Here is a 55,159-nt window from a genome sequence, read left to right as displayed (position 1 = left end):
CGCTGATTGGTGCATTGCTACAGTTTTCAGATAGGTTAATCGCCTCGTCAGTATTAGGGGCGGAGGAGTTTTCACGCTTTTCTTATTTTTCATTGATTGTCATGGCTGGCTTATCGCTACAGCAGTTGGTGAATACCCGGGTGATTACGGTTCTACCGGACATATGTCGGCGTAGTTCTGTAGATGGTTTCAAATATGTTTTAAAGGTGTCGATTGTGATGGGGGTTGGGTTACTGGCCTTACTTACTATGGGGATGTTTATTCTGCAAAGTCCGTGGTTCGCCGCCAAGTGGGCCGGGGGGGGCTACGCGTTGGGTGGTTTGTTCGTGCTGATTGCTTTGGTTAGGTCTATTGATTTCTACACATCTTACCTGCTGGTCTTGGGGCGAAAGCGGTTGCTTTTTGTAATTCAGTGCGTCGTGGTTGTGTTCTTTTTGTTGATGTATGTGTATTTTTATTTTGGCGGAAAGGTTGCTTTTGGCGATCTTTTGATTTTCGTGCTTTGTGGGTTTAGTGCATTACTTCTGATGCTGGTTATTTGTTCTTGGAGAGTGCGTCATGATGTGGAAATTGCTCGTTAGGTTTAAGGGTATTTTGCGTGCGTTTTTTATATTCTTTGCTTGTTTGAGGCGGCGTGCGTTGTTCTATCCATTTGCGTCGGTTTCGGCTTCAGGGGAAATAGATATAGAGGCAGGTGTATCTGTGAAAAGAGTTAGGCTTAATGCGGTGGAGGGGGGGATAACTTTATGTAGTGGTGTATGGTTAAATGATGCGGTTGAAGTAAACTCGACTAATAGTGTTGTTATCGGTAGGGGCACCACTGTTCAGCGGAATGTTACGATAAATGGTGAGGTTAGTATTGGGGAGGAGTGTCTTTTGGCACCTAATGTCTTTATCTCCTCCACCTCTCATGCGCACGACTATCTCCCAGGTGTTGGGATACGGGAGCAAGAGCGCAGAATGTCCAAAGAAGAGTTCCTGGCTAGATACAATAGGCCTGTTTCAATTGGCAATGACGTGTGGCTCGGTGCAAACGTTGTTGTAATGCCTGGAGTACGCATTGGTTCCCATGTTGTGGTTGGTGCAAATTCTGTTGTTAACATTGATATTCCCTCTGGGGTCATTGCTGCCGGTGTGCCTGTGAGGGTTCTAAAAAAACGGGTTGGTTTTGACGGGGGCTCAGAGGCTGGTCCAGCCTGATGTTGCGATTTTACTTGTGTCGTGATGTTATTTTTGCCGACGATGTTCTTGTCGCTAAAGCGCACTGAAACGGTTTCGTTCCCAGTTGCTAATAAGATCGATTCACTAGAAGTGTGTGAGAAATGCTCGCGAGCTAGAAGTTCGCGTAACGGTTGAGGGGCCGCGTGTAGGGGCAGCCTTGCTGGTTGTAAGCGGTGGCAAAGCAATAGTTAGCTTACTAATTAACTGGTGTGTCCATGGCTGGGATAATAGATTTTTCCTCGGCGTGTAGATATTTTTTGCGATCACGCAGGGGGGGAGAAGGATTATTGATTGAATGCTTGGGTTTGAGATTGTAGGAGCGAGCTCTCCGTCGTTGGGTCACGGGTATCAGTCGAACTCGGCTTTTACGAGGGTGCATAGTGTCTGACTGCGTATGGCGAGTCATACAGCTTGAGCTAGAGGGGGTTGGTGGGCACTCGCTTAAGGTTGCGGGCCGCTTTCAAGCTGCTTACCCCAGCCGGTAAAGGAAGGCACTACCTTTTTGCATTAGCGGACGATGCTCGCCAAGGCTGGGGCGCACTGGAATTTCCTGGCTCTTGGGCGATTCCCTCCCCCCCGGCAAGTCCTCCAAGGCCGGGCTGGATATCGTGTTGGTCAGCCCCTTTGCACTGGATATCAGGTGGCGCGGCGTTGTAGGTGTTTGTATAATTCCGTATGAAGACTCAGGAAGAGCTGGCTATATGCAATTATGTCGTCGAGCTGCCCCTCATCGCAGCGCCCTAGGAGGCCCCGACTGCGGTTCGCAGGGCTGGCCTCTTCTATGAAGGTGTGTATCCTATTTCCCTTTGCGTGTGCTGATAGCTTTATTCGTTCCGCGGAGTAGTTTTAGCACTTTACTTGCTCATATCGTCCTGCAAATAGCCAGGTCGCCATTTAGGAAAGACGTAGTATGCTGACGAACAAAACCATTCTTATCACTGGCGGTACCGGGTCTTTCGGCAATACGTTCGTGCCCATGACGCTGGCCAAATACAACCCCAAAAAAATCATCATTTTTTCCCGCGATGAAATGAAACAGTGGGAAATGGCCAAAAAATTTGAGGGCGACTCCCGTGTGCGTTTTTTCATAGGAGATGTGCGCGATAAGGAGCGGCTTTACCGCGCCTTGGATGGTGTCGACTATGTAGTGCATGCAGCTGCTACAAAGATTGTCCCTACTGCGGAGTACAATCCGTTTGAGTGTATTAAGACGAACATCAATGGGGCTATGAATCTAATTGATGCTTGTATAGATCGTGGTGTTAAGCGAGTTGTTGCACTCTCTACCGATAAGGCCAGCAGTCCAGTCAATCTGTATGGGGCCACGAAACTTGCTTCGGATAAGCTTTTCGTAGCTGGTAACTCCTACGCCGGGGGGCACGAAACTCGCATGGCGGTCGTTCGCTACGGTAACGTTATGGGGTCGCGTGGGTCGGTAATCCCTTTCTTCATGTCAATTAAAGACAAAGGCGAGTTGCCTATTACCGATGAGCGAATGACCCGATTCATGATCTCATTGGAAGAGGGTGTGGAGCTGGTTTGGCACGCATTTGATGATATGGAGGGGGGGGAGGTTTACGTTAAGAAGATACCCTCCATGAAGGTTGTAGACCTGGCTCGAGTGGTAGCGCCTAATGCCACTCTGAAGGTGGTGGGTATACGTCCGGGTGAAAAGCTGCATGAACAAATGATTAGCGCTGAGGACTCTTACACCACATTTGAATATCCCGAGCATTTCAAGATTTTACCAGTCATCCATGACTGGGCTACTTGCCCTAAACGCATCAAAGATGGCAAGAAAGTACCTGAAGGCTTTGTCTACGCGAGTGACAATAACAGTGAGTGGATGAGCGACGCGGACCTACAAGCCTGGATCGACACCAACCGCGAAAAAATCGGGAGTATCTAACCAATGATTCCCTACGGTCGCCAGGACATCAACCAAGCCGATATCGATGCTGTGGTCGAGGTACTCAAATCCGACTTCCTGACTCAAGGTCCCGTTGTCCCGCGCTTCGAGCAAAGCGTGGCAGAGCATGTGGGGGCTCGTCATGCTCTGGCGGTGAACAGCGCGACATCGGCGTTGCACATCGCTTGTCTGGCCCTCGGGCTTGGTCCTGGTGATTGGCTGTGGACTTCACCGGTCACTTTCGTTGCTTCCGCCAACTGCGGATTGTATTGCGGTGCTAAGGTCGATTTTGTAGATATCGACCCGACCACCTACAACCTTTGCCCGAAAGCGCTGGCTACCAAACTTGAAGTTGCTGAGCGGGAAGGGCGTCTGCCAAAAGTGGTAGTGCCGGTCCACCTTTGCGGTCAACCTTGCGATATGCAGGCGATTCATGCGCTTGCCCAGCGTTACGGGTTCAAGGTCATTGAGGATGCTTCTCATGCAATTGGGGGGCGTTATCGCGAAGAGTTCATTGGCAACTGTCGTTATAGTGACATAACAGTGTTCAGCTTTCACCCAGTCAAGATCGTTACGACCGCCGAGGGCGGTATGGTGTTGACCAATGACGATAAACTCGCAAGCCGTATGGCGTTGCTGCGAAGTCATGGTATCACTCGTGACCCCGCGCTGATGACCCGTGAAATCGACGGTCCTTGGTATTATCAGCAGGTTGATCTTGGCCTGAACTACCGCATGACCGAGTTGCAGGCAGCGTTGGGCGTTAGTCAGATGACGCGGCTGGACAGCTACATCGAGCGCCGGCATAAGTTAGCTCGTCGCTACGATGAAAAGCTTGCTCATCTACCCATTACCACGCCTTGGCAGCACCCGGACAGTTATTCTGGGCTGCACCTTTATGTAATTCGCTTGCATCTGGGCAAAATTGGCGGATCGCATCGGCAAGTATTCGAGTCGCTTCGTGAACAAGGGATCGGCGTCAATTTGCATTACATTCCCGTGCACACTCAGCCGTATTACGCACAAATGGGCTTTAAGCCGGGCGATTTCCCTGAGGCTGAATCGTACTACCGTGAGGCAATAAGTCTGCCTATATTCCAGACGATGTCGCTGGAGCAGCAAGATGAAGTTATTTTCGCTGTCGAGCGAGCGCTGCAGTCATGAAGCTGGCAGTTATTCCTGCTCGTGGAGGTAGCAAACGCATCCCACGTAAGAATATTAAGTTGTTCTGTGGGAAGCCGATGATTGCTTGGTCGATCGAGGCTGCTCTTGCCAGTGGGTGTTTTGACAAGGTTATTGTATCCACTGACGATCAGGAAATCGCGGCTGTGGCACGAGAGTGGGGGGCGGACGTTCCATTCATGCGTCCTGCAGAGCTGGCGGATGATTTCGCCGGAACGCTGCCAGTCGTCAAGCAGGCAGTGGAGGCAATGTCCAGCGCGGGTGAGGTCGCGGATTTTGTATGTTGCCTCTACGCTACTGCGCCTTTTGTAACCCCAGAGGCACTCACCGAAGGATTCCGAACGCTTGAGAGTAGCGGAGCATCATATGCGTTCTCCGTTACCAGTTACGCGTTTCCAATACAGCGCTCTTTGCGGTTGGATTCACAAGGTCGTGTTTCCATGTTCCAGACCGAGCATGCGCTCACACGGTCACAGGATCTTGAAGAAGCGTTTCACGATGCCGGCCAGTTCTATTGGGGGACCCGTGAGGCTTGGATTGGGGAGACCCCTATTTTTTCTCGCGAAGCGGCAGCGGTCGTTTTGCCTCGCTACCGAGTGCAGGACATTGACACTGCTGAAGACTGGTTGCGCGCTGAATGGATGTTCAAGGCCCTGCGGGCGACCGGGGCCTGCGCATGAAAATTGTGTTTCGTGTTGACGCTTCGTTCGAAATGGGGACGGGCCATGTCATGCGATGTGTCACCCTGGCCAAGGCGTTGCGTGATCACGGCCATCATTGTTTGTTCATCGGTCGCGAGCACCCCGGAAACATGAATGGTTTCATCCGCGATCACGAGTTCGAGGTGTGTGGGCTGCCGCTAGGAAGTGAAAGAGACAGCGATCTTCCTCATTCTCACTGGCTGGGGGCTTCACAGTTTGAAGACCAACAGCAGTGTCGCGCAGTGGTGGATTCATTTCAGCCGGACTGGCTAGTAGTCGACCACTATGCTTTAGATGAGCGCTGGGAGTCGGTTGTTGTGCCTGCGGGCTGCCGGGTTATGGTCATTGACGATCTGGCCGATCGTAAACACCGGTGTGACTTGCTGTTGGATCAAAATTTGGGGCGTCAGCCGGGGGAGTATGCTCAGCGGGTGCCTGATAGCTGCTGTGTGCTCACGGGGCCTTCCCACGCGCTGCTACGGTCCGAATTTGCGGAACTGCGCCCGCCTTCATTGCAACGGCGTGCACCGGCCAAGATTCGTGAAATTCTTGTTTCCCTGGGTGGGGTCGATCAACACAACCACACTGGGTCGATTCTTACAGCGCTTACGCAGTGTGAGTTGTCGGAAGATATTCGGTTTACTGTCATCATGGGTGCTGCTGCTCCACATCTGGAAAGCGTACGCAGCATAGCAAGAGACTGCCCTTGGCCTGTTGAAGTGCTGTCGGGCATCAACGACATGGCTCGCCGAATGGTTGACGCAGACCTGGCCATTGGTGCTGGTGGAGGTACATCCTGGGAGCGGTGCTGTCTCGGGCTTCCAACATTGTTGGTTATTCTTGCTGAGAATCAGCGCCCTGCCGGAAATGCATTGCAGGCAACTGGTGCAGTGCAATTGATTGATCCTGCTGCAGAGCTCGCTAGTCAACTAAATGAAGCAATTCGTGTTTTGTCATCACCGGAGGTTCTCGGCCCTATGGTGGAGGCCTCCAGTCGGATCACCGATGGCCTGGGGGTATCTCGGGTGATCCGTGTGATGGAGACTGAGGTATGAGGTCTATTATTCGTCCGATGCGCTTCGAGGATCTGGACATAGTGTTGACTTGGCGTAACCACCCGGAAGTGCGTCGCTACATGTATACGCAGCACGAAATCTCGATGGAAGAGCACGCTCGATGGTTCGAGAATAGCCAGAAGAACCAGTCGCGTCATTTAATGATCTTCGAGCTCGATGAAAAGCCTGCAGGGTTTGTGAACCTGACGGAGGCCACCAAGGGGCACCTTGCTGACTGGGGTTTTTACTTGGCACCAGATGCCCCTAGGGGCACTGGACGCTTGCTGGGCGAGACCGCGTTAAGATACGCATTTTGTCAACTGGGGTTGCACAAGGTTTGCGGGCAGGCGCTGAGCTTCAATGAGCGCTCCATTCGCTTCCATCTTGCATTGGGTTTCCAAGAAGAAGGGGCGTTGCGAGATCAACATTTCGATGGCGCCCAATACCATGACGTCATTCATTTCGGCCTGTTGCAGCCTGAGTGGCAGGCCAAACAGCGAGAAACAGAATCATGAGCCATCCAAGCATCAGCATTGCTGGGCGTCGTATCGGTGTCGATGAGCCGCCTTATATTATTGCAGAGCTGTCTGCGAACCATAACGGCAAGCTTGAGACTGCCTTGCGAATCATTGAAGAGGCAAAAAAGGCAGGCGCTGATGCGGTGAAGCTTCAGACGTACACCGCCGACACGATCACCCTGAACTGTGATTCCGACGAATTTCAGATTCGTGGTGGCCTCTGGGACGGCCGTTCTCTCTATGAGCTCTACCAACAAGCACATATGCCGTGGGAATGGCACAGACCGCTTTTTGAGTATGCGCGCAAGCTTGGCATAACTATCTTCAGTTCGCCGTTCGACACGACCGCTGTCGACCTATTGGAGAGTCTCAATGCGCCGGCTTATAAAATAGCGTCATTTGAAGCTATCGATCTGCCGCTGATCCGCTACGTCGCGTCGACTGGCAAGCCCATGATAATTTCTACGGGGATGGCAGATGCTGAAGAAATTTCAGAAGCAATTGAGGCGGCGCGAGAGGGGGGGTGTAAAGAGCTTGCGATCTTGCACTGTGTGAGTGGTTACCCAGCGCCAGCTGAAGATTACAACTTGCACACCATTGGTGACATGATTGCCCGCCATGGCTTGGTAACCGGCCTTTCAGACCATACCCTTGACAACACTACTGCGATCGTCAGTGTTGCATTGGGTGCCTCGATCATCGAAAAACACTTCACGCTGGATCGTAGCGGGGGCGGCCCCGATGACAGTTTCTCCTTGGAACCAAGGGACCTGGCGGCCCTGTGTCAGAATGCCAAGGTCGCTTGGGAGTCGTTGGGCCGTGTGGACTACGGAAGGAAGTCTAGCGAGATCGGCAACGTGCAGTTTAGGCGGTCCCTCTACTTTGTTGAGTCGTTGAGGCGGGGAGAAGTTGTCACCGCCGACTCTATCCGGAGTGTGCGTCCGGGCTTCGGTTTGCCCCCCAAACACTTCAATGAACTGGTGGGGAAACGACTGAACCAAGATGTAGAAAAAAATTCGGCAACCAGATGGGATTGCTTTGAAAAAAATTAGTGTTGAGCAGCACATGGCACTGTGTTGAGAGTGAATGCAATCGTCTTCACTTTGTGGGCATGTGTTGGGCTTCTGGGCGTTTTCACTATGCGTTTGCTAGTGATCCAAAGTGTTGAGCGTTTTCGGTGGGTAGAGTAATGCAAAAAGGTCATTTAGTATGAAAATCGGATTGGTGAACATGTTCTCCTTCCGTCCCCATGTCGAGCAACTTTTCTTTCTTGCTCATATTTTGGAGCAAGCGGGGCATGAGTTGTTTTACTTGACCTGTGATGCGGCCGTCGAAAACTGCTATCCCCGCGCAATCAAGGGAACCAGCAAGGCCAAAGAGTGCTCGAAGTGCATGCTAGGTGGGGTCCGGAGCTTCACTGCAAAGCGCGTTACAGGGATTGATCGCCATTCGCAGGGTGATCTGTCGGTAAATGTTCTGGATGACCTCGCGATGTCCAGTTCTTGCACGTTGACTCGCACTGAGTCGGAAAATGAATGGGATGATGCTGAAGTCGCGGCAGTTCGAGCCTCACTCCACGGTCCTATCAATAGTACCTACTCGAGTGCGCGTCGCTGGATAAGTGAGAACAAGCTTGAAGGTGTAGTGTGCTTTAACGGTCGGATGGATTTGACCCGCGCGGTAACTTACGCCTGTGAGCAGGCATCTATTCCGTTCATTACCCACGAACGGCCGTGGTTTAGCGAAGGTCTTCAGCTCACGCCGAATGCCAATTGCCTTTCTTTGCAAGCTGTGGGGGAGCTGGTTGCAGAGTATGAAGAGCGGCCGTTGACAGCTTTACAGGTGGGTATCGCCGGCAGCATGGCTGCGCGCCGTTTCCTTCAGGGGAACGCGCTGGAGTGGCGGTTGTACAATACAAATCCTGAGCCGGCGCCTTGGCCTTTGTCTTCGCCCGGTCCGAGAGTCCTGGTGCTTCCGAGCAGTAAAAATGAATTCGCAGGTCATGCCGAATGGAAGACTGAGTGGGTCGACAATACCCTAGCGTTGGACGACTTCTTTGAGGCTTTCGGAATCAGCCCCGCCCAAGTCGTTATCCGTTGCCACCCCAACTGGGCAGAAAATATTGGTCGGGCCACTGGCGAACGCTCCTCGAAAATTTATCGGAATTGGGCGCAACGTCGCGGGATTCACTGCATCCAAAGCGAACAGAAGGCGAGTACTGCAGACCTTATTCAGCAAGCGGATATGATAGTTTTGAATGGGGGTAGCTCCTGTGTCGAGGCTGGCGTTTGTGGGAAACAAGTCATATGCCTCGGGCCATCAACTTATATTCGCGGTGGTTTCGTTAGAGCATTTTTGGACAAGGCCTCCATGTATGCACCGGGCGCTAAAACCCCTTTGGATCCGGACACTGTAATCCGCAAGACGCTGCGTTTTCTCTATGTTCGTTCCCATCGTCACCCACAGTTTGTGGATTATGTGCGGCCGATGGAAACAACTCGCTATAGTTATCGGGCGGGAGCCGACGCATCGCGCATCGTCAACATGCTCAAAACCGGTAAACTTCTTGCGGATGACCCAATTTGGGCTGCTGATGAGAGCGAAGAGGATCGCGTTGTAGAGCTACTTAAACAAAAGAAATGGGGCGAACTGGCCGAGTTCGAGGTTGTTCGCCCGGCCTTGCCACCATTGGAAGTCAAGCGCCGCCCGGCCTTTCGTTGGGTCGATGGCGTTAGGGCAAAAATGCCTAGGGGAGATAGAGGGTGAGTCAATTGAATGCACCGACGGTATCAATCATTACGCCGTCATACAATGCCGAACGCTTGATCGGTCGGACACTGCAGTCGGTGCTGGATCAAAGCTGGCAAGATTGGGAGCTGCTGGTCATCGATGATTGCTCTAAGGATGACACCCGTGATGTAGTGGCCCGATACGCATCCATGGACTCGCGCATCCGCCTGATTGCCCTGGATAAAAACAATGGTGCGCCTGCGGCTCCGCGCAATATTGGTATACGGGAAGCTCGCGGCCAGTGGATCGCATTCTTGGATGCCGACGACATCTGGCATCCGGAGAAGCTTGCTCTGCAGATGTCTGCCGCGCGCGAGAAGTCAGGCGAGTTTCTGAGCACGCAGATGCTCGATTTCGTTGATGATACACAACTGACTTTTTCCCCGGTGGGACGCGCTCCGGTGGGTGAGGTCACCTTTGCGCAGCAGCGTTTGAAGGGGCGAATTCCCACATCAAGTGTCTTGGTTACCAAGGACTTGATGCTTAAGTTTCCATTCAACGAAGACATACGTTACAAGGCAGTCGAGGACTATCACTGCTGGCTTCGTATTCTGCGCAGCGGCGTAAGCCATTGGAAAGTCCAATACCCGCTGCTTAGCTATCGACGCATCGTCGGACAAATATCCGGCTCAAAAAAATATATGCTAGAACGTATGCATATGGTGCATCGTGAGTTTCCGCAAACCAGCGAATTGCAGGCTGCATTTTACACTTTGAGCCACGCCGCGGGTGGGTTCTATTATCGAATTCTGAGGAAGGGTCTATGAAACGGATTATGGTGACCGGTGGCGCCGGTTTTTTGGGTTCGCATCTGTGTGAACGCCTTCTCGGAAGTGGTCACGAAGTTCTTTGTGTCGATAATTTTTACACGGGAAGTAAGCGCAATATAGCTCACCTGATGAGTAATCCTTACTTCGAACTCATTCGACATGATGTAACGTTCCCGCTCTATGTTGAGGTTGATGAGATTTTCAACCTGGCGTGCCCTGCATCCCCGGTCCACTATCAGTTTGATCCGGTCCAGACGCTCAAGACGAGCGTTCATGGGGCGATCAACATGCTTGGTCTGGCAAAACGTACCAAAGCAAAAATTTTCCAAGCTTCTACCAGTGAAGTATATGGTGACCCGGAAGTTCATCCGCAGCCTGAGGGGTATTGGGGGCGTGTCAATCCTATTGGTATTCGCTCGTGCTACGATGAGGGAAAGCGTTGCGCTGAAACGCTTTTTTCGGATTATCATCGCCAGCATGGATTGCGTATAAAAATCGCCCGGATCTTCAATACGTATGGTCCGAGAATGCATCCCAATGATGGTCGCGTAGTTAGTAATTTTATTGTTCAGGCTCTTCAAGGCAAGGACATTACTATCTATGGTGAAGGTCAGCAAACTCGTAGCTTCTGTTACGTAGATGACTTGATCGAAGGTTTTGTGAGGCTGATGAACAGCTCGGATGATGTCACGGGTCCAATTAACCTGGGCAATCCGGGAGAGTTTACCATCCGTGAACTGGCCGAGCGTGTGATTGAGTTAACCGGAAGCTCGTCTCGCTTGGTGTTCCACCCGCTACCTCAGGATGATCCTCAGCAGCGCCAACCTGATATCTCGAAGGCTAAAGAAGTATTAAATTGGCAGCCTACCATCATGTTGGATCAGGGGCTGGAGAAAACCATTAACTACTTTGACGCGTTGCTCAAAGAAAATGTCGAGGTGGTCTGAATTCTGCTATGAAAATTACAGTATTTGGTAGTGGTTACGTTGGTTTGGTTACTGGTGCGTGTCTAGCAGATGTCGGGCACTCGGTAATGTGTATCGATATTGATCAGTCCAAAATTGATGGGTTAAATAATGGCGTTGTGCCAATTTATGAGCCGGGCTTGGATGAGCTGATTCTGAATAACCGAAAGGCCGGCCGACTGATTTTTTCTACAGATGCATCCGAAGGTGTTCGTCACGGGCACTTGCAGTTTATCGCCGTAGGCACGCCTCCCGACGAGGATGGTAAAGCCGACTTGAAGTACGTGTTGGAAGTGGCATCTAGTATTGGCCGCTACATGACTGAGCCAAAAATCATCATCGATAAATCTACGGTGCCAGTTGGTACTGCAGATAAAGTTCGAGATTGCATTGGGACGATTTTGAGCGAGCGCGGTTTGTCTGTTGACTTCGATGTGTGCTCTAATCCGGAGTTCCTTAAAGAAGGCGCTGCCCTTGAGGACTTCACCAAAGGGGCGCGAATCGTGGTCGGTACGGACTCACCAGAGGTCCGCGATGTGATGCGTCACTGTTACGCGCCCTACAATCGCAACCACGATAAGATGATGTTCATGGATGTCCGCTCTGCCGAACTGACTAAGTATGCTGCAAACGCAATGTTGGCTACCAAGATCAGCTTCATGAATGAGATGGCCAATTTGGCAGAGCTGCTTAAGGCTGATATAGAGCAGGTCCGATTGGGCATTGGTTCAGACCCTCGCATTGGTTATCACTTTATCTACCCAGGTTGTGGTTACGGCGGGTCCTGCTTCCCCAAGGATGTTCAAGCCCTGGCACGTACCGCGCAGGATGTTGGCTATCAGGCTGACCTGTTGGAAGCAGTTGAGTCCGTCAATAATCGACAAAAAAATATGCTCTTCAAGAAATTGTCGCAGGCATTCGGCGGAGACCTGAAAGGCAAGCGCGTGGCTGTTTGGGGGCTAGCATTCAAACCCAATACCGATGACATGCGGGACGCCCCTAGTAGGGCCTTCATGGAGGCTGCTTGGGCGGAGGGCGTTAGCATTCAAGCGCACGATCCTGAGGCAATGGGTGAATGTGCTCGTATTTATGGCCAGCGTGACGATTTGACCCTTTGCGACTCCCACGAAGCAGCATTGCACGGCGCAGATGCGCTGGTAATTTGTACCGAGTGGAAAGCTTATCGTGCGTTTGACATGAATAGTCTTCGTGAAACTCTTCGGTTCCCATTAGTGATCGATGGCCGTAACCTTTTCGATCCCGCCGAAATGAGTGAGTCCGGGTTGCTTTACCATGGTGTTGGGCGCGGACTGAGGAAGGAATGATTCAATGGCCACGATCTTGGTAACCGGCGCCACAGGGTTTATCGGCAAAGCCTTGGTGACGCAGTTGGTAGGGCAAGGTTTCAACGTGCGTGCACTGGTGCGCGAAGCGCTACCGACACAGGACGGTATCGAGTATTTCGTGGCTGATATCACCGAGAGTGATCAGTTGGAGGTTGCCTGTCGGGGGGTTGACTGTGTTATCCACCTCGCCGGGCGTGCCCATGTAATCCATGAGACTGTCGGCTCACCGTTGGACGCGTTTCGGCGTGTGAATGTTGATGGCACTTTGCGACTTGCAAAAGCCGCTGCTAGCGTTGGTGTCGCCCGCTTCGTATTCGTCAGCTCGATTGGTGTAAACGGTGATAATACGACCAAGGTGCTGCTTAACGAAAGTTCTCCTGCGCGCCCGCACGCTGACTACGCTCAGTCGAAGTTGGAGGCCGAGCAGGGTTTGATGTCCCTATGTAGTCAGTTCTCGATGGAATGGGTGATTATCCGGCCGCCTATGGTTATCGATACGCAAGCACCGGGTAACTTCGCCCGCCTGCTTAAATTGGTTTATCGAGGGTTGCCTCTGCCTTTTGGGCTAGCGCGTAACCGTCGAAGCCTAGTGTCTCTTCGTAACTTAGTTGACTTGTTGGAGAAGACCGTTTCACATCCAGCGGCTGCTAATGAGATTTTCCTAGCAGCAGATGGTGATGACGTGTCTACAGCCGAAATGGTGCGCTCGCTTGCGCGAGGGATGGATCGGCCCGTCTGGCTTATTCCAGTACCTCCAGTTTTCATTCATACAGCCTGCTCCATTCTGAAGCGGCAACGACTTTATAACCAGCTATACGGATCGTTACAAGTTGATGCAGGAAAGGCGCGGCACCTTCTCGCTTGGACGCCCAAGGAAAGTACTGCTGAAGCGCTTAAGCGTATAGGCTCGGAATACCGTCAACGATTTTGATTTTATTGCTTGAATTGGACTAATTCATGACCCTTTTGCTTGCCGTGTCAATGGTTGTTGCTTTCTCTTGTGGTCTGACTTGGCTTTTACGTCGTTACGCTCTGGCTCGCAGCATCATGGACATCCCCAATGCTCGCAGCTCTCATAGTGTTCCTACACCCCGAGGTGGTGGAGTAGCGATCGTTGTAGCCTTTTTAATTGCACTTTTGTGGCTTAATGGAGCAGCCCTTATAGATGCAACGACCACTTGGTCTTTGTTTGGTGCCGGTGCCTTCATTGCTGTCTTGGGATTCCTTGATGACCATGGGCATATCGCGGCACGGTGGCGTTTACTAGGCCATTTTGGCGCTTCGCTATGGGCTCTGTTTTGGCTGGGTGGGCTTCCCCCATTAACGATGTTTGGCGTCGAATTAAATTTGGGGTGGCTCGGCCATGTTGTCGGATTGTTCTACCTCGTGTGGTTGCTCAATTTATACAATTTTATGGATGGTATCGACGGAATTGCCAGTGTCGAAGCAATAACTGTCTGCCTCGGTGCGTGTATGGTTTACCTGCTGATAGATGTTCCGGGGTTGCTGTTGGCGCCTCTGCTTCTGGCATCGGCAGTGGCTGGATTTCTGGTTTGGAACTTTCCACCGGCACGTATCTTCATGGGGGATGCAGGCAGCGGATTCTTGGGTGTTGCCTTAGGTGTATTGTCAATCCAGGCCGCCTGGGTATCGCCTAAGCTTTTCTATGTTTGGTTGATACTGCTGGGCGTGTTTATCGTTGATGCGACGGTTACATTGTTGCGGAGGTTGCTGCGAGGTGACAAAGTTTATGAGGCTCATCGAAGTCATGCCTATCAATATGCCTCCCGTAGTTTTGGTCGACACCTTCCGGTTACAATGGCAGTTCTTGTCCTAAATTTACTCTGGCTATGGCCGATAGCGGTATCGGTAGCAATGGGTTGGATTGATGGAGCGTTGGGTGCGTTAGTTGCATGGTTACCTTTAATGCTCGTGGCGCTAAAGTTTCGGGCTGGGAAGCTTGAGTCAGATTAAGCATCTGGATATTATTTGATAGCCCACTGTGTCGTGACGTGCCATGCGAAGTAGCTGCTTGAATTGCAGCTACTTCAGCAATAGCGGGTAGAATATAAAAATATTCATTGGCAATTCTTTAGCATGAAGCTGCTAGAGGCGCGCAGCCCCCTAACGAGCTAAAAATTCCGATGTGGCAGGGATCTTTGTGGTTGCATCCGTGCGTACACACCCTGATTGGGTGCTACAAGACGCTGGTGCTTTGGACCGGTGGGGAGGAGTTGCCTTGGCAAGCAGAGATCTCAGCTCTTACGAATGCAATTCATCATTGGAGCTCGGAATTCAGGTGCATGCCGGCGTGATCTAGGTATTCTAATCGCCGATGTGAGTGTTATACGTTTCTTCCCTGGTAGCTTCGTACGTCTACTCTCAGGTGTGGGAGCCCACTCTGCGTAAAACTTTCGAGGATTTTCGATGATCTTAGTCACAGGCGGTGCCGGCTTCATCGGCTCAAATTTCGTCCTCCAATGGTGTGCTCGTAACGACGAACCGGTCCTGAACCTCGATGCATTGACCTACGCCGGCAACCTCGGCAACCTTCAATCGATCGAAGGCAACAGCCGCCACCAGCTCATCCAAGGCAATATCTGCGACGCACCTCTCCTGGCCCAGTTGTTCGCCGATCACCGGCCCCGCGCCGTGGTCCATTTCGCCGCCGAGTCCCACGTAGACCGTTCCATCAGCGGTCCTGAAGCTTTCGTTGAAACCAACGTAATGGGCACCTTCCGTCTCTTGGAGGCAGCCCGTGCGCACTGGAACAGTCTGGTAGGCGCAGAAAAGCAAGCCTTCCGCTTCCTGCATGTCTCCACTGATGAGGTATACGGCACGCTGAGCCCAACCGATCCAGCATTCACCGAGACCACAGCCTACGCCCCCAACAGTCCCTACTCGGCAAGCAAGGCGGCCAGCGACCATTTGGTGCGTTCCTATTTCCATACCTATGGCATGCCAGTGCTCACTACCAATTGCTCGAACAACTACGGCCCGTTCCATTTCCCAGAAAAGCTTATCCCCCTCATGATCGTCAACGCTCTGGCCGGCAAGGCACTGCCGGTCTATGGGGACGGCAAGCAGATTCGCGACTGGCTATTTGTCGAGGACCATTGTTCGGGCATCCGCCGTGTACTGGAAGCCGGCACCTGTGGAGAAACCTACAACATCGGCGGCTGGAACGAAAAGGCCAATATCGACATTGTCCGCACTCTCTGCGCCCTGCTGGATGAGCTGGCTCCATCGACCACACGTAACGTGATCAACCAAGCCACCGGTAAGCCAGTCGAGCACTATGATGAGCTCATCACCTACGTAGCAGATCGCCCAGGCCACGACCGCCGTTATGCCATCGACGCCCGAAAGATCGAGCGTGAGCTCGGTTGGAAGCCTGCAGAAACCTTCGAGACCGGTATCCGCAAAACGGTCGACTGGTACCTGGCCAACCAGGAGTGGGTGAAGGGTGTTATGGATGGCAGCTACCGTGACTGGGTCGCACAGCAGTATGGAGCGAATAAAGCTTGAAAATTCTGCTGCTAGGCAAGAACGGGCAAGTAGGCTGGGAGTTGCAGCGTGCTCTCGCGCCACTGGGCGAGGTAATTGCGCTTGATCGCAACGGTGACAGTGGTCTGTGCGGCGATCTGAGTGATCTCGATGGCTTGGCATCCACCGTACGGTCGGTCTCTCCAGACGTGATCGTCAATGCCGCAGCCTATACGGCAGTAGACAAGGCCGAAAGTGAACTAGCGTTAGCCACTCGGATCAATGCTGAAGCGCCAGGGGTTTTGGCGCGCGAAGCTGCAAAACTGGGCGCATGGCTGATCCACTATTCCTCAGACTATGTGTTCGATGGCAGTGGCCAGGCAAAGTGGCAGGAAGACGCCCCCACTGGACCCTTATCCGTCTACGGTCGCACCAAACTTGACGGCGAACGGGCAATTCAGGCCACTGGAGCATCTGCCATAGTGCTGCGCACCAGTTGGGTATATGCTGCGCGCGGTCACAATTTCGCCAAGACCATGCTGCGCCTCGCGGGCGAGCGCGATGCGCTGAACGTGGTTGCGGACCAGTTCGGCGCCCCGACCGGTGCGGAACTGATCGCCGATGTCACCGCGCACATCGTGCGGCAGATCTTCAGCGGGCAGAGCTCGGGCCATTTGGCCGGTACCTATCATCTTGCCGCCGCTGGTGAAACCAACTGGCATGCCTATGCTCAGTTCGTATTGGCGCATGCCAGCCGCAACGGCGCTGTCTTGAAGGTTTGCGCCGAGCAGATTGGTGCAATCAGTACCGAGGCGTATCCGGTTCCAGCCCCGCGCCCGCGAAATTCTCGGCTGGCATTGGCTAAACTTGAAGAGACCTTCAATCTCAAAATGCCTCCTTGGCAACAAGGTGTGCAACGGATGCTGGACGAGATCCAGTAACAGGAATTCCTATGGCACGCAAAGGACTCATTCTGGCGGGTGGCTCGGGCACTCGCCTGCACCCCGCGACACTGTCGGTATCCAAGCAGTTGTTGCCTGTGTACGACAAACCGATGATCTATTACCCGCTCAGCACGCTGTTGCTGGCGGGCATTCGTGACATCCTGATCATTTCAACACCGCAGGACACTCCGCGCTTTGAGCAGTTGCTCGGCGATGGTAGTCAGTGGGGTATCAACCTCACTTACGCCGTGCAGCCTAGTCCAGATGGTTTGGCACAGGCCTTCACCATTGGGGCTGACTTCATCGGCAACGCTTCGTCGGCTCTCGTACTAGGCGACAACATTTTCTACGGCCATGACTTCCAGTCGCTGTTACTCAGTGCCGATAAGCAAGAGAGCGGCGCATCGGTCTTTGCGTATCACGTTCAGGATCCCGAACGTTACGGTGTCGCGGAGTTCGACGAAACAGGGCGCGTATTGTCGATTGAAGAGAAGCCGAAAGTCCCGAAATCCAACTACGCCGTAACCGGGCTCTATTTCTACGATAACCAGGTGGTAGACCTGGCCAAGCAACTGAAACCGTCTGCACGGGGTGAGCTTGAGATCACGGACCTGAACAACCTGTACCTGCAACAGCAGCAACTGCAAGTCGAGATCATGGGCCGTGGTTATGCCTGGCTGGATACCGGTACCCACGACAGCCTGCTAGACGCGAGCCAATTCATCGCCACCATGGAGCGCCGCCAAGGCCTCAAGGTGGCCTGCCCGGAAGAAATTTGCTACCGCGCTGGATGGATCGACGCCGAACAGCTGACGCGCCTGGCACAGCCGCTGCTGAAGAACGGCTACGGGAAGTACTTGCAAAACCTGCTTGAAGTGAAGGTATTTTGATGCACGCTATTCCAATGGCCATCCCTGAAGTCATCCTGTTCACTCCCAAGGTATTCGGCGATGAGCGTGGCTTTTTCTACGAGAGTTTCAATGCTCGAGTGTTCAACGAAGTCACTGGCCTGCAGCCGGACTTCGTTCAAGACAACCATTCCCGCTCTGTGAAGGGCGTGCTGCGCGGCTTGCATTATCAGTTGCCGCCTCACGCCCAGGGTAAGCTGGTTCGTGTGGTTCAGGGCGAGGTGTTCGATGTGGCGGTGGATATCCGTCGCGGTTCGCCCACCTTCGGCAAGTGGGTAGGTGCCGTGCTGTCATCGCAGAATCATCACCAGCTGTGGATTCCCCCTGGGTTTGCCCATGGTTTCGTGACCTTGAGCGAGACCGCTGAGTTTGTTTACAAGACCACGGACTTCTATTCGGCCAAGAGCGAACGTTGCATTGCCTGGGATGACCCTCAGATCGCTATCGAATGGCCGATTGACTTTGCACCTACGTTGTCTGCCAAGGACCAAGTAGGTAAGGCACTGGAAGACGCTGACGTGTTTGAGTGAATCAGCACTTCGGGAGTCGCCGTGTTTGCCTGCCAGGTGTGCTCAATCTTACTGCCAGGAAGGCGTTGTACCCGCTTGATGTAGGAAGTTGTACCGCAACAAGTTGTGACGTCTAATCCAGTCACAAATCCCACTGCAATCAAGCTGGTGGTATTGCGCGTGAGTCGCTAGGTTGAAGGGGCAGCGATGGAAACAGCTGCACACCCAATCAACTCAAAGGAGTGACTACTCATGCGCAATACCGTCCTCAATTACCTGCTGCTGCCGTTGTTCGCCGGCCTGTCCTTTTCGTTGAGCGCTGCACCGGCTGAAGTCGGTGCCATGAAAGAGCCTGTGCCGCTGGTAAGCCAGATGGAGGCGCCAGCCGGGCGGCTGGACTTGAACAAGGCCGATGCGGCCACCTTGCAGAAAGCACTCAATGGTATCGGCAAGGCCAAGGCTGACGCCATTGTGGCCTATCGGGAGGCTAATGGGCCTTTCACGTCGGTGGATGAGTTGCTGGAAATCAAAGGGATTGGCAATGCGTTGCTCGAGAGGAACCGGGGCAAGTTAATGGTCGAGTAAGCCTGGAGGTAGCGCCGAACGATTGTTGGCGCTGTTCTCTCAGGGCGTGCTCTGCCGGTAATAGGGCCGTTTTGCAGCCCTGTTACCGGCAAGCCGGCGATAGGGCCTCCAGATAAGCGCCGCTTGCCGCCCGGTCGTGCATCTTTCACCTATCCTGCGCATCCTTGGCATCTGCTTCAGCGTTGCGCTCATGCACTTTCCTAAGCTGCTCCTCCGTCAAAGGCAGCTTCTTCGCCGTATCTCGCAGCAACATCAGCCCACCGACAATCGAGCCGAGGGCTATGATGAGTATCAGCCAGGCATACCAGGGCATCTGTTGTTCTCCTGTTATCATCAATGCAATCGCTTGTACAAATTTTGAGCGATTGCCGTCTCCGTTGGTTCAATTATAGGAGCCGGCCACCGTTGGGCCAATTCTGCTGCCCCATGGCCACCCAAGCCTGTGCCACATCGTTTACAATGCGCGCCGTTTTCGAATTGCCAAGAGACCCAGACCATGTCCGCCTGCCAGACGCCCCTGATCGTTGCCCTGGATTTCCCGACCCGCGAGGCCGCCCTGAAGCTGGCTGACCAGCTTGACCCCGCCCTATGCCGGGTAAAGGTTGGCAAGGAACTGTTCACCAGCAGTGCCTCGGGCATCGTCGAGACCCTCTGCGCCAAGGGTTTCGAAGTGTTCCTCGACCTCAAGTTCCATGACATCCCCAACACCACGGCCATGGCAGTGAAGGCGGCAGCCGAGATGGGTGTGTGGATGGTCAACGTTCATTGCTCTGGTGGCCTGCGCATGATGTCGGCTTGCCGTGAAGAACTGGCCAAGCGCAGCGGGCCGCAGCCTCTGCTGATTGGCGTGACCGTGCTCACCAGCATGGAGCGTGAGGACTTGGCAGGCATCGGTCTGGATGTCGACCCGCAAGTGCAGGTGCTGCGCCTGGCCGCTCTGGCAGAGAAGGCCGGTATGGACGGTTTGGTGTGCTCGGCACTTGAGGCTCCGGCGCTGAAGGCGGCACATCCTTCGTTGCAACTGGTCACTCCGGGCATTCGCCCGGCGGGCAGTGCCCAGGACGACCAGCGTCGCATTCTGACCCCGCGCCAGGCACTGGATGCGGGCTCGGACTACCTCGTGATTGGACGCCCGATCAGCCAGGCAGCAGACCCGGCCAAAGCCTTGGCTGCGGTCGTGGCAGAGATTCGCGGCTGAGCCAAACGCAATCACTGAAGTTCAGAAACCGAAATCGTATAGGACATACGATTTCGATGTCCTATTTGTCAGAGAACGCTAAATGTCAGTTGATGTTGCAGTTGAATCGCCAGTTCAGCGCCTGGGTAGCCTGATCAATAGCTACGTTTTGCCGGTAGGGTGGGTGGTCATCCTCACAGGGATGTTCTGGGCTTGGGACCGTGCTGCGTTCCATAAACTGTTTTATATCTTTCTGGCGGTTCCCACGCTGCTGATGCTGGTCAAGCAGCGGGATCTGTTCAGGCCTATGGTCATGAACCCGTTGTTTCTGGCTTTCCTGGCGTTCAGTGCGTACACACTGTTGACCATTGCCTGGTCAGACACCGAAAACTCTACAGGCAGTCTGGTCAAGCGGCCCCTGTACATTGCCATGCTGCTGTTTGCTGCGGGTATCATCAGCCTGCGTTCCCCTACGCAACTGGACCAGTGCACACGGTTCGCGGCGATCTTTGCTGCGATGGCAGCGGGTTTGTCGCTGGCTTACTACCTGTACAGCACTCCAGTGCTAGCCGGTCGGCGGTTGAATGGATACGGTGCGCTCTACAATCCTCTGCTCACCGCTCACGTATTTGGGGCATTCGCGGCCTACTGGTTGGCGTCCTGGTTCCAAGCGCGCAGCCCGTTCAGCCCGCTGCCACTGCTCTCTCTCGCAGTGCTGGGGCTGGCAGTGCTGGCAACGGGTTCGCGTACACCATTGGTTGGCTTGGCTGCCGCTTTAGGCTGGCTTCTGATAGTAGGAGATCGTCGACGTGGTCTGCTGGCCATTGCGGCGGTCGCAATCGCAGCCATCTGCGTGGTACTGGCTTACCCTGAGGCTGTTATCCAGCGTGGTATGTCATACCGTCCGGCTATTTGGATGGAAGCCCTGCGTCAGATCGGTGAGCATCCCTGGCTTGGCCATGGTTTCGACGCTCCGATGACGGTGATCATTCCCGGTTTGACCAAAACCTTGGCCGACCCGCACAACATCGAATTGGGTGTGTTGTACGCGGGTGGCATCGTAGGGCTAGTGCTGTGGATGACGCTTTACGGATTGGCGATGCACTTCAGCTGGCTTTATCGCAAGCACCCCGGCGTTACAATTGCAGCCACTTGGCTGATCTTCGGCTTCGCCTCGGGCCTGACAGAAGGCAGCGCTTTCATGTCACGCCCTAAGGAGCATTGGTTCCTGATCTGGATCCCCATGGCGCTCGTCTATGGCCAATCGCTGATCCACTGGAAGCGCGGTCGGTCTGCTTAAGAACAGACCAGTCGCCACATGCCGCGCAAGGTCTTCCGGTTCCAGTACCTGACCGGGATTTCCGAAAGGATTTCCCGGCTCAGCGCCTTGTCTCGGTTGGCGTACTTCAACACCATCGAGTTACGGAAGTTCATGCACACCTGCTCATACTGTGGGTGGTCCTGGAACACCGCGTAGGTTTGCAACACATTGTCGACCATGAAGCGGCCGTTCTTGAAGGTATTGCTCGGGTGGTCGCGGTATTGCGCCAGCACCTCGCCCAGCACATCGATGTAGTAGCCGGCACGGGCAATCGCCAGTTCGATGTAAACATCCTCTAGCCGAATGCTGTCATGGAAGCCACCGACTTTATCGAGTGCTTCACGGCGTATCATTAGAGTCGCAGCCATCGGCCCGGGCTTACGGTCCAGGAACAGGTCATCGAAATCCAGACGGCGGAAGGGCAGGTTACGGTTGCGCTGCTCGCGTGCACCCATCACTCGGCCATTCTGGTCGATTGTTTCGATATTCGCCGAGCAGATGCCGACTTCAGGTTTCCCTTGCAGGTATGCCACTTGGGTGGCGATACGGTGGGGCAGCATGATGTCGTCAGAGCCGAACGGGACAATCAGCGAGCCTTTGGCACGTGCGATGGCGTCATTCAGGGTGCGCGCCAAGCCTTGGTTGGCCTGGAGTCGCAGGTCGAAGCCATGTTGCGCTTGCAACCGCTTTAAGAGAGTTGGGCTTTCATCTTTCGAACCGTCATCGATAATCAACAGCTCAATGTTTTTATAGGTCTGGTTTAAAACGCTGTTGATACTTTCTTCAATGTAGCGCGCGTGGTTGTAAGACGCGATGATGACTGTCACCAGAGGTGTATCAGTAGCATCGAGACATGGAGCGTGCATAGTTAAGCCTCTAACCTTGACTCTTTACTGCATTCATGGTGTGCAGTTTGTTGGCATTTTTTTACCGCTCGACTGGAAGGCCCAATGATGGCGGTTTCGCAGCAAGGGTACGCGAAGCTCAAAGGCTTGTACACCTGGGCCGGCTCTGGGGAGCGGCTACCGCTAAGCGGGAGCTACCCAGTGCAAGGGCAGGGTCGAGGACCGTAGCTGTTGTAGTTAGGAACCTACTGATTTCTCCAATCCCCTGTTGATTTTCAACCATTCTTTGGTGAATTCTCCTACTTTCATTTCAATTTCTTGGGCTATTGATTTTGTAACAATGATTAACATATTGCAGGATGTAGTAGCTCAATAGGCTACTTGTCTTTAGCGGTCGCCATTGTGGGTATGGGCTGACTAAGGAGAATGCAAATCCAGACGAAGGTTTCCTTTGGCGTCAGCTGAAAGGAGTGGGCGCGGAGTGCAGCAACCTGCTGCATCTCCGTCGCCATTTGGGCATCATGGCGGGTCGATCCCATTGGTACCCGCGTGTGAACCTCGAAAACCTACTCGAATGCTGGCGGCAGGAAGTCTCCAACAAGAAAAAGCCAGGACGCCGAATCAGCCTGTTGTTCAACATCCTCCGACGCATACGGCGGCACAATAAGCTGCGTTTTCTCTTCAAGTACCGGCTTGCTCAGTACCTAAACGCCCGAGGCGGCCTGGCCAGGAGCTACGCTCGGGGAATGCAGCAGAGGCTCAACCTCAAGTACGGGGTAGACATTGACATCGGCGCGCAAATCGGCCCCGGCCTACGCATCGCCCATTTGCCCGGCGTAGTGATCACTGGCTACGTGACTATCGGTCGCAATTTCTTCATCCGTCAGAACTGCACGATCGGCATCAAGACCCTCGGCCTGGAGCAATACTCACTAACCATCGGCGACAACGTCAGCCTCGGTGCCAACAGCTGCATCATCGCCGACTGCATCAGTATTGGCGACAATGTCGTCATAGGCGCCATGTCGCTGGTGACCCGGGACATCCCGGCGAACACCACCTTTTACAATCCTCGGCAGACGATTCTTCTTCCAATATCGGAATAGTCTGATGGTGGACTGGGGCTGTGCGTGGTTGATCTTGGATGGTTCTTGGTAAACGTTTTGTGTATAGTCCGCCGCGCACGATTTCAGTGGAGGCACGGTGGAAGTACTCAGCGTCAAGAGGCAATCTCTTTGGGGGCCTGTAAGAGATTTCGCAACATGCCGTGGTATCGCCAAAGGGCCGGTGTTTATTGTCGCCTCTGGCTCCTCAGCCAAGGATTTTCCCTTCCAGCGATTTGCCGACATTCCGATGATCACGCTCAACGGCGCGATCTCGATGTTCGAGGGTAGCGGTATCCGTCCGTTCTTCTATGTATGCACGGACACCGGATTCCCTCGGCAGCAACCTGACCTTTACGCCAGTGCTCTTTCGCTGAGCCGCCGGCTCGCTCTTTGGCCGGACGAGATTGAAGCGGCCCAGACTTCGACCAGTGCTGAAATCTACCCACTAACCAAGGCAAGCCGCTCGACCCTTTACGAATCGGCGTTCAATCCACAGCCGGACCTGGTACGCAGCCGTGAATTCTGGCGTTCGCGCTCACGGACATTGGGCTTCAGCAAGGACCTATCCGCTGGCTATTTCGACGCCCGGACCGTTGCCTATGCCGCATTGCAGATTGCCTACCACGTAGGGTTCACGCAGGTGTTCCTGGTGGGCGTTGATCTGACGCAGGCCGCTGGACGTTTCTACGAAACGGCGGGACGAGCTATTTCGCCTTGTGGCCTGGACGATTACTTCGAAAGCCGCATCTTGCCATCGATGAAGTTGATGGCTGACCGTGTCGTGGACGAACGCTTCTCCGTCTACAACCTGTCGCAAACCTCCAGGATTCCGGACGCAGTGATCCCAAAGGTGTCCGTCGAGCAGGCTGAAGACATCATCTTCTCCGGGTTCAGCTTCTAACCGACAAGCCAAGCCAACGGGCGCAGCGTTCATGCAAGCGTTGCGCCCACCGGGTCATCGGAGAGGGGAAGCTATCAAACCTTCAACACCAACTTCCCAAAATTCTCCCCACTGAACAGCTTCAACAACGTCTCTGGAAACGTCTCCAACCCTTCCACCACATCCTCTTTGCTCTTCACCTTCCCGCTGGCCAGCCACCCGGCAATCTCCTGAGCGGCCTTGCCATACTCCTTGGCATGGTCCATCACCACGAAGCCTTCCATGCGCGCCCGGTTCACCAGTAGCGCCAGGTAATTGGCCGGCCCTTTGACCGCTTCCTTGTTGTTGTACTGGCTGATGGCGCCACAAATGACGATGCGTGCCTTGAAGTTGATGCGGGTCAGCACGGCATCGAGGATCTCGCCGCCAACGTTGTCGAAGTACACGTCCACGCCTTTCGGGCACTCACGCTTGAGGCCGGCGAGCACGTCTTCGGCCTTGTAGTCGATCACGCCATCAAAGCCCAGTTCGTCCTTCAGGTACTGGCACTTCTGCGCGCCGCCGGCAATACCGACCACACGGCAACCTTTGATCTTGGCGATCTGCCCGACGAGGCTGCCCACCGCGCCCGCAGCGCCAGAGATCACCACCGTCTCCCCAGCCTTGGGTTGACCGACGTCGAGCAGGGCGAAGTAGGCGGTCATGCCGGTCATGCCCAGTGCAGAAAGGTAACGGGGCAGGGGGGCGAGGCGTGGGTCGATCTTGTGCAGGCCCTGGGGCTCGCCGGTGAAATAGTCCTGTACGCCGAGGGCACCGCTGACGTGGTCGCCCGGCTTGTAGTCGGGGTGGCGGGAGCTGATCACTTCGCCCACGCCCAAGGCCCGCATCACCTCGCCCAGGCCAACGGGCGGGATGTAGGACTTGCCTTCGTTCATCCAGCCGCGCATGGCCGGGTCCAGCGATAGGTAGAGGTTGCGCACCAGAACCTGGCCGTCGCCCGGCTCGGCGGCAGGCACCGCCTCGAAGGTGAAGTCGTCGCGGCGCACGGCACCGACCGGGCGTTTGGCAAGCAGGAAGCGGCGATTGGTGTGGGTCATGACAGGTCCTTTAGGCAGGTGGATGGCTCAATTTACCTTGCTGATGCAGGTGGGTCAGTAACATCACTGACAAGCATGTTAGCCCAACTGCTGCCTTGATGATGCTGCCCAGCCTAAAGGCGGTCTGACTAGACTCTGCTCGATATCCGATGAGCCTTCATCGCCGGCCAGCCGGCTCCTGCAACGGCCTCGGAACCCTGTAGGCGCCGGTGAGGCCGGAGCATCCAACCCAAGGAGCGAGCTATGAGCATGACCTTTTCCGGCCAGGTAGCCCTGGTCACCGGCGGCGCGGCGGGCATTGGCCGGGCGACGGCGCTGGCCTTTGCCCAAGAGGGCCTCAAGGTGGTGGTGGCCGACCTGGATGAGGCGGGCGGCGAAGTGACGGCCATGCGCATTCGCGAGGCGGGTGGCGAAGCGTTGTTCGTGGCCTGTGACGTGACTCAGGAAGCGCAGGTGCGCCAACTGCACGAAAAGGCCATCGAGGCCTACGGGCGGCTGGACTACGCCTATAACAATGCCGGCATCGAGATCGAGCAGGGGCGCCTGGCCGAGGGTAGTGAGGCGGAGTTCGACGCCATCATGGGCGTCAACGTCAAGGGGGTGTGGTTGTGCATGAAGTACCAGCTGCCGTTGCTGTTGGCGCAAGGCGGCGGGGCGATCGTCAACACCGCATCGGTGGCGGGGTTGGGGGCGGCGCCGAAGATGAGCATCTACAGCGCGTCCAAGCATGCGGTCATTGGCCTGACCAAATCGGCCGCCATCGAGTATGCGAAGAAAGGCATTCGGGTGAATGCCGTGTGCCCGGCAGTCATCGACACCGATATGTTCCGCCGCGCCTACGAGGCCGACCCGCGCAAGGCCGAGTTCGCTGCGGCGATGCACCCGGTGGGGCGCATCGGCAAGGTCGAGGAAATCGCCAGCGCGGTGTTGTACCTGTGCAGTGATGGCGCGGCGTTTACCACTGGGCACTGCCTGACGGTCGACGGCGGCGCGACGGCCATCTAGGACGACGCCTGGGCTGCCAGCTGTGCCGGGCGTGCGCCGCGTACCAGGGCCACGGCCACACTTGCGCAGCCCAGTAGCAATGCCAGCCCGAACACCACCAGTGCCAGCCGCGGCCCGAGCCGGTCGCTCAGCAACCCGGTGAAGATCACCGGCAGGCTGAAGCCGAAGTAGGCCAGCAGAAAGAACCCGGCGCTGGCGCGGGTCTTTTCTGTGCCGGCCAGGTGGTTCACTGCCGCTAATCCACCCAGGTAGATGAACCCGTAACACGCACTGCTGGCGGCGACTGCACCCAACAGCACTGCCGCCAACTGCCCGTGGTCGGCTCCCCAGGCCAGTAAGGCGTAGCTGCACGGTAAAATCGCAAGTCCCAGCAGAGTCGCTTTGCTGCTGGCCATGCGGCGTGCCATGGGCTGGAACGCCAACCCGCAAGTGATCACGCAAAACGTCGAGACCCCCGACCATTCACTCAGGCCGTGCTGGCGCAAAATGCCTGGCAACAGCGCAATCACCAGCCCCGAGCAGGCCCAGGCCAGCAGAATCGCAAAGCCATAGGCAACGCTGCCTCGGGGGTAGAAGGGCAGGCGCAGCATGGCGCCGCGTTGCGCCTGGCGTGGGTCGGGCAGGCGCCACACCAGCAGCACGGCCAAGGCCGCAAGTAGCAGTTGCAAGTGGAAACTGCCGGGTGTGAGGCTGGCTTCGTGCAACAGGAACAGGCTGGTCAGCGCCGCCCCCAGGCCAAAGCCCAGGGAGGTGCTGGCGGTCACCCAGGTGGCGGCGCGTGCGCTGTGGTCGGCGCCCATCAGTTCGCCCATGTAGGCGGTCGCCGTGGCGGTGGCGAGGCCAGTGCCAAGGCCCAGGCACAGGCGCGCCAAGGCGAGGGTGTGCAAGCCGGGGGCAAGCAGCATGAGTGAGGTCGCGATCATCGACAGCAACAGCGCGGCAATGATCAGTGGTCGTCGCCCGATGCGGTCGGCGAGGCCGCCCAGGGCCAGCAGCACGGGAATGACGCCCACCACGTAGGCGGAGAACGCCACGGCAGTGGCGGCGGCGCCTTGGCCGGAGAGGTCGGCGTAGGCGATGTACAGTGGGGCTGGCAGGTTCACCGCAAGGGTGATCAGGCACAGGGCGAAGGCCAGCAGGGCGGGGGTGGGGTGCGGGGGCATGGTGTTCAGGTCCTGAGTTTATTGGGTTTGCCACAACTTTTTTGGGTGCCTAGCAGATCGAGCGCCGCCCGCGCGGCGCATCGCGAGCAAGGCTCGCTCCTACGTTTGTTTCGGGCCAGTTATGCCTGTGGGATATGCGCGCGACCGCTTTGGCGCATCGTTCGATATCGAGTCGTACCAACAAGTCGGTCGCGCGCGCCTGTCACAGGCGTTATTGGCCCGAAACAAACGTAGGAGCGAGCCTTGCTCGCGATGCGCCGCGCGGCGCTCGATTTTCGTGGCACCTCAAAGCTCAAGTCAGGCCTCTTCTCCAGAATTCCGGTTAGGGTGTCAGTGCGCCCATGCCCCTCACAAGACACACCCCGCATCGATTTATGCTTAACTGTTCGCCAAAAAACAGCGAACACTTGCCCATGCACATCCCCCTGGACCGCGACAGCGCCACCCCTCTGGTGCAGCAACTCACCCAGCACCTCCAAACCTGGATCACCCAGCAGCGCCTGCGCCCAGGCGCGCGCCTGCCGTCGATCCGCACCCTGGCCCGCGACCAGTGCGTCAGCGCGTCCTGCGTGATCGAGGCGTACGACCGCCTGGTCGCCAGCGGCTGGCTGGAGGCGCGCCACGGTACTGGCTTCTTCGTCGCCGAGCGCAAGCCGGGCCTGGCTCTGGACGATGAGCCGACCTGGGGCGAGGCGGGAGATGGCAGCTGGCGCCAGTTCCGTGAAGGTCATGACGAGCTGGTGAAGCTGGGCTGTGGCTGGTTGCCCGCCGCCTGGCGCGCCCACGAAGCACTGACCCATGCCATACGCCAGGTCAGCCGCGCCAGTGCGCAGGACCTGTTCGACTATTGCCCGCCCCTGGGCCTGGCCAGTCTGCGCCAGCATTTGCACAAGCGTCTGGCGCGCCAGGATATCAACGCCGGCCCCGAGCGCATCCTCACCACCCAGGGGGCCAGCCATGGCCTCGACTTGCTGGTGCGCACGCTGCTGCGCCCAGGTGACACGGTGTTGGTGGAAAACCCTGGCTACTTCAATCTGTTCAACCTGCTGCGCCAGCACCAAGTGCGCATGTTGCCGGTCCCTCGTACCGTCGACGGCCCATGTGTGGCCACGGTCGAGCGTTTGCTGGCCGAGCACCGCCCACGCTGCCTGTTCGTCAACAGCTTGTACCACAACCCCACCGGCACCAGCCTCACACCCAAGGTCGCCTACCGTCTGCTGGAACTGGCCCGCGAACACGACCTGCGCATCGTCGAGGACGATATCTACGCCGACTTCCAGGAAGGGCCGGCCACGCGGTTGGCGACCCTCGACAGCGAACAGCGGGTGATCTACCTGGCCAGCTTCTCCAAGACCCTGAGCAGTTCGCTGCGGGTGGGCTACATGGTGGCCGATGCACCGCTGCTGGCGCGCCTGGCCGAGTTGAAGATGGTCACCGGCATCGGTACTTCGCGTTTTGCCGAGCAGGTGGTCGGGCAGATGCTCGCCAATGGCAGCTATCGCAAGAGCACCCAGCGCCTGCGGGTGCGCCTGGGGCAGCACATGGCCAGGCTGCTGGGGCAGCTGGAGCAGTTCGGCTGGGAGGTGTTGTGCGAGCCCTGTGGCGGTATGTTCGTTTGGGCACGGGTGCCGGGACTGGAATTCGCGCGCCTGGAGCAACTGGCGCGCGAGCACGACGTGCTGCTCACCCCCGGCAGCGCGTTCGACTACCAGGGCGCTCCCAGCCCATGGCTGCGCATCAATGTCGCTTACGGGCAGGACTCTCGCGCCCAGGCCTTCTTCCAGCACGCAGGACGACCTTCAGCACGCTGAAAACGACACGTTCATAGCTATTTGACACTATTCTGACGTCAAGCCCTTGTGAGCAGGCCAGCGGCATTGCCACTCTTGGCTTTCGGCAAAACCTGACAGGGTGAGGGGAGATCGGCAATGGGCGCGACCAGGCACGGTATTCTGGCCAATCTGGGCATGGCCCGCAAAATGGGCCTTGGTTTTGCCTTGGTGCTGTCGTTGACAGTCGCGGTGGCGGGCATCGGTGTCGTGGCGTTGCACGGTGTCGGCCAACGGTTCGATGGCCTGCGCCAACTGGCCCAGTTCAACACCGATTTATTGCGCTTGCGCCAGCATGAACAAGCTTTTGCGCTGCGCTCCGATATCAAGGAGGCCGAAGCCTTGCGTGCAGGCCTGAAGGACCTCACCGAGCGTGCGCGCAGTTTGCCGGCATTGAGCGGTGCACCCGCTGAGCTCGACGCCTACGGCCAGTCCTTCGAGGCTTTCGTCGAAGTGGTGCAGGCCAAGGAGCTTGCGTTGGACATGGCCAGTTGGGCGGTGTCCAGCGTGGCCAACAACCTCGACGTGCTGCAGTCAGGCCTGGCCGACGATGGTACCTATACCCTGAAGCAATCCCAGGGCCAGCAGGGCGGCGAATTCCTTGAGCAGGCGACCCAGGTGGCGCAGGTGTCGCGATTGATGCTGCAGGCCATGGACGAAGCCCGGGTGCGCCTGGATAAAAGCCGCAAGGGCGAGGAGCAAGGCAGCCAGGAGCGTATCGCCCAGACCGTCGAGGCTGCCAGCTTGGTCGATCAGCTCAAGGGTGCCATTAGCGATGCCGGCTATCAGAGCGTGCTGGGTGAAGTGGCCGGGCACATCGGCAGTTTCTCCGACAAGCTCAACGAATACACCGACCTGCTGGGCAAGGAGCAGGGCATCAAGGCCCAGTTGCAGGCGCGCGCGGCCCATGTCACTGACTTGGTCGACCAGGCCTACGTAGGCCAGGAAAAGGCCATGCAGGGTGAACTCTCCCGAAACGCCCTGGCCATCGCCCTGGCCACAGGCCTGGCCTTGCTGGTCGGGATAGTGGCAGGCTGGCTGATTACCCGTGCCGTGGTCGGCCCGCTCAAGCGCGTGATTGGCCGCGCCCAGCGCATCGCCGCGGGCGAGCTGAGCCTGGAGGAGGAAGCACCTCGTCGTGATGAGGTGGGGCAACTGATGCAGGCCATGCAGCAGATGGCTGCCGGTTTGTCAGGCGTGGTCAGCGGCCTGCAGCAGGGGATCGAGCAATTGGCCGGCAGCGCCCAGGCGTTGTCGGCGGTCACCGAGCAGACCAACCGCGAGGTGGGTAGCCAGAAAGAAGAAACCGAGCAGGTGGCCACTGCCATGCAGCAGATGACCGCCACCGTGCACGATGTGGCGCGCAACGCCGAAGAGGCGGCTCAGGCGGCGCAGTCGGCCGACGACAAGGTTGGCTCCGGGCAGCAGGTGGTGCGCCAGAGCATGCAGCGTATCGAGCAGTTGGCCGCTGCGGCGGAGACCGCCAGCGCCGGTATCGACAGCCTCAGCGCAGAGATCCACACCATCGGTGATGTGCTGGCGGTGATCAAGAGCGTGGCCGAGCAGACCAACCTGCTGGCGCTCAATGCCGCCATCGAGGCGGCGCGGGCAGGGGAGCAGGGGCGTGGCTTCGCGGTGGTGGCCGACGAAGTGCGGGCCTTGGCCCGGCGTACCCGGCAATCCACCGATGAGATCGAACGCCTTGTCGCCAGCCTGCGCGGCAATGCCCAGCAATCGGTCGAGCAGATCCGTGGCAGTACCGAGCTGGTGCGCCTGGCGGTGGCCGATGCACTGCAGACCGAAAGCGCCTTGGGCAGCATTGCGGTGGCGGTGTCATTGATCCAGCAGATGAATCAGCAGATTGCCGCGGCGGCCGAGGAGCAGAGTTCGGTGGCCGAGGAGATCAGCCGCAGCGTCACGCAGATTCGTGGGAGTGCCGATCAGGCGGCATTGGCCATGCAGGACAATGCCCGGTCCAGTATCGAGTTGGCGCAGTTGGGCAGTGACCTGAAGGGGATGGTGGGGCATTTCAGGTTGTAGGGGATGGGGGGTTGGCGGGGTTGGCGCGGTTGGCGGAAGATTTTTGGTGTTTTTGAGATCGAGCGCCGCCCGCGCGGCGCATCGCGAGCAAGGCTCGCTCCTACGTTTGTTTCGGGCCAGTAACGTCAGTGACAGGCGCGCGCGACCGCCTTGTTTGTACGACCCCAATATTGCGCCGTGCACCAAAGCGTTCGCGCGCAAATCTCACAGGCATAACTGGCCCGAAACAGACGTAGGAGCGAGCCTTGCTCGCGATGCGCCGCGCGGGCGGCGCTCGATCTCAACCGCGACCAATCCCTACCGCCGTACCTCCCGCGGATTCAGGATCATCAACGTAATCACCCCCGCCACGATCCCCCAGAACGCCGAACCGATCGAGAACAACGTCAGCCCCGACGCGGTCACCATGAAGGTGATCAACGCCGCCTCACGCTCCCGCGCCTCGCTCATGGCCACGCTCAACCCGTTCATGATCGAGCCGAACAACGCCAAGGCCGCAATCGACAACACCAGCTCTTTCGGCAACGCCGCGAACAGCGCCGCCAGGGTCGCGCCGAACACCCCCGCAATCCCGTAGAAAATCCCGCACCACACAGCTGCGGTGTAGCGCTTACTGGGGTCTTCATGGGCATGCGGCCCGGTGCAGATAGCGGCGCTGATCGCCGCCAGGTTCACCCCGTGGGAACCAAACGGCGCCAGCAGCAACGAGGCGAAGCCGGTGGCCGAGATCAACGGCGAGGCCGGCACCTGGTAGCCATCGGCACGCAGTACCGCCACGCCAGGCATGTTCTGCGACGTCATCGCCACCACGAACAGCGGGATACCGATGCTGATGGTCGCCGCCAGCGAGAAGCTCGGGGTGGTCCACACCGGTGTGGCGACCTCCAGCGTGAAGCCGCTGAAGTCCAGCAAGCCCAGGGCCCCGGACAACGCTGTGCCCACCAGTAATGCCGCCAGCACGCAGTAACGCGGCGACAGACGCTTGACCAGCAGATAACTGAAGAACATCCCCAGCACCAGCAGGGTGCGATGTTGGGCTGCGACGAAAATTTCACTGCCGATCTTGAACAGAATACCCGCCAGCAGGGCCGAGGCCAGGGACGCCGGGATGCGTTTGACCAGGCGCTCGAAGCTGCCGGTCAGGCCGCAGACCAGCACCAGCACCGCGCAAGTGATGTAGGCGCCGATGGCTTCGCTGTAGCTCACCCCGCCAAGGCTGGTGATCAGCAGCGCCGCGCCTGGCGTGGACCAGGCCACGGTAATGGGCGTGCGGTAACGCAGCGATAGGCCGATGCTGCAGATCGCCATGCCGATCGACAGCGCCCAGATCCACGACGAGATCTGCGCGCTGGTCAGTCCGGCTGCCTGGCCGGCCTGGAACATCAGCACCAGCGAGCTGGTATAGCCGGTGAGCATGGCGATGAAGCCGGCGACCACCGCCGAAGGGGAGCTGTCTGCCAGGGGCCGCAGGCGTGCGGATGTGGCGTGGGGCATGGGTAAGTCCTTGTACGTGGATTAGCCGTTTTTTGCAGACTAACGCGAGCGCGACCGATGCTTGCGATACAGCAGGCATTGCAATTAGCCGTACAGTCGCGAACTATTGGGCACAATTGCGCAACTGCACGGGAGAAATGGGCGATGTACAAGGTTTACGGGGATTACCAGTCGGGTAACTGCTACAAGATCAAGCTGATGCTGAGCCTGCTCGACCTGCCGTATGAATGGCACTCGGTGGATATCCTCAAAGGAGAGACCCAAACGCCCGAATTCCTGGCGATGAACCCCAACGGCAAGGTCCCGGTGCTCGAGCTCGAGGATGGCACCTGCCTGTGGGAATCGAACGCCATCCTCAACTACCTGGCCGATGGCACTGAGTTCCTGCCCAGCGAGCCACGTTTGCGTACCCAGGCGCTGCAATGGCAGTTCTTCGAGCAGTACAGCCATGAGCCGTACATTGCCGTGGCGCGTTTCATCCAGTTTTACCTGGGCCTGCCGGATGAGCGTGTGGAGGAGTACCGCAAGCTGCACAAGGGCGGCTACAAGGCGCTCAAGGTGATGGAGCGCCAATTGCAGATGACGCCGTACCTGGTGGGGGATCAATATTCGATCGCCGATGTGGCGCTGTATGCCTACACCCACGTGGCGCATCAGGGCGGCTTCGATCTGGCCGATTACCCGGCAGTGCGTGACTGGTTGGCCAGGGTGGCCAGCCATCCGCGTCATGTGCCGATGAGCGAGTGAACCTGGCCTCGCCTCTTCGCCGGTTTACCTCCGCGAAGAGGCGAGCGGTCGCTATCAGGCTTACGCGAACCGCTTGTCCAGGTAGGCAATGATGTCCTTGGACTCGTACATCCAGGTCACCTTGCCCGCTTCTTCGATACGCAGGCATGGCACCTTCACCCGGCCCCCGCCTTCCAGCAGTGCCTGACGGTGCACAGGGTCGTTCTTCGCGTCGCGCAGCGCCACCGGCACGTTCAAGCGGTGCAGGGTGCGGCGTGTCTTGACGCAGAACGGGCAGGCATGGAACTGATACAGCGCAAGGCCACTGGCCTGCTGCTCGACAAGCGTCTGGGCGGCGGCATCGCGTTTGCGCTTGGCCGGGCGGCTGATCCAGTCGCCGAACACGATAAGCTGGCCGAGGCCGACCCGCAGGGCTTTGACGATCATGGGCAACTCCTGAAAATGCAAAAGCCGACCCATGGGGTCGGCTCGAGGTTACGTGCCGATCACTTGATCAGGCTGAGGAACTCGCTACGGGTGGAGGCGTTTTCGCGGAATTCGCCCAGCATCACCGACGTGAGCATGGTCGAGTTCTGCTTTTCCACACCGCGCATCATCATGCACATGTGCTTGGCTTCGATCACCACCGCCACGCCAGCAGCGCCGGTCACCTGCTGCACGGCCTCGGCGATCTGGCGGCTGAGGTTTTCCTGGATCTGCAGGCGACGGGCGAACATGTCGACGATACGGGCAACCTTCGACAGGCCCAGCACCTTGCCCTTGGGCAGGTAGGCCACATGGGCCTTGCCGATGAACGGCAGCATGTGGTGTTCGCACATCGAATACAGCTCGATGTCGCGTACCAGCACCATCTCGCTGTTGTCGGAGCTGAACAGCGCGCCGTTGGTGACTTCTTCCAGCGTCTGCTCGTAACCGCGGCAAAGGTATTTCATCGCCTTTGCAGCCCGCTTGGGCGTGTCGAGCAGGCCCTCACGGGAGACGTCCTCGCCGAGTTGGCTGAGGATCTCGGTGTAGTTCTGTTCCAGGGACATGGATCTACCTGTGGGTAAAAAATCGCAAAAACGAAGGGTACGGCGGCAAAGGCGGCGCTGCAAGCGCGGCGTTATTCGTCGCGGCCTTCCATCATGGTTCGCTTGAGCATTACATACACGGCACCAGTACCGCCGTGGCGGGCCTGGCAGGAGGTGAAGCCGAGCACTTGCGGGTGCTGGCGCAACCAGGTGTTGACGTGGCTCTTGATCATCGGGCGCTTGCCATCGAGGCGCGCGGCCTTGCCGTGGGTGACGCGCACGCAGCGCACTTCCAGCTTCGTGGCTTCGGCGATGAAGGCCCACAAGGTTTCACGGGCTTTTTCCACGGTCATGCCATGCAGGTCGAGGCTGCCCTCGAAGGCGATCTGGCCAAGCTTGAGCTTGCGGATCTGGCTTTCCTGAACGCCGTCACGGCGCCACATCAACTCATCCTCGGCACCCACGTCGATCACGAACTGGTCGGACAAACCGTCGATGACCAGCGCCTGATCGCTGCGCACGGTCGCCGCTTGGCGCAGGCCAGCCAGTTGCTTGCGATCGGCCTTGGGCTTGCCGACGTCGGCGCGGTCGTGCTTGATCGGCTTGACGCCGCGGACCTCGGCGTGGAACAGGGAAAAGTCGTCGTCTTGCATGATGCCTCCACGTGGGCGGCGTAGTTTACGCGACTGCGGGCCGCTGTGCAGCCTTGTGTCGCCAGTGCTGGCCTGTCGCCGGCGCAGCTCACTCAGTCATGCTTCTTCATCAGGTGCGGTGCCAGGTTCAACTCGCGCCCGCGACGCAAGCGAATGCGGCTGCGCCGCCAGAAGCGCACGCCCAGGTACAGCATGGACAGCCCGACCACGGTCAGGATGGCGGACAGCGGGCGGTTGGCGTTGAGCTCGGCCAGGGCAGGGTAGTTGCCCAGCAGGCCGGCGACGCCAGCCATGGCCAGCAGCACGCCAAGTGTCGCCAGCAGGGCCGAAAGGCCAGCAGCCAGGCGAGCGCCCCAGTTACGCGGCTCTCGCGTACGCAGGTGTTTGGCATCGAAACTGCCTTTGAGCTTCATTCCGAGTTCCTCTGTAGGTAGCCGGAATTGGACCTGGCGCCCGCCCTTGGGTTCCGCCCGTGTGCCGGGCGGTCATGCCGGCCGGGGTCAGATCAGGCTGGCGGTCGGAGCGACACAAGCGAAGTTGTCGGCCATCACGGCCATTTCGCACTGGTGGATCTGTGCAGCCGGAATCACGCTGTCCTTGAACGCCAGGTCGCGTGTCGCCGAGGCGTCTTCCACCAGCGTGCAACGGTAACCATAGTCCTTGGCGCGGCGCACGGTGGTGCTGACGCTGGAATGGCTCATGAACCCGCAGACGATCAGGTCCAGGTGCCCCAGCTCCTGCAGGGTCTCGTGCAGTTTGGTGTTCTTGAAGGCGTTGGGCATGCGTTTTTCGATGACGATTTCACCCTCGCGCGGCTCCAGGCCCGGAATGAACTGGCCGGCAGGCCCCTGCGGGTCGAAGCGGCCGCCGACGGTACCGAGGTGGCGGACGTGGATGATCGGACGGCCAGCCTTGCGGGCGGCGTCGAGCAACCTGGCGATGTTGGCCACGGCCTCGTCCATGCCCGACAGCATGAGAGGACCGCTCAGGTACTCTTTTTGTGCATCGATGACGATCAGGCTGGCTTGGCTCAGCTTGGCCGGCGGATAGTCGCGGCCAGTGAGGCGGAACATCGTGGTTGGAACGGACATCAAGGGCTCCTTGGGTAGGGCTTTTGTATACCTATTCTCCCTTGCCTTGGCGCCAATGGGAATGGTTGACATCGCAGGCAGCATGGTTACTGGCCTGTGGCGGATCGCCGGTGACGCGCAAGGAACATTTGTGGCGGTTGGGCTGTTAGACTTTTGTCATGTCTGAATAGGAGTACCCCGTGATCACATCCCGTCTGCGCACGCTGCGCGACCATATCCGCTGGGCGGTCAGCCGCTTCCATGAGCACGAGCTGTTCTTCGGCCACGGTGCCGACAATGCCTGGGACGAAGCCCGCCTGCTGGTGCTGGGCGCCGTGCACCTGCCCTGGGAGGTGGCCGACAGCTACCTGGATTGCCAGCTCGAGGACGATGAGCGGGTTCGCCTGCAGCACCTGCTCAAGCGCCGTATCGAAGAACGCGTACCCACCGCTTACCTGCTTGGCGAGGCCTGGTTCTGCGGCATGTCGTTCCTGGTCGACGAGCGCGTGCTGGTGCCGCGTTCGCCCATCGGCGAACTGATCGAAAAACGCTTCGAGCCTTGGCTGGCTGCCGAACCTGCGCGCATCCTCGACCTGTGCACCGGCTCGGGCTGCATCGGCATCGTGGCCGCCGATGTGTTCCCCGATGCCGAGGTCGTGCTGGCCGACCTGTCATTCCAGGCCCTCGAAGTGGCCAACCAGAACATCGAGCGCCATGGCCTGGACGGGCGGGTGTACACGGTTCAGGGCGATGGTTTCGACGGTCTGCCGGGGCAGCGTTTTGACCTGATCCTGTCCAATCCGCCGTATGTCGATGCCGAGGACTTCGGCGACATGCCGGCCGAGTATCACCATGAACCAGAAATGGGCCTGGCCTGTGGCAACGACGGACTCGACCTGGTGCGGCGGATGCTCGCCGAAGCGGCTGATCACCTGACCGAAAAGGGCCTGATGATCGTGGAGGTGGGCAACAGCCAGGTGCATGTCGAGGCGTTGTACCCCGAGGTCGATTTCGCCTGGCTGGAGTTCGAGCGGGGCGGGCATGGCGTGTTCATGCTGACGGCCGAGCAGTGCCGCCAGCATCAGGAGTTGTTCAAGGCCAGGGCTTGAGGTGATCCCCTCGCAAGCGAGGCTCGCTCCTACGGTCACCCTGCTGTGTAGGAGCGCGCCTTGCTCGCGATGCGCCGCGCGGGCGGCGCTCGGTCTCACAGGCGCCAGAAAGCTCTAGCCAGCCCTCAGCGTGTAGCAATCCAGATCAACAACCCCGCCTGGAACACTGCAAACGCCACCAGGCAAGTGATGGTAAAGCGCAATCCGCTGTCTTCGCGACGGTACTTGGCCACCCGCTCATCACGCTCGCGCAGCTGCGCTTCCTTTTCCTGCAACTGCTGCTCGGCACTCTGCAGCATGTTCGCCGCATCGAGGATCTCGACCCGCTGCACCTTCTCGCTGTTCCAGCCCACCTTCAGCTGGCCCACCGTGGCTTCGACGGTGCGACCTTTCATGTGCTGAGGGTCGGCGTACTCCACCTCAAGGCCAGTGGCGCGCAGGAACTGGTCGCGGCGCAGGCGTGAATCTTCGTTCAGCGCATCCTTGCTGGGCAGGGTGAAGCCTTCGACCCGGTAGTGCGACCACTTGCGCTGCAGCCATTGCACCGCCTGGGACAACATGAAGCGGCCGAGGCCACGGTTGAGCGGTTCCAGTTGCAAACCGTTGCTGTCACCGATCGTCACCCGGCGCTCGGCGTGGTCCACACGCACATCCAGCTGGTTCTGTTCCTTGCGCACTTTCTGCCCTGGCAGGCGGATTTCCATGCGCAGCAGGCTGTGGTCCTTGTCGTGGCGTTCGGCATAGCCGAACTGCACGAAACGCTGCGGCCGTGCACCGCTGTTGCGGTCAGTGGGCAAGGCAGCCAGGCGCAGCAACTGGAAGTGCTCGACGGCCAGGTCGGTCCAGGGCAGCGGGGCGCTTTCCGGGGCTTGCGGCTCTTCGGTCGCGTCTACGGAGGCGGGGGCATCGGTCATTACGGCAGTCCTCATCAGTGCAGCCAGGCTGGGCGCAATGGCGACGCCAGCATCCGGTTATCGGCCGATCCGCCCAGGACGTGAGCGCAATCTATGCCGATACCTTCAGGCCGACGGCAGATGATGGATGAACGTGACGACCCGCTCGCCCAGTTCGCGGGCCAGCGGCAGTTCAGGGTTGAGGTAGCTGTCGCGCTGCTCGCTCATGGCCTTGGGGCTGATGCGCAGCATGTGGTTCATGCCGTCGATCAGCACCAGTTGCGCGTCCGGTTTGGCTGCCTTCAGGCGCTCGGCGTCGGCCACGTCGACCTGCACATCGTTGCGGCCCTGGACGATCAGGGCTGGCATGGGCAGTTGAGCGAAGGCGGCGGCCGGATTCTGCCGCAGCAGCGTGATCAGGTAAGGCTGCACGCTGGGGCGGAATACCTGGCGCAGGGGGGCGGGTACATCCAGGCTGGTCTGTCCTGCCTGCAAGCGGTCGAGCAGCGCGCTGCCGCGGGCGAGTTGGGCAGGCGGCAGGCGCTTGGCCAGTTGCTCGCGCAGCACTTCGGCCAGGGGGCGACCGCTGCCGGCCAGGGTGATCACGGCGCTTGCGCCGGCCTGTTCGGCGGCCAGGCTGGCGATCAGCGCACCTTCGCTATGGCCGATCAGGATCAGTGGGCCAAAACGCGGGTCGGCCTTGAGCTTGCGGCTCCAGGCCACGACATCGGCGACGTAGCGCTCGACGCTGAGGTCGCGCTCGTCCGGTGTGGCCGGTTGGCTGGCGGCGACGCCGCGCTTGTCGTAGCGCACACTGGCGATGTGTTCGTTGGCCAACAGCAGGGCGAGGCGCTTGAGGTTGTCGACCCGTCCGGCGGCAGGGTTGTTGCCGTCACGGTCGGTAGGGCCGGAGCCGGCGATGATCAGCACCACCGGTGGCGGTGTGTCCTGTTGCGGCAGCAGCAGGCTGCCATGCAGCACGCCCTGGCCGGTGTCCAGGTCGATGGGGCGTTGCAGCACAGTAGGGGCGGCGGCCTGGGCCAGGCCGGAGCACAGCAGCAAGAACAAAGCGACCAGGCGCGACATCATGCGGTACTACATAGGGAGGTGTCGGTTGGACCCCTCATTCACGGGAAGGTTCGGCGGGTTGGCGATAGCCCCCTCACACATAGCCAATCCTCTGTATACTGCCCGCTTTCGATCACCTCAGGCAGACTCGCGGAGCGTCCATGTCCGGTAATACCTACGGCAAGCTGTTCACTGTCACCACCGCTGGCGAAAGCCATGGCCCGGCGTTGGTCGCCATTGTCGATGGATGCCCACCGGGCCTTGAGATCTCCCTGGCCGACCTGCAGCACGATCTCGATCGTCGCAAGCCTGGCACCAGCCGTCACACCACCCAGCGCCAGGAGCCCGATGAAGTCGAGATTCTCTCGGGTGTGTTCGAAGGCCGAACCACCGGTTGCTCGATCGGCTTGCTGATTCGCAACACCGACCAGAAGTCCAAGGACTACTCGGCGATCAAGGACCTGTTCCGCCCGGCCCATGCCGACTACACCTACCACCACAAGTACGGCATCCGCGACTACCGCGGCGGTGGCCGCAGCTCGGCCCGCGAAACTGCGATGCGCGTGGCTGCCGGCGCCATCGCCAAGAAGTACCTGGCCACCCAGGGCATCCGTGTGCGTGGCTACATGAGCCAGCTGGGCCCGATCGAAATTCCGTTTCAGACCTGGGACTCGGTGGAAGAGAATGCCTTCTTCAGCCCCAACCCGGCCAAGGTGCCTGAGCTGGAGGCCTACATGGACCAGCTGCGCCGCGACCAAGACTCGGTCGGTGCCAAGATCACCGTGGTCGCAGAGGGCGTGATGCCTGGCTTGGGCGAGCCGATTTTCGACCGCCTCGACGCGGAGCTGGCCCATGCCCTGATGAGCATCAACGCGGTCAAGGGCGTGGAAATCGGCGCAGGCTTCGCCAGCGTTGCCCAACGGGGCACCGAGCACCGCGACGAGCTGACCCCGGAAGGTTTCCTCAGTAACAACGCTGGCGGCATCCTGGGCGGTATCTCGTCGGGTCAGCCGATCGTCGCGCACCTGGCGCTGAAGCCGACGTCGAGCATCACCACTCCTGGCCGCTCCATCGATGTGGACGGTAACCCGGTAGAGGTGGTGACCAAGGGCCGTCACGACCCGTGCGTCGGCATCCGCGCCACACCGATCGCCGAAGCGATGATGGCCATTGTGCTGATGGATCACCTGCTGCGCCACCGCGCGCAGAACGCCGACGTCAAGGTCGCCACACCGGTGCTGGGCCAGCGCTGATGCTTCAGTTGGCTCGGTGTTGATCGTACCGAACCTATCGCCGTCCAGTCGGCTCCCGCAAGCACACGGCTGTGGGGGCTGGCTTGCCAGGTATTAATGCACTACCGGCCTGCCCCCATGCCCCCGATTCCCTACTGGCGCCTGTCCAGCTTCTACCTGTTCTACTTCGCCCTGCTCGGTTCCACCGCCCCGTTCCTGGCGCTGTACTTCGACCACCTGGGTTTCTCCCCGGCGCGCATCGGCGAGCTGGTCGCCATCCCCATGCTGATGCGCTGCATCGCTCCGAACCTGTGGGGCTGGCTGGGTGACCGCAGTGGCCAGCGCCTGCTGATCGTGCGCCTGGGGGCGTTGTCGACGCTGGCGACCTTCTCGTTGATCTTCTTCGGCAAGAGCTACGCCTGGCTGGCGCTGGTCATGGCCTTGCACGCGTTCTTCTGGCACGCAGTACTGCCCCAGTTCGAAGTCATCACGTTGGCCCACCTGCATGGCCAGACCTCGCGTTACAGCCAAGTGAGGCTGTGGGGCTCGATCGGTTTCATCCTAACGGTGGTCGGGCTGGGTCGGTTGTTCGAGTGGTTGAGCCTGGATATCTACCCGGTCGCCCTGGTGACCATCATGGCCGGTATCGTCCTGGCCAGCCTGTGGGTACCCAACGCCCAGCCGGTGGAGCAGGGCGAGCGCAGCACGGCCGGGGGCTTTGTGCGCCAGTTGATGGCGCCAGGCGTGATGGCGTTCTATCTCTGCGTGGCGTTGATGCAGCTCAGCCATGGGCCTTACTACACCTTCCTGACCCTGCACCTGGAGCATCTGGGTTACAGCCGTGGGGCCATTGGCCTGCTGTGGGCGCTGGGCGTGGTCGCCGAAGTGCTGGTGTTCATGTTCATGAGCCGGATCTTTGCGCGGTTCTGCGTGCAGCGGGTGCTGCTGGCCAGTTTCCTGTTGGCGGCGTTGCGCTGGCTGCTCTTGGGCAACCTGGCGGGTGAGCCTGCAGTGCTGGTTTTCGCCCAGGTGCTGCACGCGGCCACATTCGGCTGCTTCCACGCCGCCGCCATCGCGTTCGTGCAATCGAGCTTCGGCGCGCGCCAGCAAGGCCAGGGGCAGGCGCTGTATGCGGCGCTCTCGGGAACCGGTGGTGCGCTGGGCGCTCTCTACTCAGGCTACAGCTGGAAATTGCTGGGGCCGACCTTCACCTTTGGTATGGCCAGCGCCGCAGCCCTGGCGGCAGCCGTTATCATTGCCCTACGTTCGAAACCGACCAGGACACGTCACTGATGAGCATCCTCAGCGTTTTTCACCCGTCCAGCCCGGACCTGCCGAACAAGGTGCTGACCCACCACGATGACATCGCCGCCACCTTGGCCGAGCAGGGCGTGCGCATCGTTCATCGCCCCCATGCCCTTCGTGTGCGGCCCGGCAGTCATCCGGACGAAGTGCTGGAGGCTTGCCGCGAGCACCTCGACCAATTGATGACCGCCCATGGCTGCCAGGCCTTCGCCGTGCTCAACCGCGACGGTGCCGACCTGGCCCAGACCGATCTGCGTGACGAGCATGTGCAGGATGCCGATGAGGTGTTCGCCGTGGTGTCCGGACGTGCCCAGGTTGGCATGCGTTTGGGGGACTACGTCTATGCGGTGCTGTGTGAGAAGGGGGACGAGCTGGTGATCCCGGCAGGCGTCCGGCGTTGGATCGACCTGGGTGACAACCCGTTCTGCGTGGCATTGCGATTATTCGCCAATGAGCAGGGGCGACAGGCGCGGTTCACGGGCGATGAGACGGCGCGGCAGTTCGCCGGGTTTGACGAGCTGTGAATCAGTGCTTCATCGCTGGCAAGCCGGCTTACCACAGGTAGGTGCAGGCTTGCCGGCGATGAGGCCCGTCAACGTTCAACGGTAGGTTGGCAGTGCGAACCGCTGTTGGCTCTGCAGCATCGAAATCACTGGCAATTCACTGGCTTGTTCCGCCAGATCGCGACGGATGGCACTGATCGCCCAGGACAGCTGCTCAGCGCTGTGCAACTGCGCGTAGCTCAGCACGCGTCGAGTCACCTTGCCGTCGGCAGCCCGCAAGGTCAGCAGGACGCCGCCGTCGGGTCGAGGCTGGGTGGTGACCTGATAGGCCGAAAACACCGAGACGAACTTTTCCTGGATGAGGTCCATATCAACTCCTGACTGTAGGTGGCAGACGTGAGTGGATATTTGCAGTGACCGTGCCAGTCGCAGTCTTGAATAAAATCCTTTTAAATCAATAAGTTAAATCGTTTCCGTAGTGTGAATATCGTGCAGGATGCAAGGTCGTGCATTTTGCACAGTGCATTTTGCACGGTCGCCGCCATGGCGGGCGGTTAACGGTCAACCGGCGTTTGCGGCTATCCTTGGCGACTTTTCACCCGTTGCAGGCTCCCCCATGAAAAACCAGTTGCTCGAACTCATCAGCCTCATCAGCGCCGGATGCATGCGCGAGGAAGACATCGAGCGCATCGCCGACGAGGCTGCCCAAGCCTACGCCGACCCTGCCGCCTTCCTGGCCGCCAACCCGGACATCAACTACGACGACACGTTCCCCATTCCGCTCGGCGAGTGGGTGGTGCTCGGCAGCTTGCCGGATACCGTGGTGTTCCAGGCAGACACCTATCAGGACCTGTTCCAGCAAATCAGCGACTCGTTCGACAAGAGCGTGCCGTTCACCCTCAAACCCAAGCAATTGGCGCGTGCCGAACCGCTGACCGCACTCAATCGCATCCAGGTGCAGATGGGGGCGCTGAACAAGGAAGCCGGCGGCTACGTGCTGTTGAATTTCAGTCAGTTGCTCGATGATGAGTTGCAGATGGTGATGGTGGGCCAGAACGATCTGGCGCGGGTACTGGAACTGGGCGAGGCGGTTGGCATCAAGGTCGAGCCAGCGCTGGAAGCCCTGAAAGTGGCGGTGCACGTCTGACGTCATCGGCGACTGGCTGATGACAGGGCCCTCACAGGGCAGGTTCCTCCAGCCGTCCAGCACCTGTGGTGCAGCCTTGCCTTGGGACAGGGGCGCACAGCGCCCCTCCTTCAGCGTCAACCCAGCGCCGTGTCCAGGAACATCATGACCCCAAAGCCACCCATCAACCCCAGGGTTGCCGCCGTCTGGTGGCCATTGCGGTGGGTTTCGGGAATCACCTCGTGGGAGACCACGAAAATCATCGCCCCTGCCGCCAGCCCCATGCTGATGGGGTAGGCCAGGGCAAAGCCGGTGGAAATCCCCAGCCCGATCACCGCACCCAAGGGCTCCATCAGCCCTGAACCGATCGCCACCAGAGCCGCCTTGAAGTTCGACAACCCCGTGGCGCGCAACGCCAGGGCGACCGCCAGGCCTTCGGGAATATCCTGAATGGCGATGGCGCTGGTCAGCGGCAAGCCGATGGCCATGTCACCGTTCGCGAAGCTCACGCCAATGGCCATGCCCTCTGGCAGGTTGTGCAAGGTGATCGCCAGTACGAACAGCCACACGCGGCTGACCCGCTCGGCGTCCGGCCCGCATGGGCCAGTGCTTTCATGTTCGTGCGGGGTGAAGCGGTCCAGGCCCAGCATCAGCAGCACGCCAAGGCCCATGCCCAGCACCACGGTGAAAGCGGCAGCAGGGCCATTGCCGGTGATCTCGCGGGCTGCATCCAAGCCCGGCAGAATCAGAGAGAAGGAACTGGCCGCAAGCATCATGCCGGCGGCAAAGCCGAGCATCACATCCTGGCTGCGAGCGCTCACATCGCGCATCACCACCGCCAGCACCGCCCCCAACGCGGTAGCGCCGAAACCGGACAACCCGCCCAGCAGCGCCAGGTGCAGGTTGTTGGCATGGTCGCCATTCACCGCGTTCCATAGGCTCGCCGCCAGCAGTATCAGGATCGCCAGCAGGCTTAGCCCCAGGCCTGCGCTCAGCCAGGGCGTGTTCAGGGCTTGTTGCCGCCAGGCGTTCAACCAAGAATGCGCCGTGGCTGTCGGGGAGTGGGCTGGGGGCATGTGAACCTCGATTCAGTCGATACAGGCAGTCTAACCAGTGACCCGCGCGCCAGGCCAAGGATTCCCTTCTATCAGGGCGATAGCCTGACTATGCTCACCCCGACAGTCTTTCAACAGGAGCGTATACAATGGGTTCCACATTCAACAGCCTGGTGGGCCTGATCATTCTGGCCCTGGATATCTGGGCGATTCTCAACGTGATCAAAAGTGGCCGCGAAGTCGGCGTCAAGGTCCTGTGGATCCTGCTGATCGCCTTGCTGCCGGTGGTCGGCCTGATCATCTGGGCGATCGCCGGGCCCCGGGGCAACATCCGCTTCTGATCGCCAGCCAAGGGCTGCACCGGTAGCGGGCCGGTGCAGACACCGTTGCAAATGACCCGTGACAAAATTTTCACATTGGTTTAAACACAATCCGCAGCCGCACTTGCTGCGTTGGACTATGCTCAGCACCCTCTTCGCAAACCTGCATTTCTAGGACCTCCCCATTCATGGCTAACCTGGACGCCTTGAAGCAACGAGGCGCGCAAGCGTCATTCGCGCCCACATTGAAATCTCACCTGGCCTATACGCTGCTTAGCGGGCTGGTGATCATGTTGATGCTCAGCCTGGTGCGCGTTGCGCTGTTGGCCTATAACAGCGACATGGTGGGCGATACGCCTGCTGCGACGGTCGCCGAAGGCTTCCTCAATGGCTTGCGCTTCGACCTTCGGGTGGTGGTGTACATCAGCATTCCGTTGCTGTTGGCCATCCTCAGCCCATGGGCCATGGCACGCCGTGGCGTGTTCCGCTTCTGGCTGACGATCGCCTCCAGTGTGGTGATGTTCCTCGGCCTGATGGAGATGGACTTCTACCGCGAATTCCACCAGCGCTTGAACGGCCTGGTCTTCCAGTACATCCAGGAAGACCCCAAGACCGTCCTGAGCATGCTCTGGTACGGTTTCCCGGTGGTGCGCTACCTGCTGGCCTGGCTGTTCGGCACCTGGCTGCTGAGCCTGCTGTTCAAAGGTATCGACCGTCTGACCCGCAGCAGCGCGGCCGTGACGCTCGCCAGCCCCCGCCGTGGTACGCCGTGGTACAACCGCCTGGCGGTGTTCATGGTGGTCCTGCTGGTGGCCGTGGTCGCTGCCCGTGGCACTCTGCGCCAAGGTCCGCCCATGCGCTGGGGCGATGCCTTCACCACCGATTCCAACTTCGTCAACCAGCTGGGCCTGAACGGCACCCTGACGCTGATCGACGCCGCCAAGAGCCGCTACGGTGAAGACCGCGCCAACATCTGGAAGCCGGTGCTTGAGCAGGGCATGGCCACCCAGAGCGTGCGGGAGCAGCTGCTGACCCCGCACGACACCCTGGTGGACGCCGACGAGGCGGCCATCCGCCGTGACTTCGTGCCGCCGGCCGAGCGTACCTTGCCGGCCAAGAACGTCGTGGTGATCCTCATGGAAAGCTTCGCCGGCCATTCGGTTGGCGCGCTGGGCAGCCCGAACAACATCACCCCGAACTTCGACAAGCTGGCCAAGGAGGGTCTGCTGTTCGACCGCTTCTTCTCCAACGGCACCCATACCCACCAGGGTATGTTCGCCACCATGGCCTGCTTCCCCAACCTGCCAGGCTTCGAATACCTGATGCAGACCCCGGAAGGCGGTCACAAGCTGTCGGGCCTGCCCGCGCTGCTCAGTGCTCGTGACTATGACGATGTCTACGTCTATAACGGCGACTTCGCCTGGGACAACCAGTCCGGGTTCTTCGGCAACCAGGGCATGACCACCTTCATTGGCCGTAACGACTTCGTCAATCCGGTGTTCTCCGACCCGACCTGGGGCGTGTCCGACCAGGACATGTTCGACCGTGGCGCCGAAGAGCTGGCCAAGCATGATGGCAAGAAGCCGATCTACGCACTGCTGCAGACGCTGTCCAACCACACCCCTTATGCGCTGCCGAAGGACTTGCCGGTGGAGCCGGTGACCGGCCAGGGCCGACTGGACGAGCACCTGACCGCGATGCGCTACTCCGACTGGGCCTTGGGCCAGTTCTTCGAGAAGGCGCGCAAGGAGCCGTACTTCAAGGACACCCTGTTCGTCATCGTCGGCGACCACGGTTTTGGCAACAGCCAGCAGGTGACCGAGCTCGACCTGGGGCGCTTCAACGTACCGCTGCTGTTGATCGCCCCGGGTATCCAGGAAAAGTTCGGCGCGGTCAATCACACCGTGGGTACCCAGGTCGACATCGTGCCGACCATCATGGGCCGCCTGGGTGGCCAGACCCGTCACCAGTGCTGGGGGCGCGACCTGCTCAACCTGCCTGAGGGTGACCAGGGCATGGGCATGATCAAGCCGTCGGGCAGCGAGCAGATCGTCGGCCTGGTGCAGGGTGATCGTATCCTCATCGAGTCCAAGGACATGAGCCCACGCATGTACCGCTACCAGCTGGGCCGTGAGTTCAAGGCCGAACTGATCGAGAGCCCGGACCAGCCAGACATGGTCAAGCGCCTGGAAGCCTACATCCAGACCGCGACCAAGAGCCTGATGGACAATACCGCCGGCGTCGTGCACGGCGTACCGAAGTAAGTCCCGCATCACCGGCGAGCCGTCTCCATCAGGAGTCGGCTTGCCGCTGATCGCCGCGCTGCACATCCCCCCTGACTGAACAAATCTCCCCGCCGACGGTCAAGCAATTACAGGTTGCACATCCCCTGTATTCCTTGAGGGCATTTCAATGAAAGAGTGGGAAGTCATTTTTGCCGACCAGAAAGGTGAGCCGACCTCGCTGCTACTGCACAGCGACCAATGCCCCAGTGAGGAGGACGCTGCGCGGGCCATTCGTTCGCATCTGTTCCCGGTCATGGACGAACTGGACCTCAACGACTTCCAGGATCGCACCCATTCCCCTACTGCCCGCTGGCTCAAGGAGCATAGCGGCGTGACCATCACCCGAATCTGTCCCGCCCCCTGAAGCCGCCTGGCTGGCGCGCTGCCGTGGCAGGCACTACGCTGGTGTGAGGTGCCGGCCGTTCAGCAGGTCGGCACCCCCTTGGTTCGCGTCTCGCATCAGCTCGATCTGACCGGTTCTGCCGGCAGGTGCGTAGTGCACGGAAAGTCTATCCATTGCTTTGCAGGAGGACGTTTCATGAGCAGCCAGAACGACGATATCAGCAGCAATGTCCTGCGCCAGATGAAAGCAGGCGGTTTCGACTTCACCCGCATCCATCCCATTGAGTTCTATGCCGTATTCCCCGACGAAGCCGGTGCGCGACGAGCCGCCGGACAGTTTCGCGGCGAGTCCATCAACGCCCAGGTGCGTGAGCTGGACGATGGCGTCTGGCACCTGGAACTCAGCAAGGTCATGTACGCCACTTACTGTGGCATTGGTGCATTCGAGGAAGCCTTCGAGGCCGTGATCTCGCCCTTGGGCGGAGAGCTCGAAGGGTGGGGCGTCAAACAGGAACGGCCCATCGCCTAGCGATGGGCGCGGCCTTGCCTCAGGCCCTCAGGGCTTGCGCAAGGCCATATGCCCCAAGTAAGCCAGCAACGCGTCCAGCGCCTGATCGCTCAACACATTTTCGGCAAAACCCGGCATCCTGGCCTGTGGCCAGTGCCGCAGGCTTTGCGGGTCGCGAATGTACTGGCGCAGGAACGCCGGCTGGAAATACTCGGTGGGGTTGTGCGGCAGGTTCAGGTCCGGACCGAACTGCGCATCGCCAGCGCCATTGAGCCGGTGGCACGCCAGGCAGTTCTGTTGGAACAGCGCAAAACCCTCGCGTACCGGGTCATTGGCCGGTAAGCGCGGGTCGGGCAGCAGGGCTGGGAAACGCTGTTCCACGGGCGCCAGGCGGCGCAGGGTGGTGATCTGGAACGGCCATTGTTCCGGGCGAATCCCGCTCGCCTGCGGTTGGGTCCAGACCAGGTAGAACGGCCCGGCACTGGGCTTGCCGTCACCCAGCGCCGGCCAAGGGGCAGCCGGGTCCTCGACCGCCAGCCAGGCTTGTGCCGGGCCATGCTGCAGCAGTGGCCCTGCTGGCATTTCGGCGGCAAAGCCATCCAGCGCCACGGCTTGCAGATGGTCGTTGTCGCTCACCCCGTCCAGCAGTGCGGCCAGAGGCACCGCGCGGTAATGCATGGGGCGCTTGTACGAGACATCCTGCTCGATGCTGATGTCCTGCGCCTTGGGGTGGTCGAGCAGGTCGCGGCTGCTTAACTGACGCGGCGTATCGCCCAGTTCAAGGTGCAGTTGCGCCGCCTTGAGGGGCAGGCTGAGAAGGAGGGCTAGCAGAGCAAGGCAGACGCGCATGGGAGGTCTCCAACCATCAAGGTTGGCAGGTTACCTGTGCATTGCCTGAAAAGGCCACAGCCACCATCATCCGAACAAGCGGGTAAGGTTCGGGAGAATCAGCAGCAAAGTCGTGGCGAAGAGAATGAGCCCAGCTTGGCGAATTTTCGATTGTCTGAACATGGCTGACCGCCTTCTTGTTGTTATTCCTGAATACCCGTTGGCTTCCTTGTCGCGCTTCGGGTCGATCACAGTGGCGCGCCTGGCGCCCACTCTGTTTGCCTCTTGTTACTGCATATACAACCAAAGGTAGGGGTTACGTCATCCATACCAGAGAACCCTTTGTTCTAAAAGATGAGAAAATTGCTGAAATACGGTTATGAGGCCAAAGGCCAGCTTGCTGGCATCCTCTGGCTAGACCGCTGCGTACCCGGGACCAGGACGCCGACGAAATGTGACCGTTCGTCAGTGCAGCCTACTTGCTTGTACGTGCCTTTCGCGTCAGTCTCTACAGCAGATTCCCACCCATGTCGTTCAGGACTATCCCTATGTCGTTACGCATCTGCATCCTTGAAACCGATGTCCTGCGACCTGAGCTGGTCGCGCAGTACCAGGGCTACGGAAGGATGTTCGAGCAGCTGTTCTCGCGTCAGCCCATTGCCGCCGAATTCGACGTGTACAACGTCATGAACGGTGACTACCCACCCGATGGCGATAAGTTCGATGCCTACCTGGTCACAGGCAGCAAGGCTGACTCGTTCGGTGATGACCCCTGGATCCAGACCCTCAAGGCCTACCTGCTCAAGCTTTATGAGCGTGGCGAGAAGCTTCTGGGCGTGTGCTTCGGCCACCAGCTCCTGGCGTTGACCCTCGGTGGCAAGGCCGAACGTGCCGACAAGGGTTGGGGGGTGGGCATCCACCGTTATTCGCTGGCGGCCCATGCGCCATGGATGGACCCGGAAGTGTCAGAACTGACCCTGCTGATCAGCCACCAGGACCAGGTGACCGAGTTGCCCGAAGGCGCCACGGTGATCGCCTCCAGCGATTTCTGCCCGAATGCCGCCTATCACATTCGTGACCAGGTGCTGTGCTTCCAGGGCCACCCAGAGTTCGTTCACGACTACTCCCGGGCACTGCTCGACGCGCGCAAGGACTTCCTGGGGCATGAGGTGTACCAGAAGGCCGTTGCCAGCCTGGCCTCGGAGCACCAGGGAGACCTGGTCGGGGAATGGATGATGCGCTTCGTTGGGCAGACGGCGAAGGCCGGCGATAACGCCGCGTGATCGCCGGCCAGCCGGGTCCTGAGGTAGGAGCCGGCTGGCCGTCGACGGGGCTGCGCGACAGCCGCTACAACCACCCCGACCGCTTGAAACTGGCATATAGCGCCGTACACCCCACGCCAATCAACCCCAGCACGCCAAAGTAGCCATAGTGCCAGCCCAGTTCCGGCATGTTCTGGAAGTTCATCCCGTAGATGCCGGCAATCGCCGTGGGGAAGGCGAGAATCGCCGCCCAGGCGGCGAACTTGCGCTGCACGATGCTCTGCCGTGACGACTCCAGCAGCATGCCGATCTCGATGGTCTGGCTGGCGATGTCACGAATGCCGGCCAAATCCTCCATCTGCCGGGTGACATGGATCTGCACGTCGCGAAAGTACGGGCGCATGTTCTTGTCGATGAACGGGAAACTCAGGCGCTGCAGTTCCTCGCTCACTTCCACCATCGGTGCCACGTAGCGGCGCAGGCGCAGGATGTCGCGGCGCAGGCTGTGCAGGCGCTGGATGTCTTCTTCCTTCAGCGAGCCGCTGAGCACGCTTTGCTCCAGCTCCTCGATTTCGCCATGAATGGCTTCGCTGACGGGCTGGTAGTTCTCGGTGACGAAGTCGAGCAGCGCGTACAGCACGAAGTCTTCGCCATGTTCCAGCAGCAGGGGGCGCGCCTCGCAGCGTTGACGCACCAGGGCGTAGGATTTCGAGTGGCCGTTACGGCACGTGATGATGTACCCGTTGCCAGCGAAGATATGGGTTTCGATGAATTCCAGCTTGCCTTCATGTCGGACGGGGGAGTAGGTGACGATGAACAGGGCGTCGCCGAAGGTTTCCAGCTTGGGGCGGCTGTGCTTTTCCAGGGCATCTTCGATAGCCAGTTCGTGCAGGTTGAACTGGCACTGCAGGTTGGCCAGCTCCTCGGCGTTGGGCTCTTCCAGGCCGATCCAGACGAAGTGCCCTGGCTTGCGTGCCCACTCGCTGCCTTCGTCGATGCTGATGTTGGTGACTTTTCTGCCGGCGCTGTACACCGCCGATGCCACGACTCGCCCCATGGTTGTCCGCTTTTGTCGGTTGAACACGTCCTACAGCTTGGGCCGTGAAGGGCGCGAGAGCAACCTGTCGGTTAGGCGAAGTCAGGCATGGGGCAGTTCGTTTTCCATGTGGTCGATGCACTGCTGCATTTGCGTGCGGCAGTGTTCGATCAGGGCCGGCAGGTCTTGCTGGGTCATGCCGGTGGTGGCGATGGGTGGCAGCGACCGCACGATCACCGTGCGCTGGCGCCAGCTGTTGAGACTCAGGCGTCGGGCGTAGCGGCTGACGCACACCGGCACGATTGGCACACCGGCTTCGACCGCCATGTGAAAGGCGCCTTTCTTGAACGCCAGCAGCTTCGCTTCGGGGTTGCGCGTGCCCTCCGGGAAAATCCAGATCGAGGTGTCGTTGCGCAGGGTACGGGTGGTCTGCTGCATGGCTTTGCGCGCCTGGTAGGCGTTCTGGCGGTCGACCAGCACGTTGCCGCCAAGCCAGAACAACTGGCCGAACAGCGGAATCCAGCCCAGGCTTTTCTTGCCGATGGCCACGGTCCGCTGCGGTACCACATGGCCAAGGATGAACAGGTCGAAGTTGGACTGGTGGTTGGCGACGATCACGCAACCGGGGGGCTGGTCCCACAGCGGGCCCACTTCGGACTTGACCTTGATGCGCATCATCCAGGTGGCCGGCAGGCTGTACAGTCGGGCAAAGATACGGCTGTTGTCGGGGTTGAAAGGGCGGCACAGGCCAATGACCAGGCCGACGGCACCCACCAGCAGAAAGTGCAGCCCCAGCAGGAGCATGCGAAGGGAATAAAGCATGGTACGACTCACACCAGACAGTCGCGGCGCAGTGTACGGCTGTGCACTGTTTGGGGCAAACCTTGGGTGAGCGCCTGTGAAGGTCTCATTGTCGTGGGAGCAGCCTTGCGTCGCGACAGGGCGCTCCCACAGGGGCGGCATCCTCGGTGGGGCTCAACCCATAGGGTTCTGGTCCGCCAGGATTGCTTCATCCAGGGCATCCAACAGCCCTTTGCGCACTTTCAGCTTGGTGTTCTTGTGGGCCAGCATGTTGAGTTTCTTCAGCTCACGCGCCGCCGCCAGGGCGGCTTCCTGCAGCTGCTCGGCAGGCACTACCTTGTCGAGGAAGCCAGCGTCCACGGCCGCCTGCGGGGTGAATACCTCGGCATTGTTGACCGCACGCTGGAACGCGGCGCGGCTCAACCGGTCCCGTGCCAGCTCGATGCCGGCATGGTGCATGGTCATGCCGATCTGCACTTCGTTCAGGCAAATCTTGTAAGGCCCTTCGACGCCGATGCGGTAGTCGGCCGACAGCAACAGGAAGGCACCCTTGGCCACGGCATTGCCCGGGCAGGCGACGATGATCGGGAACGGGTGCGAGAGCAAACGGCGGGTCAGGGTCGAGCCTGCGGTCACCAGGCCGATGGCTTCCTTGGGGCCCGCGGTCATCACCTTGAGGTCGTAGCCCCCGGAAAGAATGCCCGGCTGGCCGGTGATGATCACCACTGCTCGTTCCTGTGCTGCGCGATCCAGGGCTGCGTTGAAGGCCACGATGACATCCGGCGAGATGGCGTTGACCTTGCCGTTGTTCAGGGTCAGGGTGACGATGCCGTCTTCGGCGTGGTAGGTAATCAGCTCGCTCATGGCAGAGTCCTTTGGGTAACGTGGCAACGACGTTACCCAGCACCGCCAGCCAGGTAAAGCAGTTAGGCTGACCAGTCAGTCAGCGTTTGCGCGCCATGCCTTGCCGTGTCGGGGGAGGGCGTCAGGAGAGGGTAAAAGCGCAAGCGAGATTGGCAGCATTGCCCTGCCAAGCGAGGTTTTTCGGAGAATTTGCTTAAGCGCATGAAAATTCTGAAAAAAATGCTTGCCAAAGGAAAAGCCTTCTACTAAATTAGCGCGCCTCGACAGGCTGAATAGCTTGAAGAGAAAACGGTGAAGTGTCCGAGTGGTCGAAGGAGCACGCCTGGAAAGTGTGTATACGAGAAATCGTATCAAGGGTTCAAATCCCTTCTTCACCGCCACATTCTGCGAAAAGCCCCCGAACTGAAAGGTTCGGGGGCTTTTTGTTTTGGGGCTCACAGGGGTTCATCGGGAGATCTTTTCGGCTGTGAGATCGAGCGCCGCCCGCGCGGCGCATCGCGAGCAAGGCTCGCTCCTACGTTTTTTCGGACCACTGAGTCCTGCGGGATTTGCGCGCGACCGTTTTGGGTGACCGGCGCGTAGGAGCGAGCCTTGCTCGCGATAGCGGCATCACCGCAATACTCAGTCGTTAGAGGCCGGATGCCGATGGCGACGCCAACTGTCATCGATCTTCGACCAGGTCTTGCCGTCGGTGATGGCCATCAACTTGCGACCATCCTTGAAGGTGGCGAGGAAGGTCGCTTCCTCTTCCTTGCCGCCGAGCCACAGCCCGGCCAGCAAGCCGACCGGGCCTGCCACCAAGGCACCCGCCACGCCCCAGCCGATCGCGGTACCCAGGCTGCGGCTGGACTCAAGGCTGGCGAGCCTGAGGTCGGTGATTCGTGTGAGAGAAATCCGCTCGCCGGGCGAGGGGCTGCGCGGGGTCTTGAGAGTGAGCGCTCCATTGCGGTACTCGCCTTCACCTTGCAAGAAATCGCCGGATTGAACCGTGAGCCTTGTCATTGAGTCGTCCTGTCGGGAAAGGGTCTTGACCAACACCTACTGAGCCCCTCCTTGGCCGGCAAGTCAACGATCGGGCGACGGAGGGTCGTGGCGGTTGGTCGCGGTCCTGCCGGCAGGCGTGGCTCAGGTAAGTTGTAGCGCACGCTTGCGTTTGCGCTCGGCCATTGCCCAGACCAACAGTGCCAGCGCCCCAATGGCAAGGCCGGCCGTGACGATGCCCATCCAGCCGTGGTGCTGGAACAATTGCGTTCCCAGCAGCGAGCCCAAAGCGCCGCCAATGAAGTAGCACGTGATGTACCCGGCATTGAGCCGTGTGCGGGCTTCTGGACGAAGGGCAATCACCGCGTTCTGGTTGCTCACATGCACCAGCTGCACCGCCAGGTCGAGTACCAGCACGCCCAGTAGCAGCGCCAGCAGGGACTGCTCGGCAAAGCCCAGAGGCACCCACGACAGCATCAGCGCGACCAGGCCGACGGTGGTGCCCAGTGAGCCCTTGCCGCGGTCGGCCAAACGACCTGCCCAGTTCGCCGACAGCGCTCCCGCCGCGCCAGCCAGGCCGAACAGCCCGATCACGGCATCCGAATAGTGGTAGGGCTCACTGGCCAGGAGGAAGGCCAGTGGCGTCCAGAACAGCGCGAACAGGCTGAATGCCAGCAGGCCAAGCAAAGAACGCAGGCGCAGCACCGGTTCTTGCACGAACAGGCGGAACACCGAACCGATCAGTGCCGGGTACTTCAGCCCGGCATGGCTGTTGTGCTGCGGCAAACTGCGATAGAGGGCGATGGCGGATACCGCCATGAGGACGGCCGCGAGCACGTAGATACTGCGCCACCCGCCGAGTTCTGCCATGAAGCCTGCAGCCGTGCGGGCCAGCAGAATACCCAGTAACAGGCCGCTCATCAGCGTACCCACCGCACGGCCCCGCTGGTCTGGCGCGCTCAGGGCCGCGGCCATGGGCACCAGAATCTGCGCCACCACCGAGAACAGCCCGGTCAGTGCCGTGCCCAGCAGCAACCAGGGCAGGCTCGGCGCGCAAGCGCTGATTACCAGGCCCAAGGTCGAGATGGCCGTCATCACCACGATCAGTCGGCGCTGTTCGAACAGGTCGCCCAGCGGTGCCAGCAGCAGCAGGCCCGCGCCATAACTGAGCTGGGCGGCAATGACGATGCTACCGGCACTGGCGGTGCTCAGGCCGAACTGTTCGGCGATGCTGTGCAGCAGTGGCTGGGCGTAGTAGTTGCTGGCCACGGCCAGGCCAGTGGCGGTGGCCATCAGCAGGATGAGGGCGCGACTG

Annotated in this window: 57 protein-coding genes, 1 tRNA gene and 1 pseudogene (2 of these 59 running past the window's edge); 39 read left to right on the top strand and 20 right to left on the bottom strand. The window is 59.2% G+C overall.

The features are described 5' to 3' along the window. From C4Q26_RS05000 to C4Q26_RS04910, 19 genes are all read left to right on the top strand, one after another. On the top strand, positions 1–581 hold the 3' portion of the coding sequence (locus C4Q26_RS05000) for a hypothetical protein (protein ID WP_104882850.1). 628 nt of this gene lie to the left of the window's left edge; only the last 581 of its 1,209 coding nucleotides appear in the window; its start codon lies beyond the left edge, outside the window; it ends in the stop codon at positions 579–581. Further along, positions 559–1,200: a DapH/DapD/GlmU-related protein gene (locus tag C4Q26_RS04995; RefSeq protein ID WP_104882849.1), complete on the top strand. Its 642-nt coding sequence runs from the start codon at positions 559–561 to the stop codon at positions 1,198–1,200. Before C4Q26_RS05000 ends, C4Q26_RS04995 begins: the two co-directional genes overlap by 23 nt. Positions 1,201–2,131: 931 nt before the next feature. Further along, positions 2,132–3,130: a UDP-N-acetylglucosamine 4,6-dehydratase (inverting) gene (gene pseB / locus C4Q26_RS04990; RefSeq protein ID WP_104882848.1), complete on the top strand. Its 999-nt coding sequence runs from the start codon at positions 2,132–2,134 to the stop codon at positions 3,128–3,130. 3 nt (positions 3,131–3,133) lie between these two features. Beyond that, positions 3,134–4,294: a UDP-4-amino-4,6-dideoxy-N-acetyl-beta-L-altrosamine transaminase gene (gene pseC / locus C4Q26_RS04985; protein ID WP_104882847.1), complete on the top strand. Its 1,161-nt coding sequence runs from the start codon at positions 3,134–3,136 to the stop codon at positions 4,292–4,294. Beyond that, positions 4,291–4,992 carry a pseudaminic acid cytidylyltransferase gene (gene pseF / locus C4Q26_RS04980; RefSeq protein WP_104882846.1) on the top strand — a complete coding sequence of 234 codons (702 nt, stop codon included), beginning with the start codon at positions 4,291–4,293 and terminating at the stop codon, positions 4,990–4,992. Before pseC ends, pseF begins: the two co-directional genes overlap by 4 nt. After that, complete coding sequence (gene pseG / locus C4Q26_RS04975; RefSeq protein WP_104884027.1) at positions 4,989–6,068, top strand: UDP-2,4-diacetamido-2,4,6-trideoxy-beta-L-altropyranose hydrolase; 1,080 nt, start codon at positions 4,989–4,991, stop codon at positions 6,066–6,068. Before pseF ends, pseG begins: the two co-directional genes overlap by 4 nt. Next, on the top strand, positions 6,065–6,583 hold the full coding sequence (gene pseH, locus C4Q26_RS04970; RefSeq protein ID WP_104882845.1) for a UDP-4-amino-4,6-dideoxy-N-acetyl-beta-L-altrosamine N-acetyltransferase: 519 nt from the start codon (positions 6,065–6,067) through the stop codon (positions 6,581–6,583). The genes pseG and pseH overlap by 4 nt, the downstream gene beginning before the upstream one ends. Beyond that, positions 6,580–7,638: a pseudaminic acid synthase gene (pseI, locus tag C4Q26_RS04965; RefSeq protein WP_104882844.1), complete on the top strand. Its 1,059-nt coding sequence runs from the start codon at positions 6,580–6,582 to the stop codon at positions 7,636–7,638. The genes pseH and pseI overlap by 4 nt, the downstream gene beginning before the upstream one ends. 157 nt (positions 7,639–7,795) lie before the next feature. Further along, complete coding sequence (locus C4Q26_RS04960) at positions 7,796–9,352, top strand: capsule biosynthesis protein (protein WP_104882843.1); 1,557 nt, start codon at positions 7,796–7,798, stop codon at positions 9,350–9,352. After that, on the top strand, positions 9,349–10,143 hold the full coding sequence (locus C4Q26_RS04955; RefSeq protein WP_104882842.1) for a glycosyltransferase family 2 protein: 795 nt from the start codon (positions 9,349–9,351) through the stop codon (positions 10,141–10,143). The genes C4Q26_RS04960 and C4Q26_RS04955 overlap by 4 nt, the downstream gene beginning before the upstream one ends. Next, complete coding sequence (locus C4Q26_RS04950; protein ID WP_104882841.1) at positions 10,140–11,093, top strand: UDP-glucuronic acid decarboxylase family protein; 954 nt, start codon at positions 10,140–10,142, stop codon at positions 11,091–11,093. Before C4Q26_RS04955 ends, C4Q26_RS04950 begins: the two co-directional genes overlap by 4 nt. A gap of 8 nt (positions 11,094–11,101) precedes the next feature. Then, a complete protein-coding gene (locus tag C4Q26_RS04945) occupies positions 11,102–12,436 on the top strand; it encodes a UDP-glucose/GDP-mannose dehydrogenase family protein (RefSeq protein ID WP_104882840.1) in 1,335 nt (444 codons plus the stop codon). A gap of 4 nt (positions 12,437–12,440) precedes the next feature. After that, positions 12,441–13,388: an NAD-dependent epimerase/dehydratase family protein gene (locus C4Q26_RS04940; RefSeq protein ID WP_104882839.1), complete on the top strand. Its 948-nt coding sequence runs from the start codon at positions 12,441–12,443 to the stop codon at positions 13,386–13,388. 26 nt (positions 13,389–13,414) lie between these two features. Further along, the gene (locus C4Q26_RS04935) at positions 13,415–14,431 is read left to right on the top strand and encodes a glycosyltransferase family 4 protein (RefSeq protein ID WP_104882838.1); all 1,017 of its coding nucleotides are present in this window, start codon (positions 13,415–13,417) and stop codon (positions 14,429–14,431) included. A gap of 453 nt (positions 14,432–14,884) precedes the next feature. Continuing rightward, on the top strand, positions 14,885–15,985 hold the full coding sequence (rfbB, locus tag C4Q26_RS04930) for a dTDP-glucose 4,6-dehydratase (RefSeq protein WP_104882837.1): 1,101 nt from the start codon (positions 14,885–14,887) through the stop codon (positions 15,983–15,985). After that, a complete protein-coding gene (rfbD, locus tag C4Q26_RS04925; RefSeq protein WP_104882836.1) occupies positions 15,982–16,884 on the top strand; it encodes a dTDP-4-dehydrorhamnose reductase in 903 nt (300 codons plus the stop codon). Before rfbB ends, rfbD begins: the two co-directional genes overlap by 4 nt. Positions 16,885–16,895: 11 nt before the next feature. After that, positions 16,896–17,777 carry a glucose-1-phosphate thymidylyltransferase RfbA gene (rfbA, locus tag C4Q26_RS04920; protein ID WP_027907236.1) on the top strand — a complete coding sequence of 294 codons (882 nt, stop codon included), beginning with the start codon at positions 16,896–16,898 and terminating at the stop codon, positions 17,775–17,777. Further along, a complete protein-coding gene (gene rfbC, locus C4Q26_RS04915; protein WP_027907237.1) occupies positions 17,777–18,325 on the top strand; it encodes a dTDP-4-dehydrorhamnose 3,5-epimerase in 549 nt (182 codons plus the stop codon). Before rfbA ends, rfbC begins: the two co-directional genes overlap by 1 nt. A gap of 231 nt (positions 18,326–18,556) precedes the next feature. Then, the gene (locus C4Q26_RS04910; RefSeq protein WP_023379298.1) at positions 18,557–18,889 is read left to right on the top strand and encodes a helix-hairpin-helix domain-containing protein; all 333 of its coding nucleotides are present in this window, start codon (positions 18,557–18,559) and stop codon (positions 18,887–18,889) included. Between the two features lie 145 nt (positions 18,890–19,034). Here the strand turns inward: C4Q26_RS04910 and C4Q26_RS04905 are convergent, their stop codons facing one another. Continuing rightward, entirely contained in the window at positions 19,035–19,202 is a 168-nt protein-coding gene (locus tag C4Q26_RS04905) for a DUF2897 family protein (RefSeq protein WP_010952850.1), read from the bottom strand. A gap of 183 nt (positions 19,203–19,385) precedes the next feature. On the opposite strand from C4Q26_RS04905, the gene pyrF reads away from it, so the two are divergent. Together pyrF and C4Q26_RS04895 are read left to right on the top strand one after the other, a co-directional pair. Further along, positions 19,386–20,087 carry an orotidine-5'-phosphate decarboxylase gene (gene pyrF / locus C4Q26_RS04900; RefSeq protein WP_023379299.1) on the top strand — a complete coding sequence of 234 codons (702 nt, stop codon included), beginning with the start codon at positions 19,386–19,388 and terminating at the stop codon, positions 20,085–20,087. Positions 20,088–20,169: 82 nt separating this feature from the next. Further along, positions 20,170–21,366, top strand: coding sequence for an O-antigen ligase (locus C4Q26_RS04895; RefSeq protein WP_104882835.1), 1,197 nt, complete (start codon positions 20,170–20,172; stop codon positions 21,364–21,366). On the opposite strand, the gene C4Q26_RS04890 is transcribed toward C4Q26_RS04895, so the two are convergent. Beyond that, positions 21,363–22,253 (bottom strand): glycosyltransferase, encoded by an 891-nt coding sequence (locus tag C4Q26_RS04890; protein ID WP_104882834.1) that lies wholly within the window; start codon positions 22,251–22,253, stop codon positions 21,363–21,365. The genes C4Q26_RS04895 and C4Q26_RS04890 overlap by 4 nt on opposite strands. A gap of 530 nt (positions 22,254–22,783) precedes the next feature. On the opposite strand from C4Q26_RS04890, the gene C4Q26_RS04885 reads away from it, so the two are divergent. Both C4Q26_RS04885 and C4Q26_RS04880 read left to right on the top strand, forming a co-directional pair. After that, positions 22,784–23,338: a serine acetyltransferase gene (locus C4Q26_RS04885; protein ID WP_027907240.1), complete on the top strand. Its 555-nt coding sequence runs from the start codon at positions 22,784–22,786 to the stop codon at positions 23,336–23,338. A 97-nt stretch (positions 23,339–23,435) separates the two neighbouring features. Beyond that, positions 23,436–24,239, top strand: a complete 804-nt coding sequence (locus tag C4Q26_RS04880; RefSeq protein WP_104882833.1) for a lipopolysaccharide biosynthesis protein — start codon at positions 23,436–23,438, stop codon at positions 24,237–24,239. 74 nt (positions 24,240–24,313) lie between these two features. Here the strand turns inward: C4Q26_RS04880 and C4Q26_RS04875 are convergent, their stop codons facing one another. Continuing rightward, the gene (locus C4Q26_RS04875) at positions 24,314–25,315 is read right to left on the bottom strand and encodes an NADP-dependent oxidoreductase (RefSeq protein ID WP_023379307.1); all 1,002 of its coding nucleotides are present in this window, start codon (positions 25,313–25,315) and stop codon (positions 24,314–24,316) included. 243 nt (positions 25,316–25,558) lie between these two features. On the opposite strand from C4Q26_RS04875, the gene C4Q26_RS04870 reads away from it, so the two are divergent. Further along, positions 25,559–26,320 carry an SDR family oxidoreductase gene (locus C4Q26_RS04870; protein WP_104882832.1) on the top strand — a complete coding sequence of 254 codons (762 nt, stop codon included), beginning with the start codon at positions 25,559–25,561 and terminating at the stop codon, positions 26,318–26,320. On the opposite strand, the gene C4Q26_RS04865 is transcribed toward C4Q26_RS04870, so the two are convergent. Then, complete coding sequence (locus tag C4Q26_RS04865; RefSeq protein WP_023379310.1) at positions 26,317–27,483, bottom strand: MFS transporter; 1,167 nt, start codon at positions 27,481–27,483, stop codon at positions 26,317–26,319. The genes C4Q26_RS04870 and C4Q26_RS04865 overlap by 4 nt on opposite strands. A 413-nt stretch (positions 27,484–27,896) precedes the next feature. Between C4Q26_RS04865 and C4Q26_RS04860 the strand changes: the two genes are divergently transcribed. The 3 genes and pseudogenes from C4Q26_RS04860 to C4Q26_RS28670 all read left to right on the top strand — a co-directional run bounded on the left by C4Q26_RS04860 (position 27,897) and on the right by C4Q26_RS28670 (position 31,352). After that, positions 27,897–29,294 carry a PLP-dependent aminotransferase family protein gene (locus tag C4Q26_RS04860; protein ID WP_104882831.1) on the top strand — a complete coding sequence of 466 codons (1,398 nt, stop codon included), beginning with the start codon at positions 27,897–27,899 and terminating at the stop codon, positions 29,292–29,294. Positions 29,295–29,411: 117 nt separating this feature from the next. Further along, positions 29,412–30,443: pseudogene (locus C4Q26_RS28675) on the top strand (methyl-accepting chemotaxis protein); the annotation flags it as partial. 27 nt (positions 30,444–30,470) lie between these two features. Beyond that, positions 30,471–31,352 carry a methyl-accepting chemotaxis protein gene (locus tag C4Q26_RS28670; RefSeq protein ID WP_371919412.1) on the top strand — a complete coding sequence of 294 codons (882 nt, stop codon included), beginning with the start codon at positions 30,471–30,473 and terminating at the stop codon, positions 31,350–31,352. A 297-nt stretch (positions 31,353–31,649) separates the two neighbouring features. Here the strand turns inward: C4Q26_RS28670 and C4Q26_RS04850 are convergent, their stop codons facing one another. Then, positions 31,650–32,846, bottom strand: a complete 1,197-nt coding sequence (locus C4Q26_RS04850) for a benzoate/H(+) symporter BenE family transporter (protein ID WP_104882039.1) — start codon at positions 32,844–32,846, stop codon at positions 31,650–31,652. Between the two features lie 144 nt (positions 32,847–32,990). On the opposite strand from C4Q26_RS04850, the gene C4Q26_RS04845 reads away from it, so the two are divergent. Beyond that, positions 32,991–33,593 carry a glutathione S-transferase family protein gene (locus tag C4Q26_RS04845; protein ID WP_023379317.1) on the top strand — a complete coding sequence of 201 codons (603 nt, stop codon included), beginning with the start codon at positions 32,991–32,993 and terminating at the stop codon, positions 33,591–33,593. 60 nt (positions 33,594–33,653) lie between these two features. On the opposite strand, the gene C4Q26_RS04840 is transcribed toward C4Q26_RS04845, so the two are convergent. From C4Q26_RS04840 to C4Q26_RS04820, 5 genes are all read right to left on the bottom strand, one after another. Next, entirely contained in the window at positions 33,654–34,019 is a 366-nt protein-coding gene (locus C4Q26_RS04840; RefSeq protein ID WP_023379319.1) for a glutaredoxin, read from the bottom strand. A 59-nt stretch (positions 34,020–34,078) separates the two neighbouring features. After that, entirely contained in the window at positions 34,079–34,624 is a 546-nt protein-coding gene (gene folE, locus C4Q26_RS04835; protein WP_023379320.1) for a GTP cyclohydrolase I FolE, read from the bottom strand. 71 nt (positions 34,625–34,695) lie between these two features. Further along, on the bottom strand, positions 34,696–35,256 hold the full coding sequence (locus C4Q26_RS04830) for a Smr/MutS family protein (protein ID WP_027907245.1): 561 nt from the start codon (positions 35,254–35,256) through the stop codon (positions 34,696–34,698). Positions 35,257–35,348: 92 nt separating this feature from the next. Next, the gene (locus C4Q26_RS04825; RefSeq protein ID WP_023379323.1) at positions 35,349–35,669 is read right to left on the bottom strand and encodes a hypothetical protein; all 321 of its coding nucleotides are present in this window, start codon (positions 35,667–35,669) and stop codon (positions 35,349–35,351) included. An 87-nt stretch (positions 35,670–35,756) separates the two neighbouring features. Next, positions 35,757–36,347, bottom strand: coding sequence for a cysteine hydrolase family protein (locus C4Q26_RS04820; protein ID WP_023379325.1), 591 nt, complete (start codon positions 36,345–36,347; stop codon positions 35,757–35,759). Positions 36,348–36,526: 179 nt separating this feature from the next. Here C4Q26_RS04820 and prmB point away from each other — a divergent pair, with 179 nt between their 5' ends. Further along, the gene (gene prmB, locus C4Q26_RS04815; RefSeq protein WP_023379327.1) at positions 36,527–37,435 is read left to right on the top strand and encodes a 50S ribosomal protein L3 N(5)-glutamine methyltransferase; all 909 of its coding nucleotides are present in this window, start codon (positions 36,527–36,529) and stop codon (positions 37,433–37,435) included. Positions 37,436–37,560: 125 nt separating this feature from the next. Here prmB and C4Q26_RS04810 read toward each other — a convergent pair whose 3' ends face one another. Both C4Q26_RS04810 and C4Q26_RS04805 read right to left on the bottom strand, forming a co-directional pair. Next, entirely contained in the window at positions 37,561–38,349 is a 789-nt protein-coding gene (locus C4Q26_RS04810) for a hypothetical protein (RefSeq protein ID WP_023379329.1), read from the bottom strand. A gap of 105 nt (positions 38,350–38,454) precedes the next feature. After that, positions 38,455–39,417 (bottom strand): alpha/beta hydrolase, encoded by a 963-nt coding sequence (locus tag C4Q26_RS04805; RefSeq protein ID WP_023379330.1) that lies wholly within the window; start codon positions 39,415–39,417, stop codon positions 38,455–38,457. 140 nt (positions 39,418–39,557) lie between these two features. Here C4Q26_RS04805 and aroC point away from each other — a divergent pair, with 140 nt between their 5' ends. The 3 genes from aroC to C4Q26_RS04790 all read left to right on the top strand — a co-directional run bounded on the left by aroC (position 39,558) and on the right by C4Q26_RS04790 (position 42,457). Continuing rightward, positions 39,558–40,649 carry a chorismate synthase gene (gene aroC / locus C4Q26_RS04800; protein WP_023379332.1) on the top strand — a complete coding sequence of 364 codons (1,092 nt, stop codon included), beginning with the start codon at positions 39,558–39,560 and terminating at the stop codon, positions 40,647–40,649. A gap of 117 nt (positions 40,650–40,766) precedes the next feature. Beyond that, positions 40,767–41,921: an MFS transporter gene (locus C4Q26_RS04795; protein WP_023379334.1), complete on the top strand. Its 1,155-nt coding sequence runs from the start codon at positions 40,767–40,769 to the stop codon at positions 41,919–41,921. Then, complete coding sequence (locus tag C4Q26_RS04790; protein WP_023379335.1) at positions 41,921–42,457, top strand: oxidase; 537 nt, start codon at positions 41,921–41,923, stop codon at positions 42,455–42,457. Before C4Q26_RS04795 ends, C4Q26_RS04790 begins: the two co-directional genes overlap by 1 nt. Positions 42,458–42,532: 75 nt before the next feature. On the opposite strand, the gene C4Q26_RS04785 is transcribed toward C4Q26_RS04790, so the two are convergent. Then, on the bottom strand, positions 42,533–42,805 hold the full coding sequence (locus tag C4Q26_RS04785) for a DUF3509 domain-containing protein (RefSeq protein WP_023379336.1): 273 nt from the start codon (positions 42,803–42,805) through the stop codon (positions 42,533–42,535). A gap of 247 nt (positions 42,806–43,052) precedes the next feature. On the opposite strand from C4Q26_RS04785, the gene C4Q26_RS04780 reads away from it, so the two are divergent. Further along, positions 43,053–43,583: a hypothetical protein gene (locus C4Q26_RS04780; protein ID WP_023379337.1), complete on the top strand. Its 531-nt coding sequence runs from the start codon at positions 43,053–43,055 to the stop codon at positions 43,581–43,583. A gap of 116 nt (positions 43,584–43,699) precedes the next feature. Here the strand turns inward: C4Q26_RS04780 and C4Q26_RS04775 are convergent, their stop codons facing one another. Next, positions 43,700–44,638, bottom strand: coding sequence for a ZIP family metal transporter (locus tag C4Q26_RS04775; RefSeq protein WP_027907247.1), 939 nt, complete (start codon positions 44,636–44,638; stop codon positions 43,700–43,702). Positions 44,639–44,766: 128 nt separating this feature from the next. Between C4Q26_RS04775 and C4Q26_RS04770 the strand changes: the two genes are divergently transcribed. The 4 genes from C4Q26_RS04770 to C4Q26_RS04755 all read left to right on the top strand — a co-directional run bounded on the left by C4Q26_RS04770 (position 44,767) and on the right by C4Q26_RS04755 (position 48,093). Next, positions 44,767–44,958, top strand: coding sequence for a PLDc N-terminal domain-containing protein (locus C4Q26_RS04770; RefSeq protein WP_023379339.1), 192 nt, complete (start codon positions 44,767–44,769; stop codon positions 44,956–44,958). A gap of 167 nt (positions 44,959–45,125) precedes the next feature. Beyond that, positions 45,126–47,201, top strand: coding sequence for an LTA synthase family protein (locus C4Q26_RS04765; RefSeq protein WP_104882829.1), 2,076 nt, complete (start codon positions 45,126–45,128; stop codon positions 47,199–47,201). A 148-nt stretch (positions 47,202–47,349) separates the two neighbouring features. Continuing rightward, entirely contained in the window at positions 47,350–47,586 is a 237-nt protein-coding gene (locus C4Q26_RS04760; RefSeq protein ID WP_023379341.1) for a hypothetical protein, read from the top strand. A 174-nt stretch (positions 47,587–47,760) separates the two neighbouring features. After that, entirely contained in the window at positions 47,761–48,093 is a 333-nt protein-coding gene (locus C4Q26_RS04755; protein ID WP_023379342.1) for a ribonuclease E inhibitor RraB, read from the top strand. A 27-nt stretch (positions 48,094–48,120) separates the two neighbouring features. Here C4Q26_RS04755 and C4Q26_RS04750 read toward each other — a convergent pair whose 3' ends face one another. Next, on the bottom strand, positions 48,121–48,921 hold the full coding sequence (locus tag C4Q26_RS04750; protein WP_023379343.1) for a cytochrome c: 801 nt from the start codon (positions 48,919–48,921) through the stop codon (positions 48,121–48,123). A 527-nt stretch (positions 48,922–49,448) separates the two neighbouring features. Between C4Q26_RS04750 and C4Q26_RS04745 the strand changes: the two genes are divergently transcribed. After that, the gene (locus C4Q26_RS04745; protein ID WP_023379344.1) at positions 49,449–50,183 is read left to right on the top strand and encodes an amidotransferase; all 735 of its coding nucleotides are present in this window, start codon (positions 49,449–49,451) and stop codon (positions 50,181–50,183) included. 64 nt (positions 50,184–50,247) lie between these two features. On the opposite strand, the gene C4Q26_RS04740 is transcribed toward C4Q26_RS04745, so the two are convergent. The 3 genes from C4Q26_RS04740 to C4Q26_RS04730 form a co-directional block, all read right to left on the bottom strand. Next, positions 50,248–51,219, bottom strand: a complete 972-nt coding sequence (locus C4Q26_RS04740) for a magnesium and cobalt transport protein CorA (protein ID WP_023379345.1) — start codon at positions 51,217–51,219, stop codon at positions 50,248–50,250. 81 nt (positions 51,220–51,300) lie between these two features. Further along, positions 51,301–52,020: a 1-acyl-sn-glycerol-3-phosphate acyltransferase gene (locus tag C4Q26_RS04735; protein WP_023379346.1), complete on the bottom strand. Its 720-nt coding sequence runs from the start codon at positions 52,018–52,020 to the stop codon at positions 51,301–51,303. A 153-nt stretch (positions 52,021–52,173) separates the two neighbouring features. Continuing rightward, entirely contained in the window at positions 52,174–52,863 is a 690-nt protein-coding gene (locus C4Q26_RS04730; RefSeq protein WP_023379347.1) for a crotonase/enoyl-CoA hydratase family protein, read from the bottom strand. 290 nt (positions 52,864–53,153) lie between these two features. On the opposite strand from C4Q26_RS04730, the gene C4Q26_RS04725 reads away from it, so the two are divergent. Beyond that, positions 53,154–53,243, top strand: a tRNA-Ser gene (locus C4Q26_RS04725). A gap of 241 nt (positions 53,244–53,484) precedes the next feature. Here C4Q26_RS04725 and C4Q26_RS04720 read toward each other — a convergent pair. Then, positions 53,485–53,865 (bottom strand): hypothetical protein, encoded by a 381-nt coding sequence (locus C4Q26_RS04720; RefSeq protein WP_023379348.1) that lies wholly within the window; start codon positions 53,863–53,865, stop codon positions 53,485–53,487. A 123-nt stretch (positions 53,866–53,988) separates the two neighbouring features. Continuing rightward, a protein-coding gene (locus tag C4Q26_RS04715; RefSeq protein ID WP_023379349.1) for an MFS transporter crosses the window boundary here: on the bottom strand, positions 53,989–55,159 show its 3' portion. Its footprint extends 17 nt past the window's final position; only the last 1,171 of its 1,188 coding nucleotides appear in the window; its start codon lies beyond the right edge, outside the window; the stop codon is at positions 53,989–53,991.

Origin of the sequence: Pseudomonas sp. SWI44, assembly GCF_002947915.1 — a bacterium.
Lineage (GTDB): Bacteria > Pseudomonadota > Gammaproteobacteria > Pseudomonadales > Pseudomonadaceae > Aquipseudomonas > Aquipseudomonas taiwanensis.
This window is presented reverse-complemented; position numbering and strand designations above follow the sequence as displayed.

Coding starts and splice junctions, on each gene's coding strand:
- pseH (WP_104882845.1), top strand. CDS start 6,065: ATGAGGTCTATTATTCGTCCGATGCGCTTCGAGGATCTGGACATAGTG.
- C4Q26_RS04960 (WP_104882843.1), top strand. CDS start 7,796: ATGAAAATCGGATTGGTGAACATGTTCTCCTTCCGTCCCCATGTCGAG.
- C4Q26_RS04905 (WP_010952850.1), bottom strand. CDS start 19,202: ATGCCCTGGTATGCCTGGCTGATACTCATCATAGCCCTCGGCTCGATT.
- pseG (WP_104884027.1), top strand. CDS start 4,989: ATGAAAATTGTGTTTCGTGTTGACGCTTCGTTCGAAATGGGGACGGGC.
- pyrF (WP_023379299.1), top strand. CDS start 19,386: ATGTCCGCCTGCCAGACGCCCCTGATCGTTGCCCTGGATTTCCCGACC.
- C4Q26_RS04785 (WP_023379336.1), bottom strand. CDS start 42,805: ATGGACCTCATCCAGGAAAAGTTCGTCTCGGTGTTTTCGGCCTATCAG.
- C4Q26_RS04730 (WP_023379347.1), bottom strand. CDS start 52,863: ATGAGCGAGCTGATTACCTACCACGCCGAAGACGGCATCGTCACCCTG.
- C4Q26_RS04865 (WP_023379310.1), bottom strand. CDS start 27,483: ATGCCCCCGCACCCCACCCCCGCCCTGCTGGCCTTCGCCCTGTGCCTG.
- C4Q26_RS04945 (WP_104882840.1), top strand. CDS start 11,102: ATGAAAATTACAGTATTTGGTAGTGGTTACGTTGGTTTGGTTACTGGT.
- C4Q26_RS04860 (WP_104882831.1), top strand. CDS start 27,897: ATGCACATCCCCCTGGACCGCGACAGCGCCACCCCTCTGGTGCAGCAA.
- C4Q26_RS04755 (WP_023379342.1), top strand. CDS start 47,761: ATGAGCAGCCAGAACGACGATATCAGCAGCAATGTCCTGCGCCAGATG.
- aroC (WP_023379332.1), top strand. CDS start 39,558: ATGTCCGGTAATACCTACGGCAAGCTGTTCACTGTCACCACCGCTGGC.
- C4Q26_RS04790 (WP_023379335.1), top strand. CDS start 41,921: ATGAGCATCCTCAGCGTTTTTCACCCGTCCAGCCCGGACCTGCCGAAC.
- C4Q26_RS04895 (WP_104882835.1), top strand. CDS start 20,170: ATGTCAGTTGATGTTGCAGTTGAATCGCCAGTTCAGCGCCTGGGTAGC.
- C4Q26_RS04845 (WP_023379317.1), top strand. CDS start 32,991: ATGTACAAGGTTTACGGGGATTACCAGTCGGGTAACTGCTACAAGATC.
- folE (WP_023379320.1), bottom strand. CDS start 34,624: ATGTCCCTGGAACAGAACTACACCGAGATCCTCAGCCAACTCGGCGAG.
- C4Q26_RS04870 (WP_104882832.1), top strand. CDS start 25,559: ATGAGCATGACCTTTTCCGGCCAGGTAGCCCTGGTCACCGGCGGCGCG.
- rfbA (WP_027907236.1), top strand. CDS start 16,896: ATGGCACGCAAAGGACTCATTCTGGCGGGTGGCTCGGGCACTCGCCTG.
- C4Q26_RS04735 (WP_023379346.1), bottom strand. CDS start 52,020: ATGCTTTATTCCCTTCGCATGCTCCTGCTGGGGCTGCACTTTCTGCTG.
- C4Q26_RS04745 (WP_023379344.1), top strand. CDS start 49,449: ATGTCGTTACGCATCTGCATCCTTGAAACCGATGTCCTGCGACCTGAG.
- C4Q26_RS04760 (WP_023379341.1), top strand. CDS start 47,350: ATGAAAGAGTGGGAAGTCATTTTTGCCGACCAGAAAGGTGAGCCGACC.
- C4Q26_RS28670 (WP_371919412.1), top strand. CDS start 30,471: ATGCAGGCCATGCAGCAGATGGCTGCCGGTTTGTCAGGCGTGGTCAGC.
- C4Q26_RS04775 (WP_027907247.1), bottom strand. CDS start 44,638: ATGCCCCCAGCCCACTCCCCGACAGCCACGGCGCATTCTTGGTTGAAC.
- C4Q26_RS04780 (WP_023379337.1), top strand. CDS start 43,053: ATGAAAAACCAGTTGCTCGAACTCATCAGCCTCATCAGCGCCGGATGC.
- C4Q26_RS04810 (WP_023379329.1), bottom strand. CDS start 38,349: ATGACCGATGCCCCCGCCTCCGTAGACGCGACCGAAGAGCCGCAAGCC.
- pseB (WP_104882848.1), top strand. CDS start 2,132: ATGCTGACGAACAAAACCATTCTTATCACTGGCGGTACCGGGTCTTTC.
- C4Q26_RS04940 (WP_104882839.1), top strand. CDS start 12,441: ATGGCCACGATCTTGGTAACCGGCGCCACAGGGTTTATCGGCAAAGCC.
- C4Q26_RS04840 (WP_023379319.1), bottom strand. CDS start 34,019: ATGATCGTCAAAGCCCTGCGGGTCGGCCTCGGCCAGCTTATCGTGTTC.
- C4Q26_RS04935 (WP_104882838.1), top strand. CDS start 13,415: ATGACCCTTTTGCTTGCCGTGTCAATGGTTGTTGCTTTCTCTTGTGGT.
- C4Q26_RS04765 (WP_104882829.1), top strand. CDS start 45,126: ATGGCTAACCTGGACGCCTTGAAGCAACGAGGCGCGCAAGCGTCATTC.
- C4Q26_RS04910 (WP_023379298.1), top strand. CDS start 18,557: ATGCGCAATACCGTCCTCAATTACCTGCTGCTGCCGTTGTTCGCCGGC.
- C4Q26_RS04820 (WP_023379325.1), bottom strand. CDS start 36,347: ATGTCCGTTCCAACCACGATGTTCCGCCTCACTGGCCGCGACTATCCG.
- rfbB (WP_104882837.1), top strand. CDS start 14,885: ATGATCTTAGTCACAGGCGGTGCCGGCTTCATCGGCTCAAATTTCGTC.
- C4Q26_RS04890 (WP_104882834.1), bottom strand. CDS start 22,253: ATGCACGCTCCATGTCTCGATGCTACTGATACACCTCTGGTGACAGTC.
- C4Q26_RS04795 (WP_023379334.1), top strand. CDS start 40,767: ATGCCCCCGATTCCCTACTGGCGCCTGTCCAGCTTCTACCTGTTCTAC.
- C4Q26_RS04950 (WP_104882841.1), top strand. CDS start 10,140: ATGAAACGGATTATGGTGACCGGTGGCGCCGGTTTTTTGGGTTCGCAT.
- C4Q26_RS04830 (WP_027907245.1), bottom strand. CDS start 35,256: ATGCAAGACGACGACTTTTCCCTGTTCCACGCCGAGGTCCGCGGCGTC.
- C4Q26_RS04805 (WP_023379330.1), bottom strand. CDS start 39,417: ATGATGTCGCGCCTGGTCGCTTTGTTCTTGCTGCTGTGCTCCGGCCTG.
- C4Q26_RS04750 (WP_023379343.1), bottom strand. CDS start 48,921: ATGCGCGTCTGCCTTGCTCTGCTAGCCCTCCTTCTCAGCCTGCCCCTC.
- C4Q26_RS04825 (WP_023379323.1), bottom strand. CDS start 35,669: ATGAAGCTCAAAGGCAGTTTCGATGCCAAACACCTGCGTACGCGAGAG.
- pseC (WP_104882847.1), top strand. CDS start 3,134: ATGATTCCCTACGGTCGCCAGGACATCAACCAAGCCGATATCGATGCT.
- pseI (WP_104882844.1), top strand. CDS start 6,580: ATGAGCCATCCAAGCATCAGCATTGCTGGGCGTCGTATCGGTGTCGAT.
- C4Q26_RS04740 (WP_023379345.1), bottom strand. CDS start 51,219: ATGGGGCGAGTCGTGGCATCGGCGGTGTACAGCGCCGGCAGAAAAGTC.
- C4Q26_RS04770 (WP_023379339.1), top strand. CDS start 44,767: ATGGGTTCCACATTCAACAGCCTGGTGGGCCTGATCATTCTGGCCCTG.
- pseF (WP_104882846.1), top strand. CDS start 4,291: ATGAAGCTGGCAGTTATTCCTGCTCGTGGAGGTAGCAAACGCATCCCA.
- C4Q26_RS04995 (WP_104882849.1), top strand. CDS start 559: ATGATGTGGAAATTGCTCGTTAGGTTTAAGGGTATTTTGCGTGCGTTT.
- rfbC (WP_027907237.1), top strand. CDS start 17,777: ATGCACGCTATTCCAATGGCCATCCCTGAAGTCATCCTGTTCACTCCC.
- C4Q26_RS04720 (WP_023379348.1), bottom strand. CDS start 53,865: ATGACAAGGCTCACGGTTCAATCCGGCGATTTCTTGCAAGGTGAAGGC.
- C4Q26_RS04850 (WP_104882039.1), bottom strand. CDS start 32,846: ATGCCCCACGCCACATCCGCACGCCTGCGGCCCCTGGCAGACAGCTCC.
- C4Q26_RS04875 (WP_023379307.1), bottom strand. CDS start 25,315: ATGACCCACACCAATCGCCGCTTCCTGCTTGCCAAACGCCCGGTCGGT.